We start from the raw sequence: 46362 nt of genomic DNA, 5'->3' as shown, positions 1-46362 counted from the left end.
AGTCGTTACGCGCGTTCGCCAAGTTTGTTTAAGGGGCTGTCTAGCAGCGCCCGCGCCGACGCCGCGACATCGGCCTCCAGCCAGGACGGCATCGGCTCGTCGTGCGCGTGGCGCCGGACGACGGCATAGGGCAGATCGGACACCGCGCGCGCGACGGCATCGACGGACCGCCGATCGCTGCGCCCGTAGATTTTTCGGGCCAACTCGCGCACCCGCTCGATCAGCGGGGCGTTCATCGCGGCGACGGTCTGCTGGAAGGCCGCGTCGGGCTCCTCGTCGAGCAGGTCGGACGGCCGGATCGTCAGCAACAGCCGGGCGTCCTCCGGGAGTTCCCGCGCGAAGCCGATGGTGGCCACGGCCATGGCGGTGGCGGTGTCCACCGGCGAATCGCGCACCGCCGCCAACGCCCGCGACTGAAAGCGTTCCAGCGCGCGCAGCCACGCCGCCGTCAGGATTCCGTCGCGGTTGCCGAACCGGTGATACAGCGTGCCGGCCGGCGCACCGCTGGATTTCGCGATCGCCGCCACGCTCGCCGCGCGCGGTCCGCCGTCGAGCACCAGCGCCCGGGCTGCGTCGAGGATCACATCGGTCTCATGCTTCCGCGGAGGTGCCACGATCTAGTACATTCCTTCTATATGGAACGATTACCCTATATCGATGAGCATGCCATAACGGTGCAGGCGAATCGCGAAGACACGTGGTCCGCGCTGCTGCGGATGATGTGCCGCGACCCGCACGACCCGACGACCGTGCCGATCGGCTTCGTCCAGGACGAAACGCGACGACCGGTGCGGTTCGCAATGAAAGGCCGCCACTTGTTCGCGGCCTATCGGCTGGAGTTCGAATTGGATTCCGAGCGCGGCGATCCGCCCCGCACACGCGTCCGCGCACTCACGTGGGCCGCCTTCCCGGGTGTACACGGCGAGGTCTATCGCGCACTGGTCATCGGAACCGGCGCACACCGCATCGTGGTTCGCAGGATGCTTGAGCGCATTGCGGCGACGGCGCTAGCCGAACGGGCACAGACGGGCGACGCCGCGGCCGATTACACGGATGTCTTCGAAGTCCCAATCCCGCACGGCGACTCGCGCACCGCCGAGCAATCGTTCCGCGACGCGGTTGGGGATAAACCCGGCGCAGGCGGAAACGTTGTCTGGTGGATCCACCGCCACATATTGAGATTTCGCCTGGGTCCGTATTCCTCACCCGATCACATCATCGGCTGGCCGATCGCGCGCTCGGATTACGACGAAATCGTGCTAACGGCGCACGGGCCACTCATGCGGGGCCAGCTGACGCTGCGACGCCAGGACGGTCTGCGCGCCACACTCACCACTCGCCTGCATTACCGTCACAAAATCGCCGCCGGAACGGTCTGGGCGCTGGTCGGCCCGCTGCATCGGGCGGTGGCGCCGCGGCTGATAGAGCGCACCACGCGCCGCGACCTCACCCGGATGACTGGACGCTGAAAACGCATTGCGGCAGAAGCGCGCCTTCGCTGATCCCCGGTTCGACGCCGATGCGCGTGAACCCGTTGACTCGCTCGTTTCGTAACCACTGCGCATACATCATCCAGAAGAGGTTGTCCCCACGCGGTCGAGGAGAGAACACATGGACGACGAGCGGCCCCGAGACCGTCCCGTGAGACGGCGATGATCGCGACCCAGCCTTCTCCGGGGATCGTCATCACCGATTCTGCCCGCCTGACAGGACGGCTCATGAGACTTCGTAACGCCGCGCCGACGAGCCGGGTCATGGTGGTGGCCGTCATGGTGTCGATGGTCGCCTTCCTCGACAGCACCGTCGTGAACCTGGCACTGCCGGCCACGGAGCGCGACCTCGGCGGCGGTATGTGCCTGCAGCAATGGGTCGTCGATGGCTACCTGCTGGCGCTGGCGGCCGCGATCTTGCCGGGCGGTTCGATCTCCGATTTGTTCGGGCGAGTTCCGGTCATGCGGTTCGGGCTGGTGGCCTTCGGGGCCGGCTCGGTGCTGGCGGCCACCGCGGCCTCGCCGACCATGCTGATCGCCGGGCGCCTCATACAAGGCCTCGGTGCGGCCTTCTTGGTGCCTGGGTCGCTGGCGATGATCAATTCCACCTTCGGCGACGCGAACCGCCACGCGGCCATTGGAGCCTGGACAGCGTGGACCGGTACCGCGTTCGCGCTCGGCCCGCTGCTGGGCGGCTTGGCGGTGGATCTGCTGGGGTGGCGATGGATCTATGCGTTGTCGGCGGTTCCGATGGTCATCGGTTTCGCCTTGACGTTTTGGCTGTGCCCCATGCAGTCCCCGGTTTCAAGGCCCGCCCGACGCGCCCGCCTTGACGTTGCCGGGGCCGCGTTGTCGGCAGTCGGGCTGGCCGCCACCGTGTACGCCCTCATCGAATCGGGGAAGCATGGATGGCACCCGGGCCTCATCGCGTCGCTGGTCGTGGGGATCGTTGCCCTGCTGGCGTTCGTGGCGTGGCAGCGGCGCGCCCCCCACCCTTTGCTGCCGCTGGGTCTGTTCACGGTCCGCAACTTCGCTAGTGCCAATCTGACCACCGCGTTCGTCTACGGCGCCATTGCGATGGGCTCGCTTTCGGTCGCCCTGTATACGCAGGAGGTCGCCGGTTACTGTGCGACCGTCGCGGGTTTGGTCACCTTGCCCACCCCCACCATGTCGTTTCTGTTCGCCAAGCGCGTCGGCGCCAGGGCCGCGCGAATCGGGTCCCGGGCCTTCCTGACGACGGGCCCGCTGCTGGCCGGGTTCGGGCTGCTGCTCATCCGGCCCTCCGCGCATGGATTCAACATCGTCACGCATCTGCTGCCCGGGATGACGGTGCTGGCGATTGGCCTGGTTCTCACCAGCACACCGCTGACGGCATTGAACCTGTCGTCCGTCGAACCTGCCCGCAGCGGAGTCGCGGCAGCCGTCCAAAACGCGCTGGGCCGGACGTCGGCACTGACCTCGGTGGCCTGCGTGGGACTGATCGCCGCCGGCACGCTGACCGATGCCAGTTTCGCCCGGCTGCTACAGGTCGCCGCCGCGTTGTTCTTCACAGGCGCGTTGGTCAGCGGCCTCTCCGTCATCAAGTCAAGTAGCCCCACCCAACCCGGTCCCTCTGAAGTCGCAGCCAGCGTGCCGTGATCGCGAAACCGATTGCAGCAGAACCATATCCAAACAGATCGGGTGTTCTCGGATGCTGGGCCTGACTTGGGGAGTGCGACCGTCGGAACGAGAGGTCTCCCTGCCGTGCGACGCGCTGTGTCCAGACGACGGCGTTCAGGCGGACCGTGCGATCAGCATCGCCGCGCCGCCATCGATCGTGTTCTCCTGGGTATGCCAGTTACGCGTAGCGCCCTACAGCTACGACATCCTCGACAACCTCGGCCGCCGGAGCCCCCGAGCACGCAACCACGAACTGGTTCGCCTCGAAGTCGGACAGCGGTTCATGACGATGTTCGCCCTGCAGTCATTCGTCGGCGGCGAGCAGATCACTTTGCGGTCCAAGGGCGTCGCTGTCACCTACGCGGTCCGCCCTGAGGGTGCCGGCTCGCGGCTACATGTGCGCGTGCGGTTCGGCGGGCCCGGGCTGCCGGCTCGTGTTCTGGCGCTCGGTGACCTGGTGATGATGCGTAAGCAGTTGCTCACGTTGAAGTCGCTGGCCGAGCGCGATGCCCTGGCCGACGTCTAATTGCAGTCAACTGCAATATTGCTTATTACTGCACGATCGGTCTACGCTAAGCCGATGACAGTCACGGACAAGCCAGCGCGGCCGGTGACCGAATTCATGAACGACCCGATCGGCTTTTTCGGCCAGTCCTACACGCAGATGCACAGCATCGGCCGCCGCGAGCTCGAAGAGTTGCAACGCCAGGCGATGGGCATCCGCTTTCATGAGCACCACCAGAGCATCGAGATGCTGCGTAAGCTTGCTGACCGGCTCGGAGTCACAGCCCTCAACGAGTTCAATGACGTTGTGCCGCTGTTCTTCCCGCACACAGCGTTCAAGTCATACCCGGCGGCGCTCATCGACAAGAAGCGCTTCGACCTGATGACCCAGTGGCTCGACAAGCTCACCAGCTACGACTTGTCCAACGTGGACACCACCGGTTGCACCGGGATCGACGACTGGATCGACCGCCTCGACGCACAGACCCCCTTGGGGGTCATCACCTCCAGCGGCACCACCGGCACCATCTCGATCCTCCCCAAAGACAAGCGCGGCGCCGAAGATGGCATGACGCTGTGGAAGATCTGCCTGTTCCAAACCTTCGGCCAAGAACCAACCGAAGCCGAACTCAATCCCGCCGTGGATGTCGTGTGGCCGAACTTCGCCAACGGCAAGCTTGGTCATCTGCGCATTGCCAACATGATCAAGCGTGGCTTCACCGGTGGCGATGAAAGCAGGTTCCACGCCCTCTACCCCTTCGCGGTGGACACCGACCTGATGTTCCTGGCCTCCAAGATGCGGGCGGCGGCATCCCGCGGGGAGCTCGACCGGCTGGAGATCGACCCCGCACTCGCGGCCCGCAAGGATGAGTTCATCGCCATGCAAGCGCGTCAGGCCCAGGACATGGATGCGTTCTTCACCCGCATCACCGAGCAGTTGCGCGGCAAACGGGTGTTCATGCTCGGTACCTACCACCTGATGTACGACATCGCCAAGGCCGGTCTGGAACGCGGAGTAAGAAATGTGTTCGCGCCAGACTCGGCGATTCTCACCGGCGGCGGGATGAAAGGTGTTGCGCTGCCTGCCGATTTCATGGAGATCATCAAGGACTTCCTCGGGGTCGACCGCATCCAAATCGGCTATGGCTTCTCCGAGTCGAGCACCTTTCACTGGGGCTGTAGCGAGGGCCGCTACCACGTGGCACCGTGGGTCATCCCGTTCGTGCTCGATCCCGACACCAGCGAACCACTTCCCCGCACCGGTGTGCAGACCGGCCGCGCGGCCGTCTACGACATCCTGCTGCGCGCCCATTGGGGCGGCGTCATCTCCGGTGACGAAGTCACCATCAACTGGGACCTGCACTGCCCCTGCGGTCAGGCCAGCGTCGCATTCGAGAAGGACATCGTGCGCTACAGCGAGAAGCAAGGTATCGAAGACGACCGGATCACCTGCGCCGCAACGCAAGAGGTGCACAGCGAGGCGGTGAACTTCATGAAGGGGGTGGAGCTGTGATCGCTTACACCGTCCCGCTGTTCTTGCGGGGGCGGGTCATCACCGATGACCTCGTCCCGTTCGATACCCGCATCGGCGCGTCGCAGTTCCAGGCACCGGACATGAGCAAGTACGTCGCGCAGCTGCCGCTCAAAAGCCCCGCGGAGATGAGCGACCTCTACGAAGTGACCTTCGACGAAATCCTCGATGTGCTCACCGCCCTTGGCAACGCGCTGGACTTCGACTCGAACACTCACCTGCAGGAGGCCTACGAAGCCTCGCTGGTCGCCAATGTGCTGCCGGCCGAGATGCTGAAGAACAGCTATCGCGTGCTGCGGCCGCTGTTTTCCCGCGACAATGTCACCGAAATCGCCGACAGCCAGGTCGGGCTGGACTACCTCAACGGATGGGTCCCGCACAAACTGCGCGACGGCCGCGAACTGCGCGTGCGCGCCTTCGGATCCCGAGTCCTGCACATCCCGGCGGGCAACGGCGGACTGGTCTCGGCGGTGACCATCCTGCGTTCGGTGATCACCCGATCGGACATGATCATCAAGGCGCCGTCCAACGATCCCCTCACCGCGATCGCCATCGCCCGCACGCTGGCAGACGTCGCGCCGAATCACCCGATCACCAAGCATCTCGCGGTCGGGTATTGGAAGGGCGGCGATCTGACCATCGAAGAGAGCCTCTATCAGCCCCATCACATCGAAAAGATCGTGGCCTGGGGAGGCTTGGCGTCGGTCAAACACGTAACCCGTTACATCCAGCCCGGTTTGGAGCTCATTGCGCTGGACCCGAAGCGCAGCGCCACCATCATCGGCCGCGAGGCATTCGACGACGAACATACCATGCGAGAGGTGGCCCGCCGCGCCGCGACCGACATCGGCGTCGCCAACCAGGAAGGGTGCGCCAACGCCCGGGTCATCTACGTGCTCAGTGGGACCGACGCCGAGGGCCTGGCCAGAGCCAATAGGCTGGGCGAATTGATCTACCAAGAGCTGGTGTCGCTGCCCGCGCTTGTCAGCACCCCGCCGCGGTATCCCAACCGCGAGCTGCTCGACCACCTGGACGCCTCCCGAATGGCAGAGGACTTTTACCGCGTCATCGGCGGCGAGCGGCGCGAGGGCGCCATCGTCGTCTCGCAATTCGATGAGCCCGTGGATTATTCGCCGATGCTGTCCGGGCGGATCGCCAACATCGTTCCCGTGGACAGCATCGACAAGGTGACCGCCGCGGTCAACGCCTACACCCAGACCATCGGCATCTACCCGGAATCCCTCAAGCGCCGGCTACGAGACACGTTGCCGCTCTTCGGTGCCCAACGGCTGACCAGCCTGGGCTACGCATGCAGTGTGGCGATCGCCATGCCGCAGGACGCCATCGAGCCGATCCGACGGATGTGTAAGTGGATCGTCGACGAGGAATGCGACCCGAACGTGGTCGTCCCACTGTGGCAGCTCACGCCGGCATGACCGGACAGCTGAGCGCTTTGCAAGTCGTCGACGGAATCGACCTGTCCGGCAAGGTATGTGTGATCACGGGTGCGTCGTCCGGGCTGGGCCGTGAGTCGGCGCGTGCGCTGGCCGCCGGCGGCGCGCATGTCGTCCTGGCCGCACGCAACCCAGGCGCCCTGGCGCAGACGGCCCAGTGGATAGCGTCCGAGGTGCCGGGTGCCCGGACCTCGGAGGTGCACCTCGACCTCACGGCGCTGGCCAGCGTTCGGACGGCGGCGAGTGCAATCCGCGACATCGCACCGGTGGTCCATGTCCTGATGAACAATGCCGGCGTCATGTTCACTCCCTTCAGCCGGACGCACGAAGGATTCGAAATACAGCTCGGGACAAATCATTTCGGACACTTCGAACTCACCCGACTGCTCGTGCCGCAGCTTGCCGCCGCCAGGGGTGCGCGGCTGGTCATCCTGTCCTCCGGCGGCCACGTTCTTGGCGACGTCGACTTCGACGACCCCAACTGGGAGAACCGCGAATACGACAAGTTCGTCGCATACGGCTCATCCAAGACGGCGAACATCCTGCACGCTGTCGAAGCCGACCGACGGCTGCGCGGCCTGGGAATCCGCGCCTACGCCGTCCATCCCGGTACCGTGGCCACGTCGTTGGCGCGGTACATGTCCCGATCGGATTTCTCCCGACTACGCAAATACGCCGCCGCGAGCACCGCCGCGCGCGGCGAACCGACCGACGGCTTCCTCGACTTCGTCATGCCCGAACACGGTGCGGCCACTCAGGTGTGGGCCGCGGTAAGCCCGGAGCTCGCAGACCGGGGCGCGCTGTATCTGGAAGACTGCGGCGTCAGCGAAACGGTCGCGCCCTACGCTCGCGACGAGCAGCGTGCGGCCGACTGGTGGACGCTCTCCGAGAAGCTCTGTGCGACATCGTGAACAGGTTGGAACGGCGAAAACTCGAAGTGCGGGAGAAGATCCTCGGGGCTGCCTTCGAGTTGTTCCTCCGCAAGGGCGTTGCAGCCACCACCATCGAAGAGATCTGCGAGCGCGCCGACGTCGCCAATCGAACGTTCTTCAACCACTTCGCCACCCGTCAGGACATGATCCGGGCCTTGGCGGAACGACGACTGGTCAACCTGCACGACGTGGTATTCGGCCGCGCGGAGCAACCGATCCCGGCGCGACTTATCGGTGTGTTCGACGACATCGCCACGGCGCTGGTCGGATCGGGTAACACCTACCGTGAGATGATCGGAGAGATGCTTGCCACCAGCGGCTATGGCATCCAGCGCGGATTCAACCTGCACGACACCTTCGTCGAACTGGTCAAGGAGGGGGTCGCGCGCGGTGAGGTGAGCGCGCGACACGAGCCAGAAACCCTGGCCGACATCATCGTTGGCGCGCTGTCCGGGGGCATCCTCAACTGGACGGTCGACCGGACGTATTCATTGGAAACCAACCTGCATAACCTCGGCGTCGCTCTGGCCGAGTTGCTGGCGCTCACGGTTCCGGCAGGGCCGTCCACTCGGCCGAAAGCCGCGAACTGAACCGCGGCGGCCGGCGATCGAGGAAAGCCGCGACTCCTTCACGGGCATCGGCGGTGCCCATCACGCGGTAGTGCAGCTGCGTTTCCAGCGACGCGACCTGTCGCGGGGTGTAGTTGTTGATCGCGCTGTCCCACAGCAGCCGTTTGCACAACGCCGCCGACATCGGGGCCACGTGGGCCGCGATATCTCGGGCCATTTCGGTAGCATGGTCGAGCACCCGCTCGGCGGGTAGTGCCCGATTTGCGATGCCGAACGCCACCGCGTCGGCCCCGGTGAAAGTGCGCCCGGTTAGCAGCACCTCCGCGGCCACCCCCAAGGTGGATAAGTGCGCCAGCGTCCAGTGCGACATGCAGTCGGGTATCACTCCCCGGCGTACCTGCACCACACCGTATTTGGCGTCTTCGGCGACGATGCGGATATCGGCCTGCAGGGCGATGGTCAGGCCGATTCCGATGGCGTGGCCGTTGAGTGCGGCGATGACCGGCTTACGCAATTCGAAGGCGGCCGGGTCGATCGGCGATGCCGAGAAGGTGCTCGCGTCGGCCGGGGCTTCGAACGGCGAAATGCTGCCCGAAAAATCCGCTCCGACGCAAAAGGCGCGGCCCGCCCCGGTTAGCACAATGGCGCGGACGTCGTCGTCACCGTCGCACTCCTCGTACGCCCGGCCCAACAGCCTGCCCATGTCGGCGGTATAGGCGTTGAGATGCTCGGGGCGATTGAGCGTGAGCACCGCCACGCCCTCGTTGATGTCGACCGTCACGTCGGCGCTCATCGCATTGCCCCCTATTCGGACAGCTGGAATTCCACCATCTCGGCAACCGCGTCCACGGCCTCGCGCAGCGCGGCCAGTCGGTCGGCGGCCGAGGGCGCCGACAGCACCGCGTAGCGGTCGGCCGCTCCGATCGGGATACGAGATGCCAACGCGTACAGACGCTGCCCGGCATCGTCCGTGCCGGCTTCGTCGTAGCCCAATAGCACGTCGCGGTCCGGCAGTTCCGCGTCGCGGGCTTCCGCGATCCGCTCGAAGACTGCCATCACCCGGGCCTCGAGATCGAGCAGCTGGGCCTGGGTCACCGGATCCCCCGGCTCGTCGGGCCACGACGTCACGGTCGCGCGCGGGTAGGGATCGTCGGGCAGCCACTCAGACACCCGAATCCGCTCCCCCGTCCGGCACTGCAGCACGTATCGGCCCGCGCCGAGATCGGCGTATTCGGTAATCCTGGAAACGATTCCGACATCGCATCGCGAATCACCGCCGCCGACCTCGCGCCCCTGGGAGATCAGCACAACGCCGAACGGCTCGTCAGCGTCGATGCAATGCCGGACCAGCGCGCCGTAACGAGGCTCGAAGATGCGCAACGGCAGGTCTTGGTTGGGCAGCACCGCCGACTCCAGCGGGAACATGGCCAGCTCGGTGCGTTCGAAATCCGCCATGAGTTAAACCTAGATGTCCAGCTCGGCCACCAGCGCATCGACGACAACACGCAGGTCGCCGTCATGTTCCTCGGCCACCCGCCGCTGGCGCTGATATGAGGCACCCTGACGCCCAATGTCGGCCACCGAGCACAGCTCATCGACGCAATGCAGCGACTTCGCGACCGGCTCCAGCCGGGTCAGCACGTCGGCGAGATCGTCGGTAACCAGCCGCTCGTTGCTGTCGGCGTCCAAGATGATCACCGCGTCCAGGCCGTAGCGAGCGGCGCGCCACTTGTTTTCCTGGACATGCCACGGCGGCATCGCCGGCAGCGTCTCACCGGCGTCGAGCCGACGATCCAGGTCGACGATCAGACAGTGCGTCAACGCGACCAGCGCGCCGAGTTCACGCAGGTTGGACACCCCGTCGCAGACCCGCACCTCGAGGGTGCCCAGATGCGGAGAAGGCCTTATGTCCCAGCGGATTTCGTCCATATGGTCGATGATGCCGGTCTTCTTCTGGTCGTGGACGAAGCCTTCGAACTCCGCCCAGGTCTGAAAGTGGAACGGCAACCCGGCGGTGGGCAGCTGCTGGAACATCATCGCGCGGTTGCTGGCGTATCCGGTGTCTTCGCCGCCCCACCAGGGCGAGGATGCCGACAGCGCCAACAGGTGCGGGTAGTACTTCAGCAGCGAAGTCATGATCGGCATCACCTTGTTCGCCGACGAGATCCCGACGTGGACGTGCACTCCCCAGATCAGCATCTGCCGGCCCCACCACTGCGTGCGCTTGATCAGCTCGGCGTAGCGCGGGGCGTCCGTGAGTTTCTGCGCCGACCAGCGGGCGAACGGGTGGGTGCCGGCGCAGAACAGCTCCATGCCGCGGTGCCGGACGATCTGACGGGCCGGGCGCAGCGTGTCGCGCAGATCCTCCATCGCCTCTGCGGTGCACTCACAGATACCGCTGACCACTTCGACGGTGTTGCGCAGCAATTCCTTGTGCACGCGCGGATTTTCGCCGATCTCCGCAATGACCGCGGTGGCTTCGTTGCTCAGGTCGCGGGTCTGCGCATCGACGAGCGCGAACTCCCACTCCACGCCAATGGTCGGCCGTGGCGACGGGGCGAAATCGATGCGGGCACTGGCCCTGCTACCCGGCACCGATGACACCGCACGCCACCCGCTTGCCGGCGTCACCGGTGCTCATCGTCATCTCGTCGGGACCCGGTGTTCCGTTGATCTGGTTGTAGCGCTCCGGCGGGATGTTCCCGAAGTTGTCGGCACCGGCGTGAATGATGATTGCGGTCTTCTGGCCGGTGAGCAGGTCGTCCATGGTGAAGGCGTCCGTGGTTGTCATCAGCATCCCGACACCGTCTTTGCGGACTTCCAGCGAGGTCAGGTCACCACTGGCGGGCTCGGCGGCGTGCCCGGGCGCCTGGAAGTGGCCGCCGGCGGACAGAAAGTCGCCGGGCGCGCCACCGGTCGGGGCGACCGAATTGGCCTCACACTTGCCCACCTTGTGGATGTGTACTCCGTGGAATCCGGGCGCGAGCAGACCAGCACCGGTCGTCGCGATCGTGATCGTGGCATAGCCACTGGGGCCACTGCCGAAATCTAACTTCGCGATCGCGACCTCAACGCCGTCGGGTGTCTTCAAGCGGGTGGTCATGCTCCGCGCCGCGCGCTGCCCACCCTCGGCGCCCAAGCTTTCCGCGGGCGCGGGCGACCCGGTCCAGACCGCCGGCGTGGTACCCGGGACCGTCGACGCGTATTGCGGGGGCGAGCACGCGCTTACCAGCGCGACGCAAGCGGCCAGAAGGTACGGGGCCGATACGGACGTGGCGGCGGCTGCGACATTGCGGTAACCGGCGTGCTTACGCATAGCGTGAGCCTAGCCCGACGATGGCCTTCGCGAGCGTAACGCTGCGGCCAATTCATCCCCGCTTTTTCGCCCTGCCGCCACACCCGCGGCCCGGCGCTCAGCCCGTCACCAGGACGATGACGCCGGGCGGCTGGTTGGTGAGCGCGGGAATTCGCGGTTGGACGGGCGCTCCCAGCTTCTGACCCACCGCGTCCGCGGTGGCATGCTCGTCGTCGGCATCGGTGTAGTAGACGGTGGTGGCCGAGACATCGGACAACGTGAGGTTCCCGACGTCGGTGACCTTGAAGCCGGCGGCGGTGAGGTCGTCCTTGGTGCGCGAGGCGACACCCTCTTTGGAAGAGATGTTGTAAACCCGTACCTCGGCCTGGTTCGCCGGGGGCTTACCGCTCGTCGAACTCGACGACGAGGTGGTGGTGCTGGTCACACTGGAAACCGGCGACGCCGACTCGTCATCGGAGCTCCCGGAAGAACCCAGGGCCTGCCACCCGAGCAGCAGGAAAATGACCCCCAGGAACAACAGCACCATGACCATGGCCCGCAGGGGAAGCCCCGTAGAGTCGGGGACTCGCTCTTTCATCGAGCCCACTGTAGCGAGTCAGGTCACCTCGAAGCCGAGGCGCCGCGCTGCCCGCGCCTTTTGGCGGCTCGCGCGCAGCCGTCGCAGCCGCTTCACCAGCATCGGGTCGGCGGCCAGCGCCTCGGGTCGATCGACCAGCGCGTTGAGCACTTGGTAGTAGCGCGTCGCCGACATCGAGAACAGCTCTTTGATGGCTTCTTCCTTTACCCCGGCGAATTTCCACCACTGACGTTCGAATGCAAGGATGTCGTGTTCACGTCGGGTGAGCCCATCGGCGATTTCAGAGTCGTCCCCCGATCGATTTGCCCGCGCCATGGCGCTGTCCATATCGCTTCCCCTGGACCCTTCCGGCGATTCTCAAACGTGTGCGGATGACTTGACTTACATAGGGGCATGTTTCGGCGAATATTGAACCACGCCGCGAACCCTCAAGCCGCAATCCAGACCCGCGAGTCGGCCGATGGCTTCGATTGCCCGCGTGCCCCCGACCGCCACGCCGCCCCGGCCCAAGCCAGGCTTAAGCTAGCCGACCATGGCAGTCGTACCCATTCGCATCGTGGGAGATCCCGTCCTGCACGCCCCGACGAAGCCGGTGCCGGTCGCCGCCGACGGTTCACTGCCGGCGGATCTGGCCGAATTGATCTCCACCATGTACGACACTATGGACGCCGCGCACGGGGTCGGCCTGGCCGCCAACCAGATCGGGGTCGGGCTGCGCGTGTTCGTCTACGACTGCGCCGAGGACCGGGGACTGACCGACCGCCGCCGCGGTGTGGTCATCAATCCGGTCCTGGAAACCTCCGAAGTACCCGAGACCATGCCCGACCCGACCACCGACGACGAAGGGTGCCTGTCGGTTCCCGGCGAGTCGTTCCCAACCGGCCGGGCGAAGTGGGCACGGGTCACCGGCCTCGGCGCCGACGGCAGTCCGGTCGCTATCGAGGGCACCGGCCTGTTCGCGCGGATGCTGCAGCACGAGACCGGGCACTTGGATGGATTCCTGTACCTGGACCGTCTCATCGGCCGGTACGCCCGCAGCGCGAAACGGGCCGTCAAGTCAAACGGTTGGGGCGTTCCGGGACTGTCATGGCTGCCGGGCGAGGGGCCGGACCCGTTCGGTCACTGATGGTCTCGTGGCCGGGCGTGGGAACGCGGGTGACGGTTCGTTACCGGCGCCCCGCCGGATCGGTCCCGCCGCTGACCGACGCGGTCGGACACCTGCTCGGCGTCGATCCGATGGTGCGGGTGCGGACGAAAACGGGCGCGGTCGTCGAGTTTGCGCCCGCCGACGCGGTCGCGCTGCGGGTACTGACCGACGCACCGGTTCGCACCTCCCAAATCCGGGCGCTCGAGCATGCGGCCGCCGCGGCCTGGCCCGGAGTTGAGCGGGCCTGGCTGGACGGCTGGCTGCTGCGGGCCGGCCACGGGGCTGGATTGGCCGCCAATTCGGCAGTGCCACTGGATATTTCGGCTCATCTCAGCACCGTGCCCGCGATCGTCGCCTGGTACGATCGTCGCGGCCTGACACCACGGGTGGCCATTCCCGATCGCTTACTGCCCCTGCCGCCCGGCGTGAGGGGCGAACGCACGGAACGAGTCCTAGTGCGCGACGTGTCCGATGTGTCCATCGCCGAGCCCGACCCGTCCATCACCCTGCTGGCCCGCCCCGACGACACCTGGCTACGGATATACCGCCGCGAGATGCCCGTTGACGTGCTTACCGCCGTCATCGACGGCGAGCTGATGTTCGGCTCCAACTCGGGCGCAGCGGTCGCGCGGGCGGCGCTGACCGACGCACCGGACGGCGTTCGGTGGGTTGGCCTGTCGGCAATATCCGCTACCGACGACGAAGCCGCGGCGCCCCTATGCAAAACACTGCTGGCATGGGGCGCGGGTCGCGGCGCAACGCGCGGCTACCTGTCTATCCACGACAGCGGCGCCAACAACCTCGCCGATTCGCTCGGTTTCCGGCTGCACCATCACCGCCGCTACTTCCCGGCCCAAACAGTGGATAGCGTCTAGTCATGCCCGACGGCGGTCTGCGGTTAGCCACCTGGAATGTGAATTCGATTCGCACCCGGCTGGACCGCGTCGTCGACTGGCTCGCCCGCGCCGACGTCGACGTGCTGGCGATGCAGGAGACCAAGTGTTCGGACAGCCAGTTCCCTACCCTGCCGTTGTTCGAACTCGGCTACGAGGTGGCCCACGTCGGTTTCAATCAGTGGAACGGCGTGGCAATCGCGTCCCGGGTCGGTCTCGACGATGTGCAGATCGGCTTCGAAGGCCAGCCCAGTTGGAGCAGCAAGCCGGAGGTGGCCGCCACGGCGGAAGCCCGCGCGCTCGGCGCCACCTGCGGCGGCATCCGGGTGTGGAGCCTCTACGTGCCCAACGGCCGCGCGGTGCGCGACCCGCATTACACCTACAAATTAAATTGGCTTGCCGCGCTGCGTGAGACGGCGGCCGGCTGGCTGCGCGACGAGCCCGGGGCACAGATCGCACTGGTCGGCGACTGGAATATCGCTCCCACGGACGAAGACGTCTGGAGCACCGAATTCTTTGCCGGTGCCACGCATGTTTCGGAGCCGGAGCGCCGCGCGTTCAACGCAATTGTCGCCGCGCAATTCAGTGATGTGGTAAGGCCTTTCACGCCCGGCCCCGGGGTCTACACCTACTGGGACTACACCCAGCTGCGGTTTCCGAGGAGGGAAGGCATGCGCATCGACTTCATACTCGCATCACCGGCGCTGGCCAGCCGCGTGACGGACGCGCAGATCGTCCGCGAGGAACGCAAAGGCAAGGCGCCCAGCGATCACGCTCCGGTGATGATAGATGTGAGCCCGGTTTGAGCCGCACGCGGATTCATGTGTTGGGGCTGCCCCACAGAAATTCCAGAAGTTGCTCGTTGTACGCGCGTTTGTAACGTGGCAGGCTTTCGGTTGATAGATATTGAGAACAAATTGCGTTGTTGCTGTTAACTTCGCGTTCAACGGGTATACACGTTTAAACGCGGTTCCCAGTGAGAGCGAATAGGTACCAAGGAGTCAGCATGAGTGTCGTCGGCGGGGCAGTCCGCGGCGCAGGCAAGACGGTGAGCCGTGCGGCGGACGCAACCACAGCGGCCGCGGGCGCGGTGGGTGGCGCAGCGGTCAATGGAATTGTCGGCGGCGTGACTGGAGCCGCGGAAGGTATCAAGCGCGGAGTCAGCAGTGGCAGCCATTCGACGCCGGCGGCCGCGTTGGCTTTGGGTGCGCTCGGCGTTGCCGGCCTGGTCGAGTGGCCGGTGCTGTTGGCGGTCGGAGGCGGCGCGTTGCTGTTGCACAAGATGCATCGCAAGCCCGAGACACGCGCATCGGCCAAGGCGACCCTTAAGCCGGTGCCGTCCGAGCCGGCGCCAAAAAAGGCGGTCCCTGAAAAAGCCGCCAGTAAGCCGGCGGCCAAGAAGGCGGCCGGACGGCGGGCGGGTGCCGCCGAGTTGCGCAGCACCAACTAAACGGTCAGCCGATTGCTCGGCCGCACACCGCTGGGTCCGCTCGGTTGGGGGCAGGCTCGATGGGCCGCCGCTGTGCCGGCCGTCGCGATAGCCGCTCTGACTCGTGCCGGCGAAGGTTGGGGCACGTCGGACACAAAACCGTCCGGGCCTGGTACGCCCTCGACGAACGGTGAGGTGTCCGGTCCCGATGCCGAATCTCGACCACCCCGACGCGCCAAAGCAGCGCATAGAGTTCCACTAGCGGCACCTTCAGCACCGAAGCAATCGACGAAACCAGCGGGTCGCCCACGGACTCCTTCGTCGACATAAGTACGACGTTGACCTGACGACCCGGCGAGGCGGCAAACCCTTAGTTACTGAAAGGCGAATGATGGCGGAAAACAAGTCGCGCAGGGGGACACCTCAGCGCGAGGCCGTGCAGAAGATCCGCGAAGGCGAGACCTTCGTGGTGAACCTGCCGGTGGTGGGGCAGATGGAGATACCGCGGCCCGAGCAATTGGCCTACTTTGGCGGCCTGGTCGCCCTGGCGGCGCTCGAACTCATCGACTGGCCGGTCGCCTTGGTCATCGCCGCCGGACATCTGCTGGCGAGCAGCCACCACAACAAGATCCTGGAGGAACTGGGCGAAGCGATGGAAGAGCTCTAGTCGCTTCCGGGGCCCGACCCACTAGCGACCGCCTGGTCGAAGCGCAGCGTGACCCGAGTGCCTCCGGAAGTCCGGACGGTGTCGACGTGATCGGCCAGTCCACCGATCAGGGTGAGCCCGCGCCCGCGCCGTCGGCTGCGCAGGCTGGCCGAGGAATCGCCAACCCACCGGCCGGTGTCGCTGATGGTGACCTCGACCGTTTCCCGCCGCAGGAAGGCCTCGATGGACACCGTTCCGCGTGGCTTGCCGTGGCTGCCGTGTTCGATCGCGTTGGTGACCGCTTCGCCCGTCGCCAACAAGATGTCGCGTTCGCGACGCGGGACGACGGCAGTGCCGCTCAGCCAATCCCGCAGCTGGTCGCGCGCGACGGGGATTTGGGCCGGCGCGGCCGGCAGCACGGTGGCGAAGCTGCGCGCGGCTACGTGGCTCGGACGGAGTGCGAGTACCACGACGTCGTCGCGATAGCCCGTCGGCGGGGTCAGCCGGGAGAGCAACTCGGCGCAGACGGATTCGACGGGCAGATCGGCGCACTCGGCGGCCGCGGACTTCAGCCGGGCGAATCCGTCGTCGAGGGTTTCGCCGGCCCGCTCGATGAGTCCGTCGGTGTAGAGGAGGATCAAGCCTCCCGGTGGCAGGTCCGCCGTGGCGGTGGCGTCGGTGGGGTGGATTTCCGCATCGTTCTCCTGGACGGCTACCGGGGGACGCCGGCCAGACCCGAGGAAGACCGGACGGCCGTCCGGAGGGACCAGCAACGGATAGGGATGCCCCGCGCAGCTATAGCTGATGGTGGCGCCACCCGCGCCGCCTTCGGTGTCGACGAGGGCGTAGGCCACCGTCGCGCAGCGAGCGCCGGTGACGCTGGCTGCATATCGGTCCAGTGCGCCCAGCACGGCCGCCGGTTCGGCCGCGCTGAGCGCCGAGGCGGCCACCGCGGCACGCAATCTGCTCATCACGATTGCGGCGGCCAAGCCGTGTCCGACGACGTCACCGACCGATATCGCGATCCTGCCCGCGCGGCCCAGCGGGGTGACCGAATACCAGTCGCCGCCGACGCGCATCGTTTCACCGGCGGGCTGGTAGACGGCAGCTACGACTGCGGCGGTCGAGCCGCGATCCAAGTCGAGCAGATGCTCTTGGAAGTCGACGGCGATCCGGTGTTCGCGCGCCATGACGCGGATCCGGTCCAGGGCCGAGGAGGTGAGCTCGGCCATCCGGCTGAACGTATCGAGATCGGCCGGTTCGAACTGGCGCGGCGTGGGCCATAGCAAGGCCAGCACACCGATGACGCGACCCGAGTTGTCCCGCAACGGATGAGCGACTGACGCGCGGACACTGGCCGCGGTGTCCTGCACCACGTGCTGATAGCGCGGGGGAAGTTCAAACGTGTCGGTGACGACCATCGGTTCACCGCTGTTTATGACGTCGACTCCGACCAACGGGGAATCGAGCGCGGCCACGTGGTATCTGTCGCGCAGTTCCGCGGGGAGGTCGCCGGCGTATTCGAACCGGACGTGGTGCTCTCCATCGATTACTCCGATTGTCACGGCGGCGGCATCGCCGGAACCGAATGGGGAGTTGAGCAAGGCATCCAGGATCCCGGCGACCGAGTCGGTGGCCTGCAGCGCGGAGTCGAGTCGCACCAGATCGGAGGCAAGCCGCAGCTGCGTCTCACGCCGCTGGCGGTCGCGCTCTCGGGCAACCGCGGACAACCGGGACGCCACGCGGTCCACCAGCTCCTGCGAGCGGAACGGCTTCGGCAGATAGTCGTCGGCCCCGCCGGCGAAGCCTTCGTTGACGGCCTCCGTTCCGGCCCGGGCGGACAGCATGAGGACCGGCGTGGCCGCCAGTGCCGGATCCGCGCGAACCGCCGCAACCAATTCGAAGCCGTTCAGGCCCGGCATCATCACATCGGTGACGATCGCGTCTGGGTGCAGCTTGCGGGTCGCGCTCAGTGCCGACTCGCCGTCGGCGACCAGAACCGTCTCCCAGCGGGCCGACAGCACTCGGTCCAGGTGTGCCCGCATGTCGGCGTTGTCGTCGGCGATCAGCACCACCTGGCGACGCCCGTCGGGTGCGATCGTCGCAGCATCGGGATCCGAAACGGCCGTCAGCCACTGCCTTGCCTCGGCCACGTACGGATTGGTTTCGTCCTGCGGCACCGCGGGCGACTGATCGACCGCCGTGCCCTCGACCGCACGCGGCAGCCGGATGGTCACCGTCGTTCCGCGATCCAGTTCGCTGTCGATCTCCACCGTCCCGCGTTGCAGCTCGACGAGCCCGCGTACGAGGGCGAGTCCGATTCCGGCGCCCTCCACGCTGCGGCCGTGTACGTTGTCGGCCCGGTAGAAGCGCTCGAACAGGCGGTCCAGGTCCTCGGCGGCGATCCCGACACCGGTGTCGCGCACCGCAATCCGGCAGTCCGTCGCACCGGCGCGCACCTCGACCCGAATCGAGCCTTGCGGGGTGTATTTGACCGCATTGGAAAGCAGGTTGAGAACGATCGTTTCCCACATGCCCGGATCGATGTCGGCCAGCGCCGGATCGCAGTCCAGCACCAGGTCAAGTCCCGCGCGATGACACAGCTCAGTGAACGACGACGCTATGTGTGAGGTCAGCGCACCGACATCGGTACACACCAGCCTCGCGTTCGCCCGCCCCGCTTCGATACGAGAGAAATCGAGCAACGAGTCGACCAACCGCTGCAGACGCCGCGCATTGCGTTCTGCGGTGCTCAGCCGGTCCGCCAGGACGCTATCCGGCGGCGCATCGGAGAGAGCATCATCGAGCGGCCCGAGCAGCAGGGTCAGCGGCGTGCGGAACTCGTGGCTGACGTTGGTCAAAAACGCCGTCTTCGCCCGATCCAATTCGGCGAGCGCGTCGGCGCGCTGGAGCTGCTGTTCATAGGAGACGATCGACGCGAACGTTGAGGACAGCTGGTCGGCGATCAGTTGGCAAAGCCCGCGGTACAGCGCATCCAGCTCAAGACGCGGGCTGATTCCGACCACCAGGGCCCCGGCGGTCGGGCCCTCGCCCAGCGGGAGCACCAGCGCCTGGTCCGGGCAGTCGTCGCCCAACGCCTCGTCGATGCCGGGGATCATCGACGCGACCGGTTCGATCATCTGCACCGCCGCCCGCGATTCCGGCTGCATGTTTGCGCGGATCAGCTCCGCCAGCGTGCGAGGCAGCAGTGGCAGCACCGATGGCGTCGCTCCGCGCAGGCCGGCGTCACCGACGTAGGCGGCGACGAACGGTAGATCGGCGGCCTGGTCGGTACACACCGCGACCGCCGCGGCCACCGCGTCGTCGACGGTGCGGGTATCCACAACCGCCGCCCCCACCGCATTGACCAAATGCAGACGACGATCACTCAGCACCCGTTCGGTCGTTTCAATTACCGCACAGAAGATGGCCGTGATCGCGCCATTGCCGCCGATGATGGGGCTGTAGGTGAAAGTGAAGTACCGCTCCTGCGGGTGGCCGCCGGTCACTAGCGGCAACATCAAGTCGTCGGACCAGGTCGCGACGCCGGTGTCGAAGACGCTGCTGAGCATCGGGAAAATCTGTCCCCAGATCTCCCACCACACCTGCTCTGCGGGGCGGCCCAGGGCCGCGGGGTGTTTGTCCCCCAAGATCTGGGCGTAGGCGTCGTTGTACATCAGGAAGAGATCCGCAGGCCCCAACCACAGCACGATAGGGAAGCGCGAAGTCAGGGTCACTGCCACTGCCGCACGCACCTCGCTTGGCCAGGCTTGCGGCGATCCCAACGGATGGGCGTCCCAGTCGAATTCGGCGAACCGGCGGCCCATCTCGCCGCCCAACGTGACGGCAGCCGCCAGGTCGGCCGGCAGCGGGTTCATTGCTGTCGCTTGCGGTGCAGTGCGTCGGACAGCGTCGGATAAATGTCGAGGATGCAATCCAGCTCCGTCACCTCAATCGGTCGAAGCACGTTGTCATGAGCCGCCACCAGGCGGACCGCCGTACCGGATTCCTTGCCTTCCTCATGGCAGTCGAGCACCGCGTTCAAGGCTGCGCTTCCGAAGAAGGTCACCCGTTGCAGGTCGACGATGACCAGCCGGGCCGGGTGCGTCGCGGCGGACCGCAGCGCGGCGGCCAGGTGAGCGCTGAGCTCCTCGACGGTGCTGGAGTCGACATCGCCCTCGACGTGCACCAGTACCGCGTCCTCACGGACCTCGTGGTCGACCGCCAGCAATTCCACGCCCTTTCGCCGCCTCGAACGTGACCAAAATCCAGCCGCAACGTGCAGCTACCGGATACGCAGCATCGAGCCGTCCCCGATTAGGCTATCCGGCGGACTCGGGAGGGATTCGTTCGTGCACCGTCAGCAACAAATGGTCGAACTGACTTTGGACGGCGGCCATCGGGGATTCCAGTTCTTTGACATCGACGAGCAGTTGCCTGGCCAGGGCACGCAGCTTCACATTGGTCTCTTGCGACCGCCACTGCAGGACGCGGAAGGCCTGCTCGGCGCTGACCCGGTAGATATACATCAGCACGCCCTTGGCCTGCTCAATCGCCGCGCGGTTCTCGAATAGGTCCGGCAGGGCCTCGTCGAGCACTTCCTGTCGAGTCTCGTGCCGGGTCTCGTCGAAGGTAGTGGTGAGGTCGATGTAGTAGCCGGCGGTGCCCAACACCGCGCCCGACTCCTCCAGCATGCGGTCGGCCACCACAATCGCGTCGTGCACCGTGCCCGCGGTGTCGATAAACCGGTGACGACTCGAAAACGACCCCTCCGACTGCAAGGCGTAGTCGAGCAGATCCTGGACATGCGCGCGGTCGTCGGGATGCTTGTGCGACAGCAGCAGTTTTGTCGTCGGCGCTACGGTCCCCGGTTCGTAGCCGTGCATCCGCGCCACCTCGTCCGACCATTCCCAGCGTTGACCGACGAACCAGAAGCGGAAGCTGCCGACGTTCAAGTACCTAGTGGCAGCCTCGCTTGCCCCGGCTGGCTGGCTGCGGTTTCCGGTGGATGTCGCCGCGCCCGATCGCGTGGGCTGTTGCACGTTTGCATCCTCTCATTCGCCGGCTATCCCCGCCTACCGCTCTAACAGAAAGGCCGTCCCACCGTCGGCGATTTCGGTGATTTTCACCGGTTCCCCCGCCCGCGTGCCGCGTTGCCTGAAGTGGGGGTAACCTCGCGTGCGGGCGATCGCATCAACCAATAGCGCGGGAGCGCACGCCGAGTGCGCTGAGAGGACGGCTTGGGGCCGTCGACCGTACGAACCTGACCGGGTTATGCCGGCGTAGGGAGATGACAAAATGACCGTAACCGTCGACCCGATGTCCGTGACCACCGGACCCATCGCGGGCAGCAGCAAGGCTTATCGCGAAGTAGCGGGCCCGGGCGGGGCTCGTCTGCGGGTTCCGTTGCGACGGGTCAACCTGTCCACCGGGGATCACTTCGACCTTTATGACACCTCCGGGCCCTACACCGATCCGGACGCGGTGATCGATTTAACGTCCGGGCTGCCCCCGCGGCCCGCGGTCGTCCGCGACCGCGGCACCCAACTGCAGCGCGCCCGCGCCGGCGAGGTCACCGCCGAGATGGCGTTCATCGCCGCCCGTGAGGACATGCCCGCCGAGCTGGTGCGTGACGAGGTCGCTCGCGGCCGCGCGGTGATCCCGGCCAACCACAACCATGCCGAGAGCGAGCCGATGATCATCGGCAAGGCGTTCGCGGTCAAGGTCAACGCGAACATCGGCAACTCGGCGGTGACGTCGTCCATCGCCGAGGAGGTCGACAAGATGGTGTGGGCCACCCGCTGGGGCGCCGACACCATCATGGACCTGTCCACCGGTAAGAACATCCACGAAACCCGCGAATGGATCCTGCGCAATTCGCCGGTGCCGGTCGGCACGGTGCCGATCTACCAGGCGCTGGAAAAGGCCAAAGGAGATCCGACCGCACTGACCTGGGAGATCTACCGCGACACGGTGATCGAACAGTGCGAGCAGGGTGTGGACTACATGACCGTGCACGCCGGCGTGCTGCTGCGGTATGTGCCGCTGACCGCCAAGCGGGTCACCGGCATCGTGTCCCGCGGCGGGTCGATCATGGCGGCCTGGTGCCTGGCCCACCATCAGGAGTCGTTCCTCTACACCAACTTCGAGGAGCTTTGCGACATCTTCGCGCGCTACGACGTCACGTTCTCGCTGGGTGACGGGCTGCGGCCGGGTTCGATCGCCGACGCCAACGACGCCGCGCAGTTCGCCGAACTGCGCACCCTGGGCGAGCTGACCAAGATCGCCAAATCCCATGGCGCACAGGTGATGATCGAGGGACCCGGGCATATCCCGATGCACAAGATCGTCGAGAACGTACGGCTGGAAGAAGAGCTCTGCGAGGAGGCACCGTTCTATACGCTCGGTCCGCTGGCCACCGACATCGCGCCGGCTTATGACCACATCACTTCGGCGATCGGGGCGGCCATCATCGCCCAAGCCGGCACCGCGATGCTGTGCTACGTGACCCCGAAGGAACACCTCGGGCTGCCGGACCGCAAGGACGTCAAGGACGGGGTGATCGCCTACAAGATCGCCGCGCACTCAGCGGACCTGGCCAAGGGTCACCCCCGCGCCCAGGAGCGCGACGACGCGTTGAGCACCGCGCGCTTCGAGTTCCGCTGGCACGACCAGTTCGCGTTGTCGCTGGATCCCGACACTGCACGGGAATTCCACGACGAGACGCTGCCGGCCGAACCCGCCAAGACCGCTCACTTCTGCTCGATGTGTGGCCCCAAGTTCTGCTCGATGCGCATTACCCAAGACGTCCGGGACTACGCGGCCGCCCATGGGCTCGACAGCGAGGAAGCGATCGAGGCGGCGCTGCAGGAAGGCATGGCGGAAAAGTCACGCGAGTTCGCCGACCACGGCAACCGGGTGTATCTCCCGATCACGCAGTGAGCTACTTGCCGCTGGCGCCGCCGGGCACCACGCCCGCGCGCGTGCTGACCATCGCCGGATCGGACTCCGGGGGCGGCGCCGGCATCCAGGCCGACATGCGCACCATGGCGCTGCTCGGTGTGCATGCGTGCGTCGCGGTTACCGCGGTTACCGTGCAGAACACGTTGGGTGTCAAGAGCTTTCACCAGGTGCCCGGCGATGTTGTCACCGGTCAGATCGAAGCCGTGGTCACCGACATCGGCATCCAGTCCGCAAAGACCGGGATGCTGGCGTCGGCCGACATCATCGCCACGGTGGCCGACACCTGGCGGCGGCTGGAGTTGACGGTTCCGCTCATCGTCGATCCGGTCTGCGCATCCATGCACGGAGACCCGCTGCTGGAGGCGTCGGCCCTGGATTCGCTTCGCGATCAACTGTTTCCGTTGGCCACGCTGGTGACGCCGAACCTCGACGAGGTGCGGCTACTGGTAGACATCGAAGTCATCGACTCGACGTCGCAGCGCGCGGCGGCCAAGGCACTGCACGCGCTTGGCCCGCAGTGGGCGCTGGTCAAGGGCGGGCACCTGCGGTCATCTGATCGCAGCCGCGACCTGCTCTATGACGGTGCCGACTTCTACGAGTTCGACTCGCAGCGCTTGCGTACCGGCAATGACCACGGCGGTGGTGACACGCTTGCCACTGCGGTCGCTTGCGCGCTGGCACACGGATTCACCGTCCCCGATGCGGTCGCTTTCGGGAAGCGATGGGTCACCGAATGCTTGCGCGCCGCCTATCCGCTGGGTCGTGGCCACGGCCCGGTCTCCCCACTGTTTCGGTTGTCATGAATCTCGAGCACATCGCCGGAGTGGCGCACGAACCCAGCGGCCACCCAACAGGGGTGGTGGTGCTTACCCACGGCGCCGGTGGTAACCGAGATTCCCCACTGCTGCAACAGGTTTGCCACGAATGGGCGCGGCGTGGCTGGTTGGCGGTGCGCTACAACCTGCCCTACCGCCGGCGCCGGCCCACCGGTCCACCGTCCGGCTCGGTCGCCACCGACCGTGCCGGGATCGTCGAGGCGATCACGTTGTGCCGCAGCCTTGCCGACGGCCCGATGATCGCCGGCGGGCATTCCTACGGCGGCCGGCAGACATCCATGGTGGTGGCCGGCCGGGAGGCGTCCCCGATCAAGATAGACGTACTGACGCTGTTCTCCTATCCGGTCCATCCGCCGGGCAAACCGGAGCGTGCCCGCACCGAGCACCTGCCGGACATCACCGTGCCGGCGGTGTTCACCCACGGAACATCGGATCCGTTCGGCACGCTCGAGGAAGTGCGCGCCGCCGCCGCGCTGATACCGGCCCCGACCGAAGTCGTCGAGATCAGCGGCGCTCGGCACGACCTGCGCTCGAAGACGCTCGACGTGCCCGCGCTGGCGGTCGACGGGGCGCTGCGCCTGCTGCGGGGAGCCGCTGGGAGGTGACCCGGTCGTGACCGCGGCAGCATTTGCCGGTGCCGCGGGTACGGTATCGTCGGTTCGTGGACTCATCGCCCCACGACGTCATCATCGTGGGCGCCGGCTTCGGCGGCATCGGCGCCGCGATCCAGCTCAGGCGGCTCGGCTACGACAACATCGTCATCCTCGACCGCGAGGCGGACCTCGGTGGGACTTGGCATGTCAACCGCTACCCTGGTCTGGCGGTCGACATCCCTTCTACGACCTACTCGTACTGGTTCGAACCCAATCCCTACTGGTCACGGGTGTTCGCGCCGGGTTCCGAGCTCAAGCACTACGCCGAACACGTCGCCGATAAGTACGACGTGCGCCGTTACATCCGGTTCAACACCACGGTCGAAGGCGCACGCTGGGACGAGGACGCCCAGCTGTGGCGGGTGGCGCTGGCCAGCGGCGAAAACCTGACGACACGCTTTCTGATCACCGCGACCGGCTTCCTCTCCCAACCGCACACACCCGACATCCCGGGTATCGCCAGCTTCGATGGCAAGGTCATCCACACCACGGCGTGGGACGACAGTTACGATTTCGAGGGTCGTCGGGTCGGAATAATCGGCACCGGCGCCACGGCGGTGCAGCTGATTCCCGAGCTCGCCCGGCAAGTCGCCGAGCTAACCGTGTATCAGCGCACCGCGATCCATGTGGTGCCCAAGATCGACTTCGCCATCCCGGTATGGCTGCGGCACGTGTTCGCCCGGGTACCACTGGTGCACCGGACCTTCCGGCTGGTGACCGACACCCTCTTCGAGCTGATGATGGTGACCGGTGTGCTGCACTACCGGCAGTTCCGACGGCTGAACATCGCTGCCGCGGATCTGGCCAAGATCAACCGGTTCATCTTGGTGCGCGACAAGGAGCTGCGGCGCAAGCTGACTCCCGACTACGACTTCGGCTGCAAGCGGCCCACCTGGTCCAACAGCTACTACCCCGCGTTGACAAAACCTCACGTGCACCTGGAGACCAATTCGATCGAGCGGATCGTGCCCGACGGCATCGTCACCGCTGACGGGCACAAGACTGTCATCGACACCCTGGTGCTGGCCACCGGATTCGACCTGTGGGAGGCCAACTTCCCGGCCATCGAGGTCGTCGGTCGCGAAGGCCGAAACCTGGGAAAATGGTGGCGCGACAACAGGTTCCAGGCCTACCAGGGAGTGTCGATCCCGTACTTCCCCAATTACCTGAGCCTGGCCAGTCCGTACGCTTTTTCCGGGCTGTCGTTCTTCAACACAATGGAATACCAGATGCGGCACATGGACCGGCTCTTGAGCGAGGTAAAGCGCAGGGGCGCAACGATGTTCGAGGTGACCGAAGAAGCCAACACCCGCTTCCTGGACCGGATGACTCAACTGCTGGATAACTCGGTGTTCTACGCCGGCGACTGCGCCACATCGCGGTCCTACTACTTCAACGACAGCGGCGAGGCGACACTGCTACGGCCCACTTCGACCCGCAATGCGGTGGAGGAAGGCTCGACCTTCCCGTTGAGCGACTACGCAATCGCCTGAAGAAGACGCCTCGGGTGCCTGACGGCGGTGCTCAGCGGTTCCGGAAGAGGCTTAACCGAAAAACAAGGCACGAATAGGGGATATCCGCGATGGAATTAGGAGTGCATTTCATCGATTTTCTGCCAGGGGATCCAGCCAAGTTGGGCCCGACGCTGGCCGCCGCGGCCAAGGCGGCCGAGCAGGGCGGGGCCACGATGTTCACCCTGGCCGACCATTTCTTCCAGATGGAAAACGTTGGACGCGCCGACGATCCGTTCCTGGAGGGCTATACGTCTTTGGGTTTCCTGGCCGGACAGACCACCACGATCGACCTGACCTTACTGGTCACCGGGGTCACCTATCGCTATCCCGGCGTGCTGGCCAAAGCGGTGACCACGCTCGATGTGCTGTCCGGAGGCCGGTCGATGTTGGGACTCGGTGCCGCATGGTACGAACGCGAGCATGTCGCGCTTGGCATTCCGTATCCGCCGATAAGCGCGCGGTTCGAGATGCTTGAAGAGACGCTGCAGATCTGCCGGCAGATGTGGAGCGACAACGACGGGCCGTACAACGGCAAGCACTATCAGCTGGCCGAAACAATCTGTGCGCCGCAACCGATTCGGCTGCCGCCGATTCTGATCGGCGGCAGCGGCGAGAAGAAGACGCTGCGGCTGGTCGCGCAGTATGCCGACATCTGGAACAGCACGGTCTCGGGCGTCGACGAGCTGAGGCACAAGATCGACGTGCTGCATCGCCACTGCGATACATTGGGCAGAGATCCCGGCGAAATCCGCAAGACGGTCGGCGTTCTCAACGACCCGTTCGGGGACACCACCGGGTACATGAAGACCGTGGAACGCTATGCGGAGCTGGGCGTCGAGATGATCAATGTCGGTCCCCTGCCCGGAAACCCCGACCCAGTCGGCTTCGTCCGCCGCCTCGGCGATCAACTGATTCCCAGGCTCTCTGAGATCGCCTAGGCCGCCTCGCGCCCTATCCGGGATAACGCGAGTAGCACGCGTCCATGTTGCCGACCACGCCGCCACGGAACGCGGAAATGCGGGTGAAGCCGGCCGGAACGCTGGTCCCGTCGGCGTCGCTGGCGACAAGGTGGTTGGTGAGCAGTCCGGCAACGGCTTCGTCGAGGTCACCGGCAGACAGCTGAAGCTGCTTATGGGACGGCAGGTCAATGGGTTCGGCCATCTTGCGGTGCACAACGCCGGTCAGGCAGGCGGTCCGAAGCGCGGTCCACGGGCTCTGCATCGGTAGGCCGCGTTCGTGTTGCACCGCCAACGCGTACCTCGACATCACGATCGACAGGGCGGTGTCGTCACCTTGCGGGAGGGTGTCTTCCTTCTCGTCGGCGACCTTGCCCATCGTCGCCAGCGCGGGCAGGTCGATCACGATGGTGTTGGTACTCGGACAGTAGGACGCCGGCGGACTCGCTTTGGCGTCCGGGCAATCAGCTGGCTTGTAGGACAACGTCGGTGGATTCTGCGGGGAGAAGATCTTTCCCATAAGTTCCATCAGCGTCGACAAGGTGTCGTCGTCGATCGCGACCTCACCGGTCTCCGTGTCCCCGCTGGTGTCCACCCGCAAGGTCGTCGGCAGGTCACCGCGGCGCTGCTCGATCTCCCGCACGTTGATCCCCGCGCAAGCGGAGGCGCCGTCGATAAAGCCCATCTGGAAGGCACTGACCCGATCCAGGGCGGACCCATGTTCGTCATCGTTTTCGGTATCGGCGTCCATGACCGGGTCGCGGGTGGTAATGATTCCGGCCAGCACGTGGTCGAGCCCGTCGGCGGTGCTCAGCGTGAAGCGTGGCGACTTACCATCGGCCACCCAAAACAGGTAGACGCCCGCGAAGCAATCGGCCTGTTGCTCACGGACGATGGTCGGGTCTTTCCCGGTCACCAGCTTCGCCATCTGCTGCAAGGCGTGCCCGAATTCGTGAGCCACTACGGCATTGACGGACATGTCACCGAAATAGCGTTGCGCAACAGGCATGAACACCCCGCGATCCCAGGCGATCAGGTTGCAGCGCGAGGTGAAAAAGGCGTTGACGAGCTTGTAGGTGTCGGCGTGGCAGACGACCGGGCTGTTGGGATCATTGGAGTCGTAGGAAACCAGCTTGCCGACCGGAACGAAAGTTCCCTTCAGCGATTGGCTGTACACCGACTGCCAGTACTCCTCGATGTCGTTGACCGACAGCAACGACAACTTGTCGATCGCCCCGTTGTCGGTGTTGACCACCGTGCCGGTCGGACTGGGCGCGTTCGAACGGATCCCGCTGGGACCATTGGTCGCGGCCAGACCGCCCACCCGGAATGGGTCGTTGAGCATCGACAGAGCGCGGCCGTCGACGAAAGTGGCGCAGCCCGCCGCGATGAGTACTGCCCCCGCGCAGGCGATTGCCGCCTTCAGCGACGCGATCGCCGCGCGAAGGCGACCACCGGCACATTGACGTCGATTCCGCCCGCGCATACTCATGACGAACCTCATCCCGACCGGGCTGCACGGCAGCAACAAGGGGATCTCATTCTAGATCCCTTGGCTAACGGTGACAGCCCAAACCAACCCCGTAGTTGACCACCCGCGGCTACCGGCGCGGCGCTAACGCGGCACCCCTCCGATCACCAACAGCTGCAATGTGATTCGAATCGAACCACATTGTGGTAGGCGGAAATCGGCATAGGTCGCACGCGGGTCAGCCAAGCGGATGAGCAACGCGGAGTCGCGGGTGCGGCGGCTCATGCGGCTTCGCGTCCCGCGGACGCGGTAAGCGCGGGGTTCGGTGCGGTTCAGCGGGCGGCCGGTTACCCTTCGCCGCCCGGGCTTGGCGCGCTGGCTGAGAGTGGGTGGCCCGGCCCCGGTTGTTTGGTACATCGGGGGCCGGGGCGCGACTGGTGGCGTGAAAAAATCGAGTAGTGATCGAGTAGTGAACTACTCGTGTCCGCGCGCGGGCTCGCTGACACGATGGAATCACCGGCCCGGTCCGGCGCGGGATCAACAGTCGAGGTGACATCATGAACAACCTCACCATTCGGCGCCTTCGCCCAATGCTGCGACTTCTGCCGCGCAGCGCGCGAAGCCTTCGTCACCGCACGCTGTCTTGCGATCTACCGGCCGGCCAAACACTGAGCACACCGCTCGACCGCGGTTCTATCGTTCCTCTCTGCGCCGTGTGCATTGAAACCGGCCGCGCAACAGAAGCCACTTACCAAACGAGGGACCTGCTGTGTGGCTGCGACGAACACATCCGACAACTTGAGCAACACGGCCGCGCCGCGATTCGCCGATTACGAAGCCCAGAACCGGATGGATATATAGATGGAGGAGCACCGCCCGCGCGCAAAACGAATGGCGATCGACCGGCTGACTTGCCCGACCAAGGCGCTGGTTTGTGCGACGGGAGTGTTGGCCCCAGCGACGATCGCGTTGGCGGTGCACCGCTTACCGCAGCTAAGTGACGAGCTGGAACCACTGGACTAGCAAAACAGGTGCCACGATGAGCCTGAGGGGAGTTCGCCGTGGCGCCGGTGGCGGAAGAGAATGGTTTGAAAGCTATATAGTGGCTCTGAACTGCGAGAACTCTGGTGCGCGATACTGGGATTGAACCAGTCGGCTACGAGTCTCCGCTGCAGGCTGGAAAGTAACGGGCGATTATCGGCCACTTCGACCCGCTCACCGCTGCACAAACGTCGGATGCCCTGTTTAAGTCTCCTGCGAAGCGAGACCTACTAGGTGGATGAGTTGCTCGCGGCGCTCGATGCCGAGTTTGGCGAAGGTGCGATAAACGTGTCCCTCCACCGTCCGCACCGAGACAACCAGCCGATCGGCGATCTGACGGTTGGACAAACCAGCCGCAGCCAGCATCACGATCTCACGTTCACGGTCGGTAATCGGCAGCGGTTGGGCCACGGAACGGACCGCGGGCGTGCGTATTCCGGCCTGCCTGGCCACCCAGTGCGCGCGGGTCGAAGACCGTATTTCCTTGCCGCGCTGGCCGGTGCGCGCGTGTTCACCCGCCGCCTGGGCTGACGCGTCGGCGGCCAGCGCCACCGCGCCCATGGCAGCGAACCGGTCGGCCGCGGCGTCGAGCACATCGCCGTCGTGGTCGGCCAACCCCCGAGCGTGCCCCGCGATCGCCTGCGCCAACTTAGTGTCCAGTGTCTCGGCCAGCTCCGCCAGCCGCTCGGATTGCGAACGGTCATCGAACCGCACCGCGGTGTGCAGCGCGCGCATCTCCACGGCATACATCCCGGATTGTCGCGCGATCTGCGCGGCACGCACCGCGTGAGTCTGCGCGGCCACCGTCTGGCCGACCGAGGCCCGCTCCCAGGCCCGGGCCAGCTCGAGTTCCGGCAAGAACACCGCGACCTGTGGACCGTAGGCCTCCTCCGACCTGCGCAGCGCCGCGGCGGCAGCCTCAGCATCTCCCCGCGCGCCTTCGGCCTGCGCCGACCACGCCTCCACCAGCATGAACCAGCCCGACGGAAAACCACGCGACATCGCCGATATCGAATCCCGAAACGAAGAACACGCGGACGGCAACGCACCGCGGGCAGACTGCACCAGTCCGAGCATGGCGTGCAGGAACGCATCTGCACCAGGCCAGACCCTGGTCCTCGGAACATAGCGTTCCCGAACCCGTTCGGCCGCCAGATGATCACCGGCGGCCGTCAATGCCACGACCTCGGCCAAACCCATGACAAACCGGAACGGTCCCGATTGATCGAACACAACTGCCCGACCCGCATCCGCTACGCGCTGGACTTCGGCAAACCGCCCGGTGAGGGCCAACGCCCAACACGTCCACGTAGTCGCCCACATCCTCACCACCGGTTGCACATCGGATGTACACACGGCGAACCCGAGGTCCAGTGCCGTCCGGACGTCACCGGAAAAGCAGGCAAACGCCGCTTCCATGGCCGTGACGAGCGGGAGCAGCTCCTCAGAATCAACACGCGCCCTCACGTCCGCGAGTGCCAGCCGTGCCGGCTCGACCCGCCTGCAGCTGAAGAAGAGATTCGCGGCACGCAGACAGCCCCACCGCACGATCAGCCACTCATCGGCACCATCGGGGTCGACGGCATTAAGCGCCGCCTCGACCTCGGCGCTCCGTCCCTGCCAACCCATCGCCTCAGCAAGCACGATCGCGGCCTTCAGGCCACCGCCATGCTCGAATGCGTATCGGGCCAGCTCCTCACCGCAAGCGATGTCCGACATGGTCACCGCGCTCGCCGCCGCGTCGACGATCAGGCCGAGGTCTGGCGACAGATCGCTTCGCATCATCAACTGTGCCAGCTGTATCCGGGTGCGCACGTCAGGCAACCCCGACCGCTCCTCCTGTGTCTGCATCTGCTTCTGAAGTTGTTGTGCCAGTGCGCTAGTGAGCTGTCGCGAACGCACCACTCCGGCGTGTCGGATTGCCGCCTTACCCAAGATCGGGTGACACAACCGCGCCACCGTGTGTGACCCGTCGGCAACCACCTGGATTACTCCACGGCGCTCAAGGCGTCCCACCACGTCGGCATCGCAAAGCCCGCGCAGGATCTCCCAGTCCAGCACCTCGGCAGCCGCCAGAATCTCTACCGCCTCCAATTCCTGAGGCGCAAAGGACTGCAGGCGAAACTCCAGCAGATCGTGAAGTTGGCGGTCGGCACGCAGCGCACCTCGAAGTTGCCAGCCCGTATCCGTGCGCACCAACACACCACTTTCCCGACCCGCATCCAGCAAGCCACGCAACAGCAGCGGGCTGCCCGCGGTCTGGCCATGTAACTCGTTGATCAGCCTGGTATCCACGGCGCCGCCGAGCACAGCGCGGGCGAGCACCTCGGTCTGCTCCCGGGTAAATGCCTCAACGCGCAGACTCAGCAACAACCGCTCTTTCAACAGCGTCGTCACCGCGTCGGGCACCAAATCGCCGGACCGGATCGTCACGATCAATCGTGCACTGCCGCCGGCGGCAAGTTGGTGCACCAGCGTCGACGACAACGGATCGAGCAACTGCGCGTCGTCGACGACGACGACCAGGTTCTCTTCCCGCTCCAGGGCTCTTTGCGCGGCCGCGAGCATGGCGGCCGGTTCCTGCGGTGCGTCGATGGTCACCGACCGATAGAACGCGCCCAACGGCACCGTGGAGCCGGTTTGGGTGCCCAGCACATGCCGCACCGTCGCCCCGCCCGACTCGAGAGAGTCGGCAACGGCGCGAGCCAGTGTCGATTTGCCAACCCCGCTATCGCCGACCAACGCCACGCCATGGAACTCCGCACCGCCGTCGAGCGCTGCCAACGCTCGGCGCAGCTCGGTATCCCGGGCCACAATCGGCCACTCCGACCCGCTCTCCGTTTGCACCCGAAGTCGAACCTCCACCGCCAGGTTTTCGCAGACCGTACCTGAGTCCGCCCACGGTTCGCGCCAAATTTCGAACCTTCGAAAAAGGTTTTGTCAGCCGTTAACGGCCGGCACCAGGTGCGGCGAGTTGTTCACATCGACTTCAGCCCCGGACCGGGTCCTGGCTAAGTGCACGACCGACTCGCCGCGTTCGATGCCGAGCTTGGCGAAAATGCGTTCTCGCGTTCACGGTCGGTGATTGGCAGCGGCCGTGCCGCGGCATCGACCGCCGGCGTTCGTATGCCACCCTGGCTGGCGCCGCTACGGGATTCGCGTGCGATGCCTCTTGTCATGGGGCGGGACGCCGTTGACGCCCCCGATCGACTCCGCATAGCTGCCCACCGCGAACGCCACGCCAGAACCCATCACCGCCAACGCTTCCCGGTTGACCTTGTCGACCGTGTCCCGGGGGCTCTGGTAGTTGGGGTCGAACGGGACACCCGCCTGACCGCCCCATAGTCGCGCCTGCACCGTGGTTTTCGTCTGCGAGGCACCGGCGGTGATGCCCCCGATCGGCACGCCCGCGACCATGAAGGGGTGGTAGTCGGCCCTGGTGGTCAACGGCATATCGGCGGGCCGCTTTCCGGCCGTGTAGAGATAGCCGGCCAGGGTGCGCTCGATGCCGGCCGAACCTTCCGGCACGTCTCCGGACGCGACGCCGGGCCCGGGCGGACCGGACTGATCGCCATCGTCGGTGAAGAAGCCGGCGTTGGGTGAACCCAGCATGGTGAAGTTCAAATACATCGCTATGTCATTGAGTTGATCGCTGTCCATGCCGAACACGTAATCGATGGCGCCGTTGAGCCCGTCCTCCTCGGCTCCCCAGAACACGTACCGCACCGCATTGTTCACCGGAGCCAACGGGCCCAGCTGTAGCGCCGTTTCCAGCACGGCGGCCACTCCGGTCCCATCGTCGTTGATGCCCGGTCCGTCGCGGGGGCTGTCGAGATGCGCGCCCACCATGATCACCTCGTTCGGCGAGCCGGTCTCGGTCTGCGCCAGCACGTTTCGCGACGTGATCTTGACGTTCCGCGCGTCCAGCACCAGGCGTATGGGCCCGGTGTCACGTGCGAGCGCGGTGGCGCCGTAAGCACCGACAACGGCTACCGGCACGGTCAGTTGCTTGAAGTAACCGCGATTGAACAACGTGGGCGGAGCTCCCTCGCCGTTGGGCGCGCTGAGCACGATCAGCGCTACCGCGCCCTTGGCCAGCGCGCTGTTCTGCTTGTCGACCACCGAGCAGCGAGTGTCGTCGACGACGGCGATCCCACCCTTGGGCACCACGGCCGGGTAATCGCCGACCGCGCAGCCCGACGCTTGCGTCGGCCGGATCGGCTGCCCGGTCAGGCCGCCGGGCGGTGTCTGGACCAGCAACGAAGCCTGGTCGACCGGAAAGGTGCGACCGGCTACCGTCACCGCCGGCTTACCCGGCGAGACCGCGTACAGGCGGTCAAACTGTGGCGTCGACACGTTAAAACCCCTGTCGCGCAACGCCTTCGCCACATAGTCGACGCTGCCGTCATAGCCCGGTGTGCCCTCCGCCCGATTCCCGCCGTTGGCGTTGGCGATATCTTGCAGAGCGCGCAGGTGAGTGAACATCCGGTCCACGGTCACCTTTTCGACCAATCCATGTCCCAGATCCGGCGCCGCAACCGGCGGCACCGGGCGCGGCGGCGAGCACGCCGCCAGCACCCCGGTCAACACCAGCGCTGAGCCCAGCCGACGGATCACGGCTCCGATCATGGCTTACCGAGCACGTGACGCGTGCGGTCCGCCATGACCGGAACCCCATCTTTGCCCCTAACGTCCTGCGCGTACAGCCCCACCACGTAGGCGACGCCGCTGCCGTTGATGCCCAGTGAGGTTCGGTCGATGTGGTCGAGGGTATCGGTTTTCTGGTGATAGTTCGGATCGAACGGCTCGTCGGCGGTCCCGCCCCACAGTTTGGCCTGCTCGGCGGACTTCTTGGCCTCGGCGCCGGAGAACAGGCCGCCCGCGGGGATGCCTGCCAGGGTGAATCCGTCGTAGTCGGAACGACCGTCGAACGAGGTATCCTGGGCGATCTTGCCGGCCGACTTCAAGTAGGCGACCAGCGTGCGCTCAATACCGGCCGACCCTTCCGGTACCACCGGCTGGCCGCGGGCGTCTATTGGCAGTGACTGGTCTCCGTCGTAGGTGAAGTAACCGGGGTTCGGTGATGCGAGCATGTCGAAGTTCATATACAGCGCAATGTCTTTCAGCCCGTCTAGGTCCAGCGACTCCACATAGTTCCGCGACCCGATCAGTCCGAGTTCCTCCGCGCCCCAGAAGCCGAACCGCACCGCATTGTGTACCGACGGCGAATTACCCAGCTGCACTGCGGTTTCCAGAACGGCGGCCACGCCCGACCCGTTGTCGTTGATGCCCGGCCCCTCGGGCACGCTGTCCAGATGCGCGCCCGCCATCACCACGTCGGCGGGCGAGCCGGTCTTGGTCTGCGCGATGACGTTGCGGGCCTTGAAACTCTGGACGCTCGCGTCGAGCTTGATGGTGGTCGGCCCCGGCTCGGCGCGCAACTGCACCCCGACGGACTTCGTCACGCTCACCACCGGAATCTTCACAACGGTGTTCGGCCCGAGGGTACCGCCCATCTGCTGCTCGTCGACGTTGTCAGCGACGATCATCGCCACCGCACCGCGCTGCGCCGCGGCATCCTCCTTCTGAGCGAACGGGCAGGTGCCGCGGTCCACCAACACCACCGCGCCCCGCACCGGCAGGCCATCAAAGTCGGAGGCCTTGCAGCCCGGACTGTCCCCGGCGCGCGCGGCCACCAGCGGCCCGCTCACCCCGTCCGGCGGGGTGCCGAGACTGTAGTCCAGGGCACGCGCCTCCACGGCCTCCCCGCCGACCGTCACCGCCGGCTTCTCGCCGTGAAACACCCGCGCGGAGAACTCGGGTGTCTGTACGTAAAAACCGCTGTTACGCAACGTATTCACCACATAATCGACGCTGGCTTCATAGCCGGGGGTACCCACCGCACGAGTGCCATTGTTGGCATTGGCGATGTCCTGGAGCTTCGCCAGGTGCACCATCATCGCGTCGGCCGTGACCTTGTTGTGCAATGCGCTGGCGAACCCGGCCGCCGCAGGGTCGCCCTGCTGCGAATTGGGGCACCGATGAAAGCAGCCGGTCAAAAACGCGGTCAGGGCGACCACGGCGAGGACCGCCGGGATCGTCCTCGATTTGTGTACCATCCCGCCCCAGGTTAGACCGCGAATCAACCGCCGCCTATGGGATCAGACATAGAGCGCGTTGAATGGCGCAACCGGGATGTTGCGCACCACAAACCAAGCCACCACCAACGACAATGTCACCGCCGCAGACCAGCGATGGTGTTGCCAGCTGCGGATTCGTCGGCCCGTCACGCGGCCGTAGGTCCACGCCAGGTACGCCCACACCAACAGCACCAGCGCCGCCAAAGCCAGCGCGTTAAACCTGGCGGCCGCCAGCAGGTCGCCATGCATGAGCGAATACAACATCCGCGCACAGCCGCACCCGGGGCAATCGATACCCAACAGCGCCTTGGTAGGACATACCGGCAGCGGCCCATTCGGCGTGGTCGGGTCACCCACCCAGATCGCGGCGCACATCAACGTCGCGGACGCGGCCACCACCAGTGGCGCAGCCAAACCCACTGGCACCGACCCATGGCGGGTCACCATGATCGCTACCCAGGCTTAGAACATCGCGGCAAGCATCGCCGCGTTCGAGTTATTGGCCATGCCGCCTGCAATCGCGATGATCGCATAGACGATGCCGGCGACGACGCCGATGATGGCCCCCCAGGTCACCCATTTCTTGGCGCTGTCGGCGGACGCCTGCGCATCTGCATAGCGGCCCTGCGCCCACAACCCGTTGACCTGGCTGGACTTGACGATCGCCACGATCCCGAAGGGGAGACAGCAGAAAAGCGTCACCAAAATGGACCACACCAAGTAGTTATTCGGCGCTTGCCCGACGGGCTGCTGCGGCGGGTAACCGGGTGGCGGCGGTGGCGGCGGTGGCTGTGTCATGGATTCTCCAGTCGTCGGGGAGTTAACTGGCGTAAAGCGGTGCTTACCCTACCCCGAGCAGCGCCTCGACGGCAGCATCTATAGGAAATTCATGTTTCGCCGAATCACCACGGGTCGCGCGACGGGCACGCCCGTGATCGTTGGGTTACCACCTGCTGCCCACCAAGAGCACACCGCGGCAGACTGATTCGCGGCCTCCGCGCACGTTATCGAGGATTCACCAACGGCCTCAAAATGATTGTCTTCCAAGTCCTTTGCTCATCGGACATGGCCAGCTTTCGTTGCGCACCGTGGCGTCACCGCATCGGGCAGCGAAGTTGTTCGGGGTGTGGAGAATGATGCCCAGAAGACAATTTCCGGCGGAATGTGGTGCATAGTCAGGACATAGCCCTACGATCCCATGTAGCAAAAGCACTGTTTCCGGTGAGTGACGCAAATACACTCCCGGATGTCAGCGCGGCCGCACCGCCGGTTCGACAACCGTAAGGAGCTTAGGATGCCTCATCTCAGCAAGGCGCTGCGGGCCGCGACGGCTACAGTTCTCATGGGCGGTTTCGCATTCGCGGGTACGGTTGGGGCGAACGCGGACCCCACCAACACCGGTAGCTCGGCAGACGTCAACACACTGGCCGCCTCGCTGTCGAAGGGCTACGGCCTGAACAACTGCACCGACCAGGACCTCACCAGCGGCGAATTGGCCGCGCTCACTTGCGGACAAAGCCCCGACCCCAACGGGCCCGCCCAGGCGAAGTACATCCTCTTCAGCAACGGCGACAACTTAGCCAGCTCGTTCAAGGCAAGCATCAAAGACGACGTACTGACCGCTTGCGGGGACAGTGGCCAGTCACCTACTACCTGGCACCAGGGTAGTGCCACCACCAATTCGGGATCGGTGGCATGCGGGACCTATCAGAACGCCGCCGAGATCATCTGGACCACTGACAACAAAAACATATTGAGCTACATCCGTGCGACCAACACCGACGTACCGTCGCTCTACCAGTGGTGGCGAACCAACGGCTGACCTTATTGGGCTACAACCGGTTTGAGACCAACTCTGCCACGGCGCGCATCCCTGCGCCGTCGGGGTGCAGCGGGGCCGGCCGACCTGGTAGCGGCAGACCGTAGCGCGCCGGCCTGGTCGTCCAAGGCTCGGCCGACCAGGCGTGGTGGTGCCGGCTGGCCGCGGCGGCGCTTACAACCTCGCAGCCGGTTGCCAATGCCGCGTCGGCCGTAAGCCGTTCGAGTGTCGCGGCCACGTGGCGGCCCAATTCGGCATGCGTTTCCGAAAGGGGCGGCGCCGGCTCACCCGCGGGCGGCAGGATCGTCAGGTAGTCGACGAAGAAAATTCGGGCGCCCGCGGCGCGCCGACGCAGCGCGTCCCCGACCGCGCAGAGCGAACCGAACACCGCGGCCAGGGCCCGATCCCGGGTGTCGCGGTCCAGCAGTTCAGATATGCGCGCACCCAGCAGCGGCAGGCGCCGCGCGGCACGCGGCAGCGAGGCGGCCATCAACAGCGGAACGTAGCCCACGTCGTTCCCACCGATGGTGACCGTGACCAGGCTCTCCGAGCCGTCCAGCGCGGAAATCTGGGGCGGCTGGCCGTGCTGTTGGTCGGCAAGCACATGAGCGGTGGTCGCACCGGAAAAGGTGACGTCAACCAGTTCGAGGTTCAGTCGTTCGGCGACCAGATGCGGGTAGTTGCTGGCCGATCGGCCCGACCACCGAGGAGCGCCCGCGACGCGAGGCCGGATGCCGGGACCGGCGGCCATCGAACTACCCAGTGCGACGTACCGTTTCATCGTTCAGGGCTGGATGCTTGCGCCCAGAACCGCTTTGGGATCCGCCCGGCCCGGCGCGCCAGACAGCCGGCGGTGACGGCGGCCGCCATCGCGGCGGCCATGACCGGCGGATCGGCGGCCCGAGTCACCGCTGTGGCCAACAGCACCGCGTCGCAACCTAATTCCATCGCGAGCGCGGCGTCGCTGGCGGTACCGATGCCGGCGTCGAGCACCACCGGAACGCCGGCGCGGGCAACGATCATCTCGATGTTGTGCGGGTTGGTGATGCCAAGGCCGGTACCGATTGGCGAGCCCAGCGGCATCACCGCCGCGCAACCGGTGTCCTCCAGCCGACGGGCCAGCACCGGGTCGTCGTTGGTGTAGGGCAGGACGACGAACCCGTCATCGACCAATTGCTCTGCCGCCCGGACTAATTCTACCGCATCGGGCAGCAATGTGCGTTCGTCGGCGATCACTTCGAGCTTGACCCAGTTGGTGCCCAGCGCCTCGCGGGCCAGCTGTGCGGTCAGCACCGCCTCGGCCGCGCCTCGGCACCCCGCGGTGTTGGGCAGCGGCGTGATGCCGAGCCGGTTGAGCAGGTCCAGCAATCCGGTACCACCCTCAGCGTCGACGCGGCGTATTGCGACGGTGGTCAGTTCGGTGCCCGACGCGATCAGCGCCTCTTCCAGCACGGCCAGGTTGGTCGCCCCCCCGGTACCCATGATGAGCCGCGACGCGAAGCTGCGATCCGCGATCGTTAGCTTGGAATCAGCCACCCTGCACCGCCGTCACCACGTCCAGTCGTGCACCGTCGAAAAGTTCTGTGGCCCAGTCGGAACGAGGCAGCACCGCAGAGTCGATCGCCACCGCGATGCCCCGGTCCGGGAAGCCCAGCGACTCCAGCAATGCGGCGACGGTGGTCTGCTCGTCGACCTCGACCTTCCGTTCGTTGACCACGACGATCACTTCGGGGCTCCGACCGGGGCAAGTTCGGCAACGATCTGCTCGGCGGTCCACGGCGCCAGCAGAAACCCGGATCGGCCGTGGCCGGCGGCAACCAGGGTTCGTGCGTCCAGACGTTGCACCAGTGGCAGATTGTCGGGCGTCATCGGGCGCAGCCCGGCGGCGCACTCGGCCAGCTCGTACTCTCCCAGCGCGGGCACCACTGCACACGCGTCGTCAAGCAGGTCGCGCACCCCCGACACGACCGGGGCCGTGTCGCGGCCGTGCTCGTATTGGGTGGCACCGACGACCACGCCGTCCGCCCGCGGCACCAGGTATACCTGCCGCCCGTGCACGCGGGCACGAATTACCCTTTGCAGCAACGGCATACATCCCTTCCGCCACCGCAGACGCAGCACCTCGCCCTTCACCGGGCGCACCGGCAGGCCCGGCCACAGCGCGGGTGCGTCAATGCCGTTGGCAATCACCACCGCGTCGCACTCGAGCCGCGACAGGTCGTCTACCGGCGCCGCCCACCGAACTCCGAGACGCTCGCAGGCCGCGGACAGCGCGTCGAGCACCGCGCGATTGTCCACCGCCAGCTCGGTCGGCGCCCGAAACCCATGCCGGATGCCTTGCGCCAAAAGGGGTTCGACGTCGCGGGCAGCCGACTCCCAGACCACCGGATGCCCCTGGGCGGACAACCAATCGGCGACGGTATGAAGGTCTGCGACATCGGCCCGGTCGACGGCGACCACCAGCGACTCGCGGGCGGTGATCACCTGCGGTGGCAGCCCGTCGAGGAAGCCGCCGTCGCGCCACAGCCGCAGGGACTCCAGGCCCAGCCGCAACAATCGCTCCTCACCGGGCCAGCCCTCGCTGTGCGGCGCCAACATGCCGCCGGCGACCCACGACGCACCCGAGTCGCCGGTGCGATGCACCCGCACGGACCATCCGGCCTGCGCCGCCCGGCGCGCCACCGACAGCCCGATGACGCCGCCGCCGACGACCGCCAAACAGCCGGCCGATGGGTCTGTCGGCATCCCGGTCATTCTCGGGCCTCCCTTCGCCGGCATGATCCGGATCAGGTGTGACGGTAAGGGCAGGTCCAGTTCCTCTGGCTGTGCCCACTCTCAGCCCCGCACCCGGGACTCCCGCGTCGTGAGTTCTTCGTGTTCTACGCTAGCGCGCTACCGTCGCGTTGTGCACGAACGTATCGACCGTCTCGGGGTAGCGCGGCTGTATCTGTGTACCGACGCGCGCCGTGAGCGGGGCGACCTGGCCCAGTTCGTCGACGCCGCCCTGGCCGGTGGAGTGGACATCGTCCAGTTGCGCGACAAAGGATCGGTCGGTGAGCAGCGCTTCGGGCCACTCGAGGCGGGTGACGAGCTGGCCGCGTGCGAGATCCTCGAGGACGCGGCCCACCGGCACGGTGCCCTGTTCGCGGTCAACGACCGCGCTGACATCGCCCGCGCGGCCCGTGCCGATGTGCTGCACCTGGGCCAGGGCGACCTTCCGTTGGACGTGGCCCGCGAGATCGTCGGGCCGGACACGCTGATCGGCGTGTCCACCCATGACTGGGAACAAGTCGCCGCTGCCGGGGCCTGCAAAGCCGACTACTTCTGCGTCGGCCCCTGCTGGCCCACCCCCACCAAACCGGGTCGCCAGGCGCCGGGCCTAGAGCTGGTACGGCGCGCCTCTCGAATGGGCTCTGCACTCGGTGGCGACAAGCCGTGGTTCGCGATCGGCGGTATCGACGCACAGCGACTGCCCGAGGTGCTCGATGCCGGTGCCCGACGCATCGTGGTGGTGCGGGCGATCACCGCGGCCGAGGATCCACGGGCCGCGGCGCGCCAGCTCAGGTCGGCGCTTGCAGCAGCGAGCTGATCCGCCGGCTCAGCTGCGACGGCGCCTGATCGGCGTCAGCCGGCATGCACCACACGAAGACCCCGGCCTCGATCTCGATCGTGCGCGGCAGGCGCTGCCGCCGTTCGTCGCCGTGGCCGAGCGGCAACAGCGCCGGTGCGGTGCGCAACCGTTGCCAGCTGGCAGCGAAACCGGGATGCAGCGGCAGGTCGGCCACCTCGTCCTCGCCGACCCAGCGCATCTCGGCGCTTTCCCGGTTCGGCACGGTGTGCAGCAACTCGGCGGCGTCGGCGACGACGGTGGTGTAGGTCCAGTGAGCACCGCCGAGCCCCGAGACCCCGGCCGTGACCACGGTCGCCCGCACGGTCAGTAGCTCGGCCAAAAGGCCGGCCTCTTCGTGCGCTTCGCGCACCGCCGTCTCCTCCGCGGTCTCGTGGCTGTCTCGGGCACCGCCCGGCAGTGCCCAGGTGCCGCCCTGATGGCTCCACACCGCCCGATGCTGCAGCAAAACCGCGGGGCTGCCGTCAGGCCGCGGAGCTCGCAACAGTAAACCGGCCGCGCCGTACCGACCCCAGTAGTGGCCGCCGCTGTCGGATACCACCCACCCGTCACCGTCGCCCTGCACGAATTCAGGATAGGCAGGCGATCCCCGGGGTCAATTAGGTCGGCCTCCCCCATCCGTGCGAACATTCTCTTAGAATTCGCTTATACAGATTCTTTGTGCAGCGAATTCCAGTGGCCGAAAGACGAGGGCTGATCAGACGTGACGGTTGAGCTGGCGCACCCGACGACCGAGCCGCAGGGGTCGCGGTCGCCGGCCGAACCGGCCCATCCTCGCTGGTGGTTCATCTCCACGACGCCGGGCCGCATCTTGACCATTGGCATCGTGCTGGCGAGCCTCGGTGTCGCCAGCGCGTTCGCCACCTCGACGACCATCAATCACCGACAGCAAGTGCTGACCACGGTGCTCAACCACACCGAGCCGCTGTCCTTCGCCGCCGGACGGCTCTACACCACGCTGTCGGTGGCCGACGCCGCGGCAGCCACCGCGTTCATCGCCCAAGCCGAGCCGCGCCCGGTCCGGCAGCGCTACGAGCAGGCCATCACCGACGCCGCAGTGGCCGTCACCAGGGCCTCGAGCGGGCTGACGGATGAACCGTTGGTGCAGTTGCTGGGCCGGATCAACGCCGAACTGGCCGTCTATACCGGGCTGATCGAAATCGCGCGCACCAACAACCGGGAGGGCAACCCGGTCGGGTCGTCGTATTTGTCGGAGGCATCGGGACTGATGCAATCGACGATCCTGCCCGACGCGGCACAGCTGTACCAAGCGACCTCGCAGCGGGTCGACACCGAGACCACGGCCTCCACCAAGATCCCGGCGCCGGTGATCCTGGTCGTGTTGACCACCGTGGTCTTCGGTGCGTTCTCCCATCGCTGGCTGGCCCGGCACACCAGGCGCCGGATCAACCCGGGCCTGATCGTCGGCGCGCTCGCTATTCTTGTCATGGTGGTGTGGGTCGGAACCGCGCTGACCATCTCGACGGCCGCCAGTCGGAGCGCCAAGGACACCGCGGCCGACTCGCTCAAGACCGTTACCAACGTGGCGATCACCGCCCAGCAAGCGCGCGCCGACGAGACGCTGTCGCTGATCCGCCGTGGAGACGAAGAGATCCGCAAGCAGTCGTTCTATGAGCGCATCGACGCCATGCACCAGCAGCTCGACCAGTACATGTCCCGCAGCGACGCCGTCGACAAGCCCGACCTGCAAGGCGCCGATCAGCTGCTGCTCCGCTGGCGGCAGGCCAACGACCGGATCGACTCATACATCTCGGTGGGCAATTACCGGGCCGCCACCCAGGTCGCTCTGGGTAGCGGCGAGGACGATTCCACGCCGGCGTTCGACACGCTCGAAGACGAGTTGGGCAAGGCCATGGAGCAAAGCCGCGACCAACTGCGCAACGATGTCATCAGCGCGCGGGGCGGGCTGTCCGGCGCCCAGGTCGGCGGCGTGGTGCTCAGCCTCGGCGCCGCCACCGCGGTCGCCCTGGGCCTGTGGCCCCGGCTGAAAGAGTATCGATAATGACGCGGCTGCCCAGGATCCGGCGGGCGGGCTCCTGCATCGGGGTGCTCGCCGCGGTGGCGGTGCTGGCGGGTTGCGGGCGCACCGAGTCGCTGACGGTGGCCACCGTGCCGACGCTGCCGCCGCCCACACCGGTCGGCATGGACCAGATGCCGCCGGAGCCGCCGCTGCCCCCGGACGACGCCAGCCAGGACTGCAACGCGACGGCCAGCCTGCGCCCCTTCCCCACCAAGGCCGAGGCGGACGCCGCGGTCGCCGACATCCGCGCCCGCGGCAGGCTGATCGTCGGGCTCGACATCGGCAGCAACCTGTTCAGCTTCCGGGACCCGATCACCGGCGAGATCACCGGTTTCGACGTCGACATCGCCGGTGAGATCGCGCGCGACATCTTCGGCGCCCCGTCGCACGTCGAGTATCGGATCCTGTCGTCCGACGAGCGCGTCACCGCGCTGCAGCGCTCCGAGGTCGACGTCGTCGTCAAGACCATGACCATCACCTGCGAGCGGCGCAAGCTGGTGAACTTCTCCACCGTCTACCTCGACGCCAACCAGCGCATCCTCGCCCCACGGGACGCGCCGATCACCAAGGTGAGCGACCTGTCCGGCAAGCGAGTCTGCGTGGCCAGGGGCACCACGTCGCTGCACCGAATCCAGCAGATCGACCCGCCACCGGTGATCGTGTCGGTCGTGAACTGGGCCGACTGCCTGGTGGCCCTCCAGCAGCGCGAGATCGACGCCATCAGCACCGACGACTCGATCCTGGCCGGGCTGGTCGAAGAGGACCCCTACCTGCACATCGTCGGCCCGGACATGGCCACCCAGCCATACGGCATCGGGGTCACCCTCAACAACACCGGCCTTGTCCGGTTCGTCAACGGCACGCTCGAACGCATCCGCCGGGACGGCACGTGGAACACGTTGTACCGCAAGTGGTTGACGGTCTTAGGCCCGGCGCCCGCGCCGCCCGTACCGAGGTATCTGGACTGATGGCTGAGCCGGAAAAGCAAGCCGGACAGCCGGAATCCGGCTCCGAAGACGTCGCACCCGGCACCCAGCCGGCGGACACGGCCAGCGGTGCGACATCGGGGCGGATCCTGGCTACCCAGGCGCTGTTCCGTCCCGATTTCGGCGATGACGATGACGATGACGACTTCCCACATATCTCACTGGGCACCCTGGACACCGAGCCACAGGACCGGATGACGGTAGCGACGCGGGTACTGCCACCGGTCAGACAGCTCGGCGGCGGCCTGGTCGAGATCCCCCGGGTGCGGGATATCGATCCGCTCGAGGCCCTGATGACCAACCCGGTGGTGCCGGCGTCCAAGCGCTTCTGCTGGAACTGCGGCAAGCCGGTCGGCCGGTCCGGCTCGGACAACAAGGGGGACGGCAAGGGGGCGTCGGAGGGCTGGTGCCCCGCCTGCGGGAGTCCGTATTCATTCCTGCCCCAACTGAATCCGGGAGACATCGTCGCCGGCCAGTACGAGGTCAAGGGCTGCATCGCGCACGGCGGGCTGGGCTGGGTATACCTGGCGGTCGACCACAACGTCAACGACCGTCCGGTGGTGCTCAAGGGCCTGGTGCACTCCGGTGACGCCGAAGCCCAGGCGATCGCGATGGCCGAACGCCAGTTCCTCGCCGAGGTGGTTCACCCGCAGATCGTCCAGATCTTCAACTTTGTCGAGCACACCGACCGGCACGGGGCTCCCGTCGGCTACATCGTCATGGAGTACATCGGCGGGCAGTCGCTCAAGCACGGGAAAGACGAGAAGCTGCCGGTCGCCGAGGCCATCGCCTACGTGCTGGAAATCCTGCCCGCGCTGAGCTATCTGCATTCCATCGGCCTGGTCTACAACGACCTGAAGCCGGAGAACATCATGCTCACCGAGGAGCAACTCAAGCTGATCGACCTGGGCGCGGTGTCGCGGATCAATTCGTTCGGCTACCTCTACGGCACACCGGGCTTTCAGGCGCCAGAGATCGTGCGGACCGGCCCGACGATAGCCACCGACGTTTACACGGTGGGACGCACGCTGGCGGCGCTCACGCTGAACCTGCACACCCGCAATGGCCGCTACGTGGACGGACTGCCCGAAGACGACCCCGTCTTGGCCGCCTACGACTCTTTCGGCCGGTTGCTGCGTCGCGCCATCGACGCCGACCCGCGGCGCCGGTTTTCCACCGCCGAGGAGATGTCCGCCCAGTTGATGGGCGTGTTGCGCGAGGTGGTCGCCAAGGACTCCGGGGTGCCGCGGCCCGGACTGTCGACGATCTTCAGCCCCAGCCGCTCGACTTTCGGGGTGGACCTGCTGGTCGCCCACACCGATGTCTACCTGGACGGCCAGGTGCATTCGGAGCGATTGACCGGCAGGGAAATCGTCACCGCACTGTCGGTGCCGCTGGTGGATCCCGCCGACGTCGCCGCCCCGGTGTTGCAGGCGACGGTGCTTTCCCAGCCGGTGCAGACATTGGACTCGTTGCGCGCGGCCCGCCACGGTGGGTTGGACGCCGACGGCGTCGAGCTATCGGAGTCGGTCGAGCTGCCACTGATGGAAGTCCGTGCGCTGCTGGACCTGGGCGATGTGGCCAAGGCCACCCGTAAGCTCGACGACCTGGCCGAGCGGGTCGGCTGGCAGTGGCGGTTGGTGTGGTACCTGGCCGTCGCCGAGCTGCTCACCGGCGACTACGACTCCGCCACAAAACATTTCACCGAGGTGCTGGACACCTTCCCGGGTGAGCTCGCGCCCAAACTCGCGCTGGCCGCCACCGCTGAGCTGGCCGGCAACACCGACGGACACAAGTTCTACCAGACGGTGTGGAAAACCAACGACGGCGTGATCTCATCGGCGTTCGGGCTGGCCAGATCCCTTTCAGCCGAGGGCGATCGGGCCGGCGCGGTGCGCACCCTGGACGAGGTGCCGCCCACGTCCAGGCATTTCACCACCGCGCGCCTGACCAGCGCGGTGACCCTGATGTCCGGCCGCTCTGCGGGCGAAATAACCGAGGAACAGATCCGCGACGCCGCCCGGCGCGTGGAGGCGCTGCCGCCCACCGAACCACGCGTGCTACAGATCCGCGCCCTGGTACTGGGCGGCGCGATGGACTGGCTCGAGGACAACGAGGCAAGCACCAACCACATCCTCGGTTTCCCGTTCACCGAACACGGGCTGCG

At 66.2% G+C, this 46362-nt stretch carries 45 protein-coding genes and 1 riboswitch; of the genes, 23 read left to right on the top strand and 22 right to left on the bottom strand.

Translation table 11 applies throughout. The features are described 5' to 3' along the window. Window positions 1-5: 5 nt before the first annotated feature. On the bottom strand, window positions 6-614 hold the full coding sequence (locus tag ACLP4W_RS01210; RefSeq protein ID WP_442383308.1) for a TetR/AcrR family transcriptional regulator: 609 nt from the start codon (window positions 612-614) through the stop codon (window positions 6-8). 21 nt (window positions 615-635) lie between these two features. Here ACLP4W_RS01210 and ACLP4W_RS01205 point away from each other — a divergent pair, with 21 nt between their 5' ends. The 7 genes from ACLP4W_RS01205 (at window position 636) to ACLP4W_RS01175 (ending at window position 8160) form a co-directional block, all read left to right on the top strand. Continuing rightward, a complete protein-coding gene (locus ACLP4W_RS01205) occupies window positions 636-1469 on the top strand; it encodes a hypothetical protein (RefSeq protein ID WP_442383306.1) in 834 nt (277 codons plus the stop codon). Window positions 1470-1718: 249 nt separating this feature from the next. Further along, window positions 1719-3128: an MFS transporter gene (locus tag ACLP4W_RS01200; RefSeq protein ID WP_442383304.1), complete on the top strand. Its 1410-nt coding sequence runs from the start codon at window positions 1719-1721 to the stop codon at window positions 3126-3128. Window positions 3129-3180: 52 nt separating this feature from the next. Further along, the gene (locus tag ACLP4W_RS01195; RefSeq protein ID WP_442383302.1) at window positions 3181-3675 is read left to right on the top strand and encodes a hypothetical protein; all 495 of its coding nucleotides are present in this window, start codon (window positions 3181-3183) and stop codon (window positions 3673-3675) included. Between the two features lie 54 nt (window positions 3676-3729). Beyond that, complete coding sequence (locus tag ACLP4W_RS01190; protein ID WP_442383300.1) at window positions 3730-5166, top strand: hypothetical protein; 1437 nt, start codon at window positions 3730-3732, stop codon at window positions 5164-5166. Beyond that, a complete protein-coding gene (locus ACLP4W_RS01185; protein ID WP_442383298.1) occupies window positions 5163-6620 on the top strand; it encodes an acyl-CoA reductase in 1458 nt (485 codons plus the stop codon). The genes ACLP4W_RS01190 and ACLP4W_RS01185 overlap by 4 nt, the downstream gene beginning before the upstream one ends. Further along, window positions 6617-7549, top strand: coding sequence for an SDR family NAD(P)-dependent oxidoreductase (locus tag ACLP4W_RS01180; RefSeq protein WP_442383320.1), 933 nt, complete (start codon window positions 6617-6619; stop codon window positions 7547-7549). Before ACLP4W_RS01185 ends, ACLP4W_RS01180 begins: the two co-directional genes overlap by 4 nt. Further along, the gene (locus ACLP4W_RS01175; RefSeq protein ID WP_442383296.1) at window positions 7546-8160 is read left to right on the top strand and encodes a TetR/AcrR family transcriptional regulator; all 615 of its coding nucleotides are present in this window, start codon (window positions 7546-7548) and stop codon (window positions 8158-8160) included. Before ACLP4W_RS01180 ends, ACLP4W_RS01175 begins: the two co-directional genes overlap by 4 nt. On the opposite strand, the gene ACLP4W_RS01170 is transcribed toward ACLP4W_RS01175, so the two are convergent. The 6 genes from ACLP4W_RS01170 to ACLP4W_RS01145 all read right to left on the bottom strand — a co-directional run bounded on the left by ACLP4W_RS01170 (window position 8114) and on the right by ACLP4W_RS01145 (window position 12359). Further along, window positions 8114-8932, bottom strand: coding sequence for an enoyl-CoA hydratase/isomerase family protein (locus ACLP4W_RS01170; RefSeq protein ID WP_442383294.1), 819 nt, complete (start codon window positions 8930-8932; stop codon window positions 8114-8116). The two genes, ACLP4W_RS01175 and ACLP4W_RS01170, sit on opposite strands and share 47 nt — an antisense overlap. An 11-nt stretch (window positions 8933-8943) precedes the next feature. Then, window positions 8944-9594 (bottom strand): LON peptidase substrate-binding domain-containing protein, encoded by a 651-nt coding sequence (locus tag ACLP4W_RS01165; RefSeq protein WP_442383292.1) that lies wholly within the window; start codon window positions 9592-9594, stop codon window positions 8944-8946. A 9-nt stretch (window positions 9595-9603) separates the two neighbouring features. After that, window positions 9604-10743: a glutamate--cysteine ligase gene (locus ACLP4W_RS01160; RefSeq protein ID WP_442383318.1), complete on the bottom strand. Its 1140-nt coding sequence runs from the start codon at window positions 10741-10743 to the stop codon at window positions 9604-9606. Further along, the gene (sodC, locus tag ACLP4W_RS01155) at window positions 10724-11455 is read right to left on the bottom strand and encodes a superoxide dismutase[Cu-Zn] (protein ID WP_442383290.1); all 732 of its coding nucleotides are present in this window, start codon (window positions 11453-11455) and stop codon (window positions 10724-10726) included. Before sodC ends, ACLP4W_RS01160 begins: the two co-directional genes overlap by 20 nt. Before the next feature lie 97 nt (window positions 11456-11552). Further along, window positions 11553-12032: a LytR C-terminal domain-containing protein gene (locus tag ACLP4W_RS01150; protein WP_442383288.1), complete on the bottom strand. Its 480-nt coding sequence runs from the start codon at window positions 12030-12032 to the stop codon at window positions 11553-11555. Window positions 12033-12050: 18 nt separating this feature from the next. Next, window positions 12051-12359: a DUF3263 domain-containing protein gene (locus tag ACLP4W_RS01145; RefSeq protein ID WP_046185798.1), complete on the bottom strand. Its 309-nt coding sequence runs from the start codon at window positions 12357-12359 to the stop codon at window positions 12051-12053. 205 nt (window positions 12360-12564) lie between these two features. Here ACLP4W_RS01145 and ACLP4W_RS01140 point away from each other — a divergent pair, with 205 nt between their 5' ends. From ACLP4W_RS01140 to ACLP4W_RS01125, 4 genes are all read left to right on the top strand, one after another. Beyond that, window positions 12565-13158 (top strand): peptide deformylase, encoded by a 594-nt coding sequence (locus ACLP4W_RS01140; RefSeq protein WP_442383285.1) that lies wholly within the window; start codon window positions 12565-12567, stop codon window positions 13156-13158. Further along, entirely contained in the window at window positions 13158-14054 is an 897-nt protein-coding gene (locus tag ACLP4W_RS01135; protein WP_442383283.1) for an N-acetylglutamate synthase, CG3035 family, read from the top strand. Before ACLP4W_RS01140 ends, ACLP4W_RS01135 begins: the two co-directional genes overlap by 1 nt. Window positions 14055-14071: 17 nt before the next feature. Next, window positions 14072-14878 carry an exodeoxyribonuclease III gene (locus ACLP4W_RS01130; protein ID WP_442383316.1) on the top strand — a complete coding sequence of 269 codons (807 nt, stop codon included), beginning with the start codon at window positions 14072-14074 and terminating at the stop codon, window positions 14876-14878. A 200-nt stretch (window positions 14879-15078) separates the two neighbouring features. Beyond that, window positions 15079-15522 carry a hypothetical protein gene (locus tag ACLP4W_RS01125; protein ID WP_442383281.1) on the top strand — a complete coding sequence of 148 codons (444 nt, stop codon included), beginning with the start codon at window positions 15079-15081 and terminating at the stop codon, window positions 15520-15522. Between the two features lie 4 nt (window positions 15523-15526). On the opposite strand, the gene ACLP4W_RS01120 is transcribed toward ACLP4W_RS01125, so the two are convergent. Further along, a complete protein-coding gene (locus tag ACLP4W_RS01120) occupies window positions 15527-15829 on the bottom strand; it encodes an Rv1535 domain-containing protein (RefSeq protein ID WP_442383279.1) in 303 nt (100 codons plus the stop codon). A gap of 63 nt (window positions 15830-15892) precedes the next feature. Here ACLP4W_RS01120 and ACLP4W_RS01115 point away from each other — a divergent pair, with 63 nt between their 5' ends. Further along, a complete protein-coding gene (locus ACLP4W_RS01115) occupies window positions 15893-16168 on the top strand; it encodes a hypothetical protein (protein ID WP_442383277.1) in 276 nt (91 codons plus the stop codon). Here the strand turns inward: ACLP4W_RS01115 and ACLP4W_RS01110 are convergent. The 3 genes from ACLP4W_RS01110 to ACLP4W_RS01100 all read right to left on the bottom strand — a co-directional run bounded on the left by ACLP4W_RS01110 (window position 16165) and on the right by ACLP4W_RS01100 (window position 21102). Continuing rightward, window positions 16165-20025, bottom strand: a complete 3861-nt coding sequence (locus ACLP4W_RS01110) for a SpoIIE family protein phosphatase (protein WP_442383275.1) — start codon at window positions 20023-20025, stop codon at window positions 16165-16167. The genes ACLP4W_RS01115 and ACLP4W_RS01110 overlap by 4 nt on opposite strands. Beyond that, window positions 20022-20384, bottom strand: a complete 363-nt coding sequence (locus tag ACLP4W_RS01105) for an STAS domain-containing protein (RefSeq protein WP_442383273.1) — start codon at window positions 20382-20384, stop codon at window positions 20022-20024. Before ACLP4W_RS01105 ends, ACLP4W_RS01110 begins: the two co-directional genes overlap by 4 nt. A gap of 85 nt (window positions 20385-20469) precedes the next feature. Further along, window positions 20470-21102 (bottom strand): PAS and ANTAR domain-containing protein, encoded by a 633-nt coding sequence (locus tag ACLP4W_RS01100; RefSeq protein ID WP_442383314.1) that lies wholly within the window; start codon window positions 21100-21102, stop codon window positions 20470-20472. A gap of 240 nt (window positions 21103-21342) precedes the next feature. After that, window positions 21343-21453: riboswitch (TPP riboswitch) on the top strand. Here ACLP4W_RS01100 and thiC point away from each other — a divergent pair. The 5 genes from thiC to ACLP4W_RS01075 all read left to right on the top strand — a co-directional run bounded on the left by thiC (window position 21446) and on the right by ACLP4W_RS01075 (window position 27051). After that, a complete protein-coding gene (gene thiC, locus ACLP4W_RS01095) occupies window positions 21446-23089 on the top strand; it encodes a phosphomethylpyrimidine synthase ThiC (protein ID WP_442383271.1) in 1644 nt (547 codons plus the stop codon). Its footprint overlaps the riboswitch before it by 8 nt. Beyond that, window positions 23086-23913: a bifunctional hydroxymethylpyrimidine kinase/phosphomethylpyrimidine kinase gene (thiD, locus tag ACLP4W_RS01090; protein WP_442383269.1), complete on the top strand. Its 828-nt coding sequence runs from the start codon at window positions 23086-23088 to the stop codon at window positions 23911-23913. Before thiC ends, thiD begins: the two co-directional genes overlap by 4 nt. After that, window positions 23910-24551, top strand: a complete 642-nt coding sequence (locus tag ACLP4W_RS01085) for an alpha/beta hydrolase family protein (protein ID WP_442383267.1) — start codon at window positions 23910-23912, stop codon at window positions 24549-24551. Before thiD ends, ACLP4W_RS01085 begins: the two co-directional genes overlap by 4 nt. A gap of 56 nt (window positions 24552-24607) precedes the next feature. Further along, window positions 24608-26092 (top strand): flavin-containing monooxygenase, encoded by a 1485-nt coding sequence (locus tag ACLP4W_RS01080; protein ID WP_442383265.1) that lies wholly within the window; start codon window positions 24608-24610, stop codon window positions 26090-26092. Between the two features lie 89 nt (window positions 26093-26181). After that, on the top strand, window positions 26182-27051 hold the full coding sequence (locus tag ACLP4W_RS01075) for an LLM class F420-dependent oxidoreductase (protein ID WP_442383263.1): 870 nt from the start codon (window positions 26182-26184) through the stop codon (window positions 27049-27051). Between the two features lie 13 nt (window positions 27052-27064). On the opposite strand, the gene ACLP4W_RS01070 is transcribed toward ACLP4W_RS01075, so the two are convergent. Continuing rightward, window positions 27065-28561: a peptidase gene (locus ACLP4W_RS01070; RefSeq protein WP_442383261.1), complete on the bottom strand. Its 1497-nt coding sequence runs from the start codon at window positions 28559-28561 to the stop codon at window positions 27065-27067. An 840-nt stretch (window positions 28562-29401) separates the two neighbouring features. On the opposite strand from ACLP4W_RS01070, the gene ACLP4W_RS01065 reads away from it, so the two are divergent. Then, the gene (locus ACLP4W_RS01065) at window positions 29402-29563 is read left to right on the top strand and encodes a hypothetical protein (protein WP_442383259.1); all 162 of its coding nucleotides are present in this window, start codon (window positions 29402-29404) and stop codon (window positions 29561-29563) included. A 222-nt stretch (window positions 29564-29785) separates the two neighbouring features. On the opposite strand, the gene ACLP4W_RS01060 is transcribed toward ACLP4W_RS01065, so the two are convergent. The 5 genes from ACLP4W_RS01060 to ACLP4W_RS01040 all read right to left on the bottom strand — a co-directional run bounded on the left by ACLP4W_RS01060 (window position 29786) and on the right by ACLP4W_RS01040 (window position 36519). Next, a complete protein-coding gene (locus ACLP4W_RS01060; protein ID WP_442383312.1) occupies window positions 29786-32395 on the bottom strand; it encodes a LuxR C-terminal-related transcriptional regulator in 2610 nt (869 codons plus the stop codon). Window positions 32396-32728: 333 nt separating this feature from the next. Further along, window positions 32729-34198, bottom strand: coding sequence for a M28 family peptidase (locus ACLP4W_RS01055; RefSeq protein ID WP_442383257.1), 1470 nt, complete (start codon window positions 34196-34198; stop codon window positions 32729-32731). Window positions 34199-34206: 8 nt separating this feature from the next. Further along, window positions 34207-35700, bottom strand: coding sequence for a M28 family metallopeptidase (locus ACLP4W_RS01050; RefSeq protein WP_442383256.1), 1494 nt, complete (start codon window positions 35698-35700; stop codon window positions 34207-34209). A gap of 42 nt (window positions 35701-35742) precedes the next feature. After that, window positions 35743-36096 carry a DUF2752 domain-containing protein gene (locus ACLP4W_RS01045; protein ID WP_442383254.1) on the bottom strand — a complete coding sequence of 118 codons (354 nt, stop codon included), beginning with the start codon at window positions 36094-36096 and terminating at the stop codon, window positions 35743-35745. Window positions 36097-36183: 87 nt separating this feature from the next. Continuing rightward, window positions 36184-36519, bottom strand: a complete 336-nt coding sequence (locus ACLP4W_RS01040; protein ID WP_442383252.1) for a CD225/dispanin family protein — start codon at window positions 36517-36519, stop codon at window positions 36184-36186. A gap of 496 nt (window positions 36520-37015) precedes the next feature. Between ACLP4W_RS01040 and ACLP4W_RS01035 the strand changes: the two genes are divergently transcribed. After that, on the top strand, window positions 37016-37543 hold the full coding sequence (locus tag ACLP4W_RS01035; RefSeq protein ID WP_442383250.1) for a serine/threonine protein kinase: 528 nt from the start codon (window positions 37016-37018) through the stop codon (window positions 37541-37543). A gap of 10 nt (window positions 37544-37553) precedes the next feature. On the opposite strand, the gene ACLP4W_RS01030 is transcribed toward ACLP4W_RS01035, so the two are convergent. From ACLP4W_RS01030 to thiO, 4 genes are read right to left on the bottom strand one after another with little or no spacing between them, the layout of a single operon-like run. Beyond that, window positions 37554-38321 (bottom strand): SGNH/GDSL hydrolase family protein, encoded by a 768-nt coding sequence (locus ACLP4W_RS01030; RefSeq protein ID WP_442383248.1) that lies wholly within the window; start codon window positions 38319-38321, stop codon window positions 37554-37556. Then, complete coding sequence (locus tag ACLP4W_RS01025; protein WP_442383246.1) at window positions 38318-39076, bottom strand: thiazole synthase; 759 nt, start codon at window positions 39074-39076, stop codon at window positions 38318-38320. The genes ACLP4W_RS01030 and ACLP4W_RS01025 overlap by 4 nt, the downstream gene beginning before the upstream one ends. Next, window positions 39069-39266 (bottom strand): sulfur carrier protein ThiS, encoded by a 198-nt coding sequence (gene thiS, locus ACLP4W_RS01020; RefSeq protein ID WP_442383244.1) that lies wholly within the window; start codon window positions 39264-39266, stop codon window positions 39069-39071. The genes ACLP4W_RS01025 and thiS overlap by 8 nt, the downstream gene beginning before the upstream one ends. Beyond that, entirely contained in the window at window positions 39263-40285 is a 1023-nt protein-coding gene (gene thiO, locus ACLP4W_RS01015; protein ID WP_442383242.1) for a glycine oxidase ThiO, read from the bottom strand. Before thiO ends, thiS begins: the two co-directional genes overlap by 4 nt. 172 nt (window positions 40286-40457) lie before the next feature. Here thiO and thiE point away from each other — a divergent pair, with 172 nt between their 5' ends. Continuing rightward, window positions 40458-41129 (top strand): thiamine phosphate synthase, encoded by a 672-nt coding sequence (thiE, locus tag ACLP4W_RS01010; protein ID WP_442383310.1) that lies wholly within the window; start codon window positions 40458-40460, stop codon window positions 41127-41129. Here the strand turns inward: thiE and ACLP4W_RS01005 are convergent. Next, window positions 41101-41733, bottom strand: coding sequence for an NUDIX hydrolase (locus ACLP4W_RS01005; RefSeq protein WP_442383240.1), 633 nt, complete (start codon window positions 41731-41733; stop codon window positions 41101-41103). The two genes, thiE and ACLP4W_RS01005, sit on opposite strands and share 29 nt — an antisense overlap. A 138-nt stretch (window positions 41734-41871) precedes the next feature. On the opposite strand from ACLP4W_RS01005, the gene glnX reads away from it, so the two are divergent. The 3 genes from glnX to ACLP4W_RS00990 form a co-directional block, all read left to right on the top strand. Continuing rightward, window positions 41872-43191, top strand: a complete 1320-nt coding sequence (gene glnX, locus ACLP4W_RS01000) for a protein kinase G-activating protein GlnX (protein ID WP_442383238.1) — start codon at window positions 41872-41874, stop codon at window positions 43189-43191. Continuing rightward, window positions 43191-44177, top strand: coding sequence for a glutamate ABC transporter substrate-binding protein (locus ACLP4W_RS00995; protein WP_442383236.1), 987 nt, complete (start codon window positions 43191-43193; stop codon window positions 44175-44177). The genes glnX and ACLP4W_RS00995 overlap by 1 nt, the downstream gene beginning before the upstream one ends. Continuing rightward, a partial coding sequence (locus ACLP4W_RS00990) for a serine/threonine-protein kinase PknG (RefSeq protein ID WP_442383235.1) occupies window positions 44177-46362 on the top strand: 2186 nt, incomplete at its 3' end. The genes ACLP4W_RS00995 and ACLP4W_RS00990, both read left to right, overlap by 1 nt.

It is taken from the genome of Mycobacterium sp., from assembly GCF_052145595.1.
Lineage (GTDB): Bacteria > Actinomycetota > Actinomycetes > Mycobacteriales > Mycobacteriaceae > Mycobacterium.
Note: the sequence above shows the minus strand (reverse complement) of the source record. Positions and strands in the feature narration are given on the sequence as shown.

Excerpts from the sequence above, each read along its gene's own strand:
- ACLP4W_RS01205 (WP_442383306.1), top strand. The coding sequence starts at position 636 with ATGGAACGATTACCCTATATCGATGAGCATGCCATAACGGTGCAGGCG.
- ACLP4W_RS01200 (WP_442383304.1), top strand. The coding sequence starts at position 1,719 with ATGAGACTTCGTAACGCCGCGCCGACGAGCCGGGTCATGGTGGTGGCC.
- ACLP4W_RS01195 (WP_442383302.1), top strand. The coding sequence starts at position 3,181 with ATGCTGGGCCTGACTTGGGGAGTGCGACCGTCGGAACGAGAGGTCTCC.
- ACLP4W_RS01190 (WP_442383300.1), top strand. The coding sequence starts at position 3,730 with ATGACAGTCACGGACAAGCCAGCGCGGCCGGTGACCGAATTCATGAAC.
- ACLP4W_RS01180 (WP_442383320.1), top strand. The coding sequence starts at position 6,617 with ATGACCGGACAGCTGAGCGCTTTGCAAGTCGTCGACGGAATCGACCTG.
- ACLP4W_RS01170 (WP_442383294.1), bottom strand. The coding sequence starts at position 8,932 with ATGAGCGCCGACGTGACGGTCGACATCAACGAGGGCGTGGCGGTGCTC.
- ACLP4W_RS01165 (WP_442383292.1), bottom strand. The coding sequence starts at position 9,594 with ATGGCGGATTTCGAACGCACCGAGCTGGCCATGTTCCCGCTGGAGTCG.
- sodC (WP_442383290.1), bottom strand. The coding sequence starts at position 11,455 with ATGCGTAAGCACGCCGGTTACCGCAATGTCGCAGCCGCCGCCACGTCC.
- ACLP4W_RS01150 (WP_442383288.1), bottom strand. The coding sequence starts at position 12,032 with ATGAAAGAGCGAGTCCCCGACTCTACGGGGCTTCCCCTGCGGGCCATG.
- ACLP4W_RS01145 (WP_046185798.1), bottom strand. The coding sequence starts at position 12,359 with ATGGACAGCGCCATGGCGCGGGCAAATCGATCGGGGGACGACTCTGAA.
- ACLP4W_RS01140 (WP_442383285.1), top strand. The coding sequence starts at position 12,565 with ATGGCAGTCGTACCCATTCGCATCGTGGGAGATCCCGTCCTGCACGCC.
- ACLP4W_RS01135 (WP_442383283.1), top strand. The coding sequence starts at position 13,158 with ATGGTCTCGTGGCCGGGCGTGGGAACGCGGGTGACGGTTCGTTACCGG.
- ACLP4W_RS01125 (WP_442383281.1), top strand. The coding sequence starts at position 15,079 with ATGAGTGTCGTCGGCGGGGCAGTCCGCGGCGCAGGCAAGACGGTGAGC.
- ACLP4W_RS01120 (WP_442383279.1), bottom strand. The coding sequence starts at position 15,829 with ATGTCGACGAAGGAGTCCGTGGGCGACCCGCTGGTTTCGTCGATTGCT.
- ACLP4W_RS01115 (WP_442383277.1), top strand. The coding sequence starts at position 15,893 with ATGGCGGAAAACAAGTCGCGCAGGGGGACACCTCAGCGCGAGGCCGTG.
- ACLP4W_RS01110 (WP_442383275.1), bottom strand. The coding sequence starts at position 20,025 with ATGAACCCGCTGCCGGCCGACCTGGCGGCTGCCGTCACGTTGGGCGGC.
- thiC (WP_442383271.1), top strand. The coding sequence starts at position 21,446 with ATGACCGTAACCGTCGACCCGATGTCCGTGACCACCGGACCCATCGCG.
- ACLP4W_RS01085 (WP_442383267.1), top strand. The coding sequence starts at position 23,910 with ATGAATCTCGAGCACATCGCCGGAGTGGCGCACGAACCCAGCGGCCAC.
- ACLP4W_RS01075 (WP_442383263.1), top strand. The coding sequence starts at position 26,182 with ATGGAATTAGGAGTGCATTTCATCGATTTTCTGCCAGGGGATCCAGCC.
- ACLP4W_RS01070 (WP_442383261.1), bottom strand. The coding sequence starts at position 28,561 with ATGAGTATGCGCGGGCGGAATCGACGTCAATGTGCCGGTGGTCGCCTT.
- ACLP4W_RS01065 (WP_442383259.1), top strand. The coding sequence starts at position 29,402 with ATGGAGGAGCACCGCCCGCGCGCAAAACGAATGGCGATCGACCGGCTG.
- ACLP4W_RS01050 (WP_442383256.1), bottom strand. The coding sequence starts at position 35,700 with ATGGTACACAAATCGAGGACGATCCCGGCGGTCCTCGCCGTGGTCGCC.
- ACLP4W_RS01045 (WP_442383254.1), bottom strand. The coding sequence starts at position 36,096 with ATGTGCGCCGCGATCTGGGTGGGTGACCCGACCACGCCGAATGGGCCG.
- ACLP4W_RS01040 (WP_442383252.1), bottom strand. The coding sequence starts at position 36,519 with ATGACACAGCCACCGCCGCCACCGCCGCCACCCGGTTACCCGCCGCAG.
- ACLP4W_RS01035 (WP_442383250.1), top strand. The coding sequence starts at position 37,016 with ATGCCTCATCTCAGCAAGGCGCTGCGGGCCGCGACGGCTACAGTTCTC.
- ACLP4W_RS01030 (WP_442383248.1), bottom strand. The coding sequence starts at position 38,321 with ATGAAACGGTACGTCGCACTGGGTAGTTCGATGGCCGCCGGTCCCGGC.
- thiO (WP_442383242.1), bottom strand. The coding sequence starts at position 40,285 with ATGCCGACAGACCCATCGGCCGGCTGTTTGGCGGTCGTCGGCGGCGGC.
- ACLP4W_RS00995 (WP_442383236.1), top strand. The coding sequence starts at position 43,191 with ATGACGCGGCTGCCCAGGATCCGGCGGGCGGGCTCCTGCATCGGGGTG.